Origin of the sequence: Streptomyces sp. NPDC055962 (assembly GCF_042270185.1) — a bacterium.
Taxonomy (GTDB): domain Bacteria; phylum Actinomycetota; class Actinomycetes; order Streptomycetales; family Streptomycetaceae; genus Streptomyces.
The window spans coordinates 513,455-566,982 of record NZ_JBHJYN010000003.1 but is presented as its reverse complement, the minus strand read 5'-3'; the positions used below and the strand labels follow the sequence as shown (position 1 = coordinate 566,982).

The window sequence follows — 53,528 nt, the reverse complement described above, 5'->3', positions numbered from 1 at the left end:
CGGTGGGCGCGCGCCCCCCGGGCCCCCCGCGCCGGCCCGCCCGGGCGCCGGGGTGGGGCGCGCGCCCGGGGGGGCCGCCGCGGGGGGGGGCGGGGGGGGGGGGGGGGCCCCCCCCCCCCCCACGGCCGCCCCGCGCATCCCGGACAGGGGTGCGCGGGGGGATGTCGAAAGTTTCGAAGGCCGCCCGGCATGCTCTGAGGGCTCGCCTCCACGCGTCGTCACGGAAAGGCATATGTCATGTTCAAGACAATCCGCTCGGTCGTTGTGGGCTCCGCGGCCGCCGTGCTCCTCGTCTCCGCGTTCACCCTCTCCAGCGCTTCCGCCGCCACCGGTTCCACCGGGCACCACGCGGGCGCACCGGCCCGGCAGACCCTCGGCGCCCTCGGCCTGAAGGCCGGGCTGCGCATCGGCACGGCCGTCGACACCACCGCCCTCGCCGGTGACGCGCCCTACCGCACCGAGGTCGCGGGGGAGTTCACCTCCGTCACCCCCGAGAATGTCATGAAGTGGGAGGCGGTGGAGCCGGAGCGGGGCCGGTACGACTGGGCCGCCGCCGACCGACTCGTCGACTTCGCCGTGAGGAACAAGCAACTGGTCCGCGGCCACACCCTGGTGTGGCACAGCCAGCTGCCGGCCTGGCTCGACGAGGACGACTTCACCGCCGGCGAGCTGCGGGAGATCCTGCACCGTCACATCACCGACCAGGTCACCCACTTCAGGGGCAGGATCTGGCAGTGGGACGTCGTCAACGAGGCCTTCGACGACGACGGGACGATGAGGGACAGCATCTGGCTGCGGAAGCTGGGCCCCGGCTACATCGCCGACGCCTTCCGCTGGGCGCACCAGGCGGACCCGAAGGCCCGCCTGTTCATCAACGACTACAACATCGAGGGCGTCAACGCGAAGAGCACCGCCCTCCACGAACTGGTCACCACCCTGCGCAAGCAGCGCGTCCCGGTCCACGGCGTCGGGATCCAGGGCCACCTCGCCGTCCAGTACAGCGCGCCGCACGACATCGCCGACAACCTGCTGCGCTTCGACCGCCTCGGCCTGGAGACCGCGATCACCGAGGCCGACGTACGGATCCCCCTGCCGGCCGACAGCACGAAGCTGGAGGCCCAGGCCGAGGGCTACGGCGTCCTCCTGCGAGGCTGCCTGCTCACCCCCGGCTGCCACGACTTCACCGTCTGGGGATTCACCGACGCCTACTCCTGGGTGCCGGACACCTTCCCCGGCCAGGGGGCGGCCAACATCCTCGACGAGAACTACGCCCCCAAGCCCGCCCACGGCACCCTGCGCCAGACCCTGACGCTCGCCGCGGGCCGGCGCTGACCCACCACACCCCACCGGTACGGAAGAGGCGACGGATGACGACGGACCTCCGGATCAACGGAGTGCGCATCACTCCGGTTGCCTTCAGGGACCCGGCGCTGCTCAACGCGGTCGGCGTGCACGAACCGTTCGCCCTGCGGGCGGTCGTCGAGGTGGACACGGGCGACGGCCCGGTCGGTCTCGGCGAGACGTACGCGGACGACGGGCACCTGCGCCGGCTGCGGGCGGCGGCGGACGCGCTCACGGGCATGGACGTGTACGCGCTCGGCGCCATGCACCGCAGGGTGGCCGATGCGCTGGCGGAGGACGACGGGAGCGGCGGGTCCGGTCTCACCGGGATGATCACCACCAGCAGCGCCGTCGACCGTGTCTTCTCCCCGTTCGAGGTGGCCTGCCTCGACATCCAGGGGAAGGTGGCGGGCCGCCCGGTCAGCGACCTGCTGGGCGGCGCCGTACGGGACGCCGTCCCCTTCAGCGCCTACCTCTTCTACAAGTGGGCCGGCCACCCGGGGGCGGAACCCGACGACTGGGGCGAGGCCCTGGACCCGGACGGGATCGTCGACCAGGCGCGGCGCATGATCGACGCGTACGGATTCTCGGCGATCAAGCTCAAGGGCGGTGTGCGGCCCCCCGAGGAGGAGGCCGAGGCGGTGCTCGCCCTGCGCGACGCCTTCCCCGGCATCCCGCTGCGGCTCGACCCCAACGCGGCCTGGAGCGTGCCCACATCGGTCGGGATGGCCCGCCGGCTGGAGGGCGTCCTGGAGTACCTGGAGGACCCGACACCGGATCTCGACGGGATGGCGGCGGTCGCGCGGGAGACGCCGATCCCGCTCGCCACCAACATGTGCGTCGTCGCCTTCGACCACCTGGCGCCCGCCGTCGGGCGGGGATCGGTCCAGGTCGTGCTCTCGGACCACCATTACTGGGGCGGTCTGCACCGCTCCCGGCTCCTCTCCGGGATCTGCGACACCTTCGGCATGGGGCTCTCGATGCACTCCAACTCGCATCTGGGCATCAGTCTGGCCGCGATGACCCATCTGGCGGCCGCCACGCCGAACCTCACCTACGCCTGCGACACCCACTGGCCGTGGAAGACCGAGGAGGTCGTGGTTCCCGGCGCGCTCACCTTCGCCGACGGCGCGGTCCGCGTCCCCCGGGGGCCCGGCCTCGGCGTCGAGCTGGACCGCGACGCCCTCGCCCGTCTGCACGAGCAGTACATCGCGTGCGGACTGCGCAACCGCGACGACACCGGCTACATGCGCCGGATCGACCCCTCCTACGAGAAGAAGACGCCCCGCTGGTGATCCGCCGGTGCCGACGGTTCCCCGCCGGCCGCCGCGGTCACCTCCGTACACCGAGGAGTTCTGATGGCCCCGCTCGACTGGGCCGCCCTGGGCGGCTATTTCCTGGTGATGCTCCTCATCGGCCTCTGGTCGCACCGCCGTGTCGGCGATGTGAGCGACTACTTCACGGGAGGCGGCCGGATGCCCTGGTGGCTCTCCGGCATCTCCCACCACATGTCCGGGTACAGCGCCGCCGTGTTCGTCGCGTACGCGGCCATCGCCTACAGCTACGGCATCACCGTCTACGTCTGGGCCTTCCTGCCGCTCGCCTTCGGTACGGCCGTGGGGGCCTGGCTGTTCGCCCCCCGCTGGCAGCGGCTGCGCCGGCGGTACGCGGTCGCCTCGCCCCTGGAGTACCTCGCCGAGCGCTACGACGTGCCCACCCAGCAGGCCCTCGCCTGGAGCGGGGCGCTGCTCAAGGTGTTCGACGTCGCCGCGAAGTGGGCCTCCGTGGCCGTGCTGCTCAACGTGTTCACGGGCATGTCGATGACCACGGGCATCCTGACCACCGGCATCGTCACCCTGCTCTACTGCACGGTGGGCGGCCTGTGGGCCGACGCGCTCACCGACTTCGGGCAGTTCGTCATCCAGGGGGCCGCCGCGCTCGCCATGCTCTGGGTCGTGCTCGACCGGCTCGGTGACGGCCCGGCGGGTCTGGCCACCCTCTGGGACAGGCTGCCCGAGGGCCACGCGCAGCCGCTCGTCGGCCCGTACACGGCGGGCTTCCTCGGGGCGTACGTCGTCGTGAAGCTCTTCGAGTACAACGGCGGCATGTGGAACCTGGCCCAGCGGTACATGGCCACGGACTCCCCGAGGTCCGCCCGCCGTTCGGCCGGGCTCTCCGCCCTCCTCTACGTCGTCTGGCCGGCGGTGCTGCTCTTCCCGCCTGTCGCGGCGGCGGTGCTGCTGCCGGACATCGCCGACCCCGAGAAGGTCTACGCGCTGATGGCGGAGTCGTATCTGCCGGCGGGACTCGTCGGGCTGACGCTCGCCGGGATGTTCTCCCACACCATGGCGATGGCCTCGTCGGACGCCAACGCGGTCTCCGCGGTCGTCACCCGCGACATCATTCCCGCCGTGGTCCGCCGCGCCCGGGACCTGTCCCCGTCGACCGGGCTGCTCGTCGCCCGGGTGTGCACCGTCGTCTTCATCGCTGCCAGCATGATCGTCGCGATCGAGGCCGACCACTTCGGAGGGGTCTTGGGCATCATCGTCGGTCTGGTCGCGGCCGTGATGGGCCCCATATCCATCCCCATGCTGCTGGGACTGCTGCCCGCCTTCCGCCGGTTCGGGCCGCGGGCCGCGCTGTCCTCCTGGGCGCTGGGGCTGCTGGGGTACCTCTACGTGAAGTTCGTGCTCGACAGCACGGACCAGACGCTCGTGATCGTCACGCCGCTGGCCACCTCGCTGGTCGTGTACGTCGTCGTCGGCCTGATCACCCCCGAGCCCGACGACACCGCCGACGCGATCGTGGCCGCCCTGTCTCCCGCACCCGGGAGCGAGCCGGTGGAGACCCCCGGGCCGGCACCGGCCGCCGCTCCGCGCGTCACCGACTGAGAGCGGGGCCGTGACCGAGAACCCGTCAGGGGCGTACGCCCGTCCAATGTGTCATGTGTGAACAAAAGGGGAGAGCAGCATGGACAAGCACACCAGCCGCAGGTCGGTCCTCGGGGCCGGTCTCGGGTTCACGGCCCTCGCGGCGACGCCGCTCGGCTCGCTGACGGGGCTGGCCGGCGAGGCCGTGGCGACGCCGGCCGGTCCCGGGGGTCCCGCGGCCGCCCGGCCCACCGACCCCGGCGCGTACATCTCGTTCACGCCCCGACCGGGCGCCTTCCCCCTGGTCAAAGCGGGCAGAGCCGCTCCGGTCGTCGTCAGCGACGAGGACCACGCCGGTGTCGTACGGGTGGCCGGTGACCTCCGGGACGACATCGAGCGGGTCACCGGCGTGCGGCCCGTGCTCGCACAGAACGCGCCGCCGCGCGGCAGCCGCGAGATCGTCCTCGTGGGCACCATCGGCCGGAGCCCGCTGATCGACGGCCTGATCTCCGCCGGCAGGCTGAAGGCCTCCGGGATCACGGGCAGGTGGGAGACCAGCCTCCAGGCCGTCGTGGAGAAGCCGCTGCCCGGAGTGGACCGCGCGTTCGTCGTCGCGGGCAGCGACCAGCGCGGCACGATCTTCGGTGCCTACGACGTCTCCCGGGGCATCGGGGTCTCCCCCTGGTACTGGTGGGACGACGTCGCCCCCGTCCGCCGCGACGCCCTGTACGCCCTGCCCGGCCTGCACAGCCAGGGCACCCCCGCCGTGAAGTACCGGGGGTTCTTCATCAACGACGAGAACCCGGCCCTGGGCACCTGGGCGCCCGCCTTCTTCGGTCCAGGCAAGGCACCCGGCTACGAGGGCGGGTTCAACGCCGGCTTCTACGCCAAGATCTTCGAGGTGATGCTGCGCCTCAAGGCCAACTACCTCTGGCCCGCCGTCTGGGGGCGCGCCTTCGCCGAGGACGACCCGGAGAACCACGCCACCGCGAAGGCCTACGGCGTCGTCATGGGCACCTCGCACGAGGCGCCCATGATGCGGGGCATCGAGGAGTGGAACCGGCACGCCGTGGCCGCCGTGCGCGACAGCGCGGGACACGTCACCGAGCCCGGGCACGACCCCTACGGCGGCACCGGCGAGTGGTCCTTCCGGCGCAACGCCGAGGCCGTCAAGGCCTACTGGCGCGAGGGCGTACGCCGCATGGCCGACGAGGACTTCGAGGGCGTGGTCACCCTCGGCATGCGCGGGAACGGCGACGTCGGCCTGCCCGACGGCGACGGCATCGAGCTGATGACGGAGATCATCGCCACCCAGCGCGAGATCCTCGCCGAGGAACTCGGCTCACCGGACGCGGTCCCGCAGGTCTGGACCCTCTACAAGGAGGTCCAGCACTACTGGGACCGCGGCCTGCGCGTCCCGGACGACATCACCGTCGTCCTGACCGACGACAACTGGGCCAACGTCCGCAAGCTGCCGGACCTGAGGAACGACGCCCGCAGCGGCGGTTACGGCCTGTACTACCACTTCGACTACGTGGGGGTGGGCCGCAACTACAAGTGGGTCGACACCGCCTCGCTCCCCAACATGTGGGACCAGCTCCACCAGAGCACCGCGTACGGCAACCGCGGCCTCTGGGTCACCAACGTGGGCGACCTCAAGGGCAACGAGCTGCCCACCCAGTTCTTCCTGGAGTACGCCTGGGACCCCGACCGCTGGCCCCTGGAGGCGCTCCCGGAGTGGGAGGAGCGGTACGCCGCCCAGAACTTCGGCGAGCGGCAGGCGGAGGAGATCGCGGGGATCCTGCGGACGTACGCCCGGCTGCAGTCCCGCCGCAAGCCCGAGCTGCTCAACCGGAAGATCACCCTCGACCCGGCCAAGGATCCAGCGACGGACTCCTCCGCCGTCATCTACGACGACCGCGCCACGCCCTTCAGCATCGTCGACTACCGCGAGCTGGAGCGGGTCACCGAGGACTGGCAGCGCCTGGCGGCGGCCGCCGAACGCGTCCGGCAGAGGCTGCCCGCGTCCGCGCAGGACGCGTGGTACCAGCTCGTCGGCTACGCGGTGGGGGCGACCGCCAACCTGTATGCCCTGCGGGAGGCGGAGTTCACCAACCTCCACTACGCGCCCCAGGGCCGTGCCCTCACCAACCAGCTCGCGGCCACCGCCGAGGCCGGTCTCGCCGAGGACCTCGCCCTCGCCGAGCGGTTCGGCACCGAGGTGGCCGACGGCAAATGGGAGGGCTTCCAGACCCAGCCGCACATCGGGTACGGCGATGTGGACCGCTACGGCCCCAACGCCCCCTGGCAGCAGCCCGAGCTGAACAACGTGGCGCTCGCCGACGAGATCTTCCCCGCCGTGCGGCGGATCGAACTCCCGGCCGAGGCCGAGATGGGCGTCGGCGTGGACGGCTCCACGGCCTGGTGGCCGGGGTCCGGCGAGGACGGTGCCGGACCGGAGCTCCCGGTGTTCAGTCCGTACCAGAGCCAGCCCGCGCAGTACGTCGAGGTGTTCAACCGCGGTACCGAACCCTTCGACTTCCGCATCCGCACGGGAGCCTCCTGGCTGATCGCGGACCGCACCCGGGGGCGGGTGGACGCCCAGACCAGGGTCACCTTCCGCGTCGACTGGTCGCGCGCCCCGAAGGGGGTGACACAGGTGCCCGTCACTGTGTCCGGCCCCGGTGGCGAGGTGGTCGTGCGCGCGGTGGTCGACCGGCCGGGGATCGAGCGGGCACGGCTCGAAGGGTTCGTCGAGGCCAACGGATACGTCTCCGTCGGGGCCGACCACTTCCACCGGGCGGTCGGCCGTGACGGGATCTCCTGGCGGCGCATCCCCGGTATCGGCCGCACCGGTGCGGGCATGGAGCCCTTCCCGGTCACCGCGGCGCGCCGGACTCCGGGCGGCCGGGGTCCCCGGCTGGAGTACCGGGTCAGCCTCTTCACCACCGGGCCGGTCACGGTCTGGGCGTACCTCTCGCCCCGGAACGGCGCCCTGGCCACCGACGGGCTCACGTACGCGGTCTCCTTCGACGACGACGCTCCGCAGTCCGTCGACATCACCAGAGCCACAGGCGCCGACGACGGCACCATGAACGCGCAGTGGGCACGCAACACCTCGGACAACGTCAACCGCACCGGTACCACGCACCACGTCGGCAGGACGGGCGTGCACGTCCTGAAATTCTGGATGGTCGACCCGACCGTGGTACTCCAGAATCTGGTGATCGACACCGGCGGCCTCAAGCCCAGCTATCTGGGCCCGCCGGAGAGTCTCCGGCTGAGCTGACCGGAGCAGGACGAGGAGGCGGCAGGCATGGGTATCGAGATCAGGGACACCGAGGGACGCACGGCGAGCCTGGAGGTGGCTCCAGGCCCCGCGGAGGGCCCTCTCCAGGTCGGCGTCCTGGTCGCGGGCCACGCCTCCTGGTCCTGCTCCCCGGCGGCGGCCCGGGAGCTGGCCGCCGCCCTCGTGGCGGCGGCCGCGGAGGCGGAGGACGCGCGAGGGGCGGAACCGGTCACCGTCAAGGCGCGCGAGCTCTTCCGCGGAGACGTCCGCGACGGGGACCGCCCCATGACGGTGGAGGCCGTGAGGCTGGACGGGGCGGATGTCCAGGTGACGTGGACGTCGGGAGGCGGGCGCAGCTGGAGCCAGATGTACGAGGCCGACGCCGACATCCGCCTCCGGCGCCGGCTGCGGCCGGGGAGGTGAGAGGGGCGTCGTACGAGGGACTTCATATTTCGACGATCGTCGTAGTACGGTGAATCTCGTACGAAGCGACGGTCAGGCCTCCCCGGGACCGTCGCGCCGCGCTGTCGTCACCCGAGGAACCGGAGTCCCCCTGTGAGTGCACTGTTCGAGCCCTACACCCTGCGGTCGCTGACGATCCCGAACCGCGTATGGATGGCCCCGATGTGCCAGTACAGTGCCGCCCCCGACGGCCCGGCGGCCGGCGCCCCGACGGACTGGCACTTCCAGCACTACGCCGCCCGCGCGGTCGGCGGCGCCGGTCTCGTCATCGTCGAGGCGACCGGTGTGAGCCCCGAGGGCCGTATCTCCCCGCAGGACCTCGGCATCTGGAACGACACCCAGGTGGAGGCCTTCCGGCGCATCACCACGTTCCTGAAGAGCCAGAACACCGTTCCGGCTGTTCAGATCGCCCACGCCGGGCGCAAGGCGTCCACCGGCCAGCCCTGGAAGGGCGGAGCCCCGGTCGGCCCCGACGCCCACGGATGGCAGCCCGTCGCGCCGAGTGCGGTCGCCTTCGACGAGAACCACCCCGTGCCGACCGAACTGACCGTCGGAGACATCGAGGACATCGTCCGGCAGTTCGCCGACGCCGCCCGCCGCTCCCTGGACGCGGGCTTCGAGATCGTCGAGGTCCACGGCGCCCACGGCTACCTGATCGGCGAGTTCCTCTCCCCGCACTCCAACAGGCGCACGGACGAGTACGGCGGCTCGTACGAGAACCGCACCCGCTTCGCGCTCGAGGTCGTCGACGCCGTACGCGCCGTCTGGCCCGACGAGCTGCCCCTGTTCTTCCGCATCTCCGCCACCGACTGGCTCGAGGACGGCGAGGGCTGGACCGCCGATGACACGGTCCGCTTCGCCGGCGACCTCCAGGCCCACGGCGTCGACCTCCTCGACGCCTCCACCGGCGGCAACGCCGCGGGCGTCCGCATTCCCGTCGGCCCCGGCTACCAGGTCCCCTTCGCGGCCCGTGTCAAGAACGGGACCACGTTGCCCGTCGCCGCGGTCGGTCAGATCACGGAGGCGCGGCAGGCCGAGAAGATCCTGGAGAACGGCGAGGCCGACGCGATCCTCCTCGGCCGCGAACTGCTCCGCAACCCGTCATGGGCGCGGCACGCCGCGCGTGAACTCGGTGCCGAACCGCACGTCCCGGATCAGTACCACCGCTCCGTCTGACGGCGGGAACGCCGACGGAGCCGGGGCGCCGCCGCGGGGTTGCACGGTGCGGCGCCGCCCCGGTGGGTACGCTGATCCGCGATGTTCACTCCCCAGGGCCCCACGCTGCGCGAACTGGCCGTCCAGGCGTTCTCCTCGACGATGCGCGGATACGACCTGCTCGCCCCGAAGTTCGACGTGACGCCCTACCGGACCCCGGACCGGGTGCTGCGTGCCGTGGCCGACGCGGTCCGGCCCCTCGGGCCGTTCGACCGCGGCCTGGACGTCTGCTGCGGCACCGGGGCCGGGGTGGGTGTGCTGCGCGGGCTGTGCCGGGAGCGGGCCACCGGCGTGGACTTCAGCGCGGGGATGCTCGACGTCGCCCGTGCCGCGCACGCGGGGGACGCCGACGGCCCTGCGGTGGACTGGGTCCGGGCCGACGCCCTGGCACTGCCGTTCGCGCGAGCCTTCGACCTGGCCGTCAGTTTCGGGGCGTTCGGCCACTTCCTGCCGGAGGAACGTCCGGCCCTGTTCGACCAGGTGTACGCCGCGCTGCGGCCGGGCGGGCTGTTCGTCTTCCCGGTGGGCGCCCCGCCCGCGGTGGGCTCCCGCGCCTACTGGTCGCTTCTCGGCTTCGACGTGGCCATGCGGGTGCGCAACGCCCTGTGGCGCCCGCCCTTCGTCATGTACTACCGCACGTTCCCGCTCGCCGGCGTCGTGGACGACCTCGTGGCAAGCGGCTTCACGGTGCGGCTCCTGCCGCTCGAGGAGTTCGGCCGAAGGCCGGACGGCAGCCCGCGCGTGCGTCTCGTGGCGGCGGCCCGTGGCTGAAGATACGACGACTCTCGTACAATGAGAGCCCCGGACGAAGTGGAGCCACCGTGACGACCAGCACCGCCCGTGTGCTCGCCCACCCCTCGCGCGAGGAGATCCGCGTCGAGGGCGTGCTCCACGCGCTCTCCGATCCGATCAGGCTGCGGATCGTGCGCCAGCTGGCGGGGGCGTCCGACGAACAGGCCTGCTCGCGCTTCGATCTCCCGGTGTCGAAGTCCACCACCACGCACCACTTCAGGGTGCTCCGGGAGAGCGGCGTCATCACGCAGTTCTACCGGGGGACGGCGAAGCTGAGCTGCGTACGCACCGAGGACCTGGACGCACTCTTCCCCGGCCTGCTGGACAGCGTCCTCGGGGGAGCGGACCGGCAGGCCGAGCGACTCGGCCGGAGCTGACCCCTCTCGTCGCCGGCTGCCGGCAGCGGCGGTCGCCCGCACCGGGATCCCGCTTCCCCGGACCGCGTCAGGCCATCAGGGAACGCATCCGGTCGATCTCCACGGTCTGCTGGGCGACGACGTCGTTCGCCATCTCCTCCACCAGCACGTTGTTGCCGTCCGCGAGTGCCTCGGTCGCCATGGTGACCGCGCCCTGGTGGTGGGTGATCATCAGTTCCAGGAAGAGGCGGTCGAAGGCCTTGCCCCGTGCGTCGCGCAGCTGCTCGATCTGCTCGGGACCCGCCATGCCGGGCATCGTGGTGTGGTCGTGCGTCTCCCGCCGCCCGTCGCCGCCGTTGTTCTTCAGCCAGCCCTCCATGGCGCCGATCTCCGGCTTCTGGGCCGCCGAGATGCGCTTGGCGAGCCGTTCCACCGACGTCGAGGACGCACGTCCGGGGACCAGCGCGGTGAGCACCAGGGCCTGTTCGTGGTGCTCGATCATCATGCGGGCGTAGCGGAAGTCGGCGGAGTTGGGCGTGTCGTCCCCGGCGGCCTTCTGCGCCTCCTCGGGCGACAGGGTCCTGGCCGGCTCGCCGGGCTTCCCGGGCGCCACGACCGAGAAGCCCTTGTCCGCCCCGGCCTTCGCCCCGTGGTCACCACGGTCCGCGTCACAGCCCCCCAGGGCGAGGAGGGATGCGGCGAACGCCGCCAGCAGTGCGCCGGCGCGCACGCCTGTGGTCCGACGGGGTATCAGCACGGTGACCTCCATTGCCACTCGGGTGTATCGCGCACCGTCCTCATACCTTCCACCCGCCTATGATCAAAAACTTTCATTACGTCTCTGTTGCCATCTGTTGGTGTGTACATGAAAAGGACCATACTGCCGGGGTCCAGGAACCGTTCGTCGACGGACGGATACAAGGGAGGACACAGTGACCTCGTTGCACACCACCAGCGTGCGGCGCAGACGTCTGGGTGTGGCGGCAGCCGCGGCCGGGCTCATCGCCACGCTGTTCACGGCCGGACCCGCGGCTGCGACACCCGACCCCGGTGACTCCGCTGCCACGCGCAGCGGTGTCACCGCGAGCGAGCAGGCCGAGGCCAGGGCCGCCATCGAGAGCGGCGACATACCCGGCGTGGACGAGATCGTCCACAGCGACAACATCGAGCACCTCACGAACATCCCCAAGGACGCGCTCCAGGGGCTCAACACGGACCTGGCCTTCCAGGGCTCCTACGCCTTCGCCGGGAACTACGACGGGTTCCGGATCTTCGACATCCGCAACCCGAAGAAGCCGAGGACCGTCGCACAGGTCCTGTGCCCGGGCTCGCAGAACGACATCTCGGTCTCCGGGAACCTCCTCTTCCTGTCGACCGACTCCTCCCGCAGCGACAACTCGTGCGCCAGCACCACCCAGCCGGCCACGGAGAAGTCCTCCTGGGAGGGCATGAAGGTCTTCGACATCAGCGACAAGCGCAACCCGAAGTACGTCGCCGCCGTCGAGACCGCGTGCGGGTCGCACACCCACACGATCGTTCCCGAGCGCAGGAACGTGTACGTGTACGTCTCGTCCTACTCGCCCAACGAGACGTTCCCGGACTGCCAGCCCCCGCACGACGGGATCTCCGTCATCAAGGTGCCGCGCAGCGCCCCCGAGGACTCCCGCATCGTGAACTTCCCCGTCCTCTTCCCGGACGGCGGGAACCCGGGAGCGCCGGCCAACCCGGGCGTCTCGAAGACCACCGGCTGCCACGACATCACCGTCCTGCCCTCGCAGGACCTCGCGGCCGGGGCGTGCATGGGCGACGGTCTTCTGTTCTCCATCAAGGACCCGGAGAACCCGAAGATCATCGACCGGGTCCAGGACAACGTGAACTTCGCGTTCTGGCACTCCGCGACCTTCAACCAGGGTGCGGACAAGGTCGTGTTCACCGACGAGCTCGGCGGCGGCGGGGCGGCTACCTGCAACGACGAGATCGGCCCGAACCGCGGTGCCGACGGCATCTACGACATCAAGGGCCGGGGTGACCACCGCAAGCTGGTCTTCCGCAGCTACTTCAAGATCGACCGCCCGCAGGCCGACACCGAGGTCTGCGTCGCGCACAACGGCTCGATCATCCCGGTCAAGGGCCGTGACCTGATGGTCCAGGCCTGGTACCAGGGCGGAGTCTCGGTCTGGGACTTCACCGACTCCTCCGAGCCGGAGGAGATCGCGTACTTCGAGCGCGGTCCCGTCTCCACGGCGGCGGTCACCACGGCCGGCCCGTGGTCGGCGTACTACTACAACGGCTACATCTACTCCAACGACATCGCCAAGGGCTTCGACGTCCTGAAGCTCGACGACCGGCGGACGGACCCCGCGAAGAAGGTACGGCTGCCCGAGCTCAACGTGCAGACGCAGCCGGACTACTCCGACCGCTGATCCCCACTCCGCCGCGCGGACAGGAACATGTGCCCCGCCGGGCGGAGACCGCCCGGCGGGGCACATTCAATTCCATTGACCAGCAGGCGGCGCGGGGACATGCTGTAGCCCTGATTCCGGCGATGCGGGGGATCGCCGGAATCAGCCGCGGGGCAGGACTTCGCCCCGGAGCTCAGGCAGCCGGACGGACGCTCGTCCCGGCGGCCGCGGCCCACTCCACGAGCAGCCGCTGATACTCCGTCTCGTCGTCCGGGGACAGCAGTCCGCCCGAGCGCTGCCACAGGGTCCGGATCTCTTCGTTGACCACGGAGGCGGTGCGCACGGTGACGGACGGGTTCGGATACGGGGACATGTCCACCAAGCTAAACCCCCGCCGGGCTGTTGACCCCACTCAGGGACAGGGATATCCCTCACACCTTCTCCCGGAATCCTTCACGACCCGTGCCCGTCGGGTGTCCCACCTGCCGTTCCGGGCAGCCCGAGCGCCCGGAGAGCGTCCGGCCGCTCCGTCACGGGCAGAGGGTCCACGAAACGCACGTCACACCCCAGAGCTGCCGCACCGGCATCCGCCCGGCGGTCGTCGCCGACCATGACGACCTCCGAGGGATCGTGCCCCAGCAGGGCGCATGCCGCGCCGAACAGGCGGGGGTCGGGCTTCTGGACGCCGTGCTCGTAGGACAGGACGTACGCGTCGACCAACTCGTCCAGGCCGTGCGCGCGGAACACGGGGCGCAGGTCCCAGCCGATGTTGCTCACGACGCCGACCGCGACACCGTCGCGGCGGAGCCCGCGCAGCACCTCCGCCGCGTCCGGGTACGGCCGCCAGGCCTCAGGGCTCATGTGGCGCTCGTACAGCGCGTCGCCCAGGGCGGGGTCAGGGAGGCCGGCCCGACGGGCCAGGCCGGTGTACGCCTCCCGGTGCAGCTCCGCGCTGCTGTCGCGGTCGGCCCACGCGGCGGCCAGTTCCGGAGGGACGCTCTCCGGTGGCGGGCCCCCGGGGAGCGCACCGGCAGCGGTCAGCCGCCGTACGCACTCCTCGAACTCGGCCTGCTCCATGCGCGAGCCCCGCGCGGCCAGGGCGCCGCGCAGCCACGCGGCGACGGGCTCGATGCGGAAGAGGGTCCCGGAGAAGTCGAAGAGTACGCCCTTGGTCTGCATGGAACGGATCATCGCGGGCCCGGGCGGTACCTACAAGGGGGTGCCGTCGCCGCGGGCCGGCCGCCGGGTGCGCCTGGCGTACCCGGCGTACCCCGCCGCGGACAGCGCGACCACGGTGCCGCCCAGCAGCGCGCCGCCCAGCACGTCGCTCACCCAGTGCACCCCCAGGTACACGCGCGTGAAGGCCACACCCGCGACCGAGACCACGGCGACCGCCGTCGCGGCCCACCAGAGAGGGGCCTGCGCGTCGTGCAGGCGCAGCAGCCAGAGGAGCAGCCCGCAGGTCACGGCGGCGGTCATGACGTGTCCCGAGGGGAAGGCCGCGTACTGCGCCGAGTCCACCGGATCGACCCAGCGCGGGCGCTCCCTGCCCACGACGGCCTTCAGCCCCTGCTGCACCAGTGCGGCGAGAATGCTGGTCGCGGCGACCCACCCGGCGAGCAGCCGGGATCCGCGCACCCACAGCACGATGACGACGACGGCGGTCAGCGCGCGCATCGTCCAGGGATCCCACACCCAGTCCGTCAGTACGCGATTGACGTGGACCAGCCCCGGTTCGGTCACCGCTCGGCGGTGCAGGGCCCCGGCCACCGAGGTGTCCAGTGACATCAGCGGCGCCCAGCGCACCGCGACGAGCGTGAGCAGGGCGAGCGAGGGGACGCCGCAGGCGATGGCTGCGGCAAGGAGGGGGGAGCGGGTGCGTGGAGGGAGAGGAGGGGAGTGCATGGGGACGATCCTCGTCCACGATCCGCGCGGGAAGCTATCCCAGGGCCCTGAGTCCCGGCACGAAGGCCACGAGCAGCGGTACGACGGGAACCAGCGCCGCGGCCGCGGTCAGCCGGAGCCGGCGGCCCGCGGTGAGGCGCTCCACCGGTGCGAGCAAGCGGTCGACCCTGAGGGGCACATGGGCACCGGAGGCCGGTCCTGGGCCGAACACGCCGCGGTCCTCGTTGAGTTCGACCAGGGCGAGGGCGATCGTGAGGCGCCCGAAGCGTCGTGACGCCACATCGTCCGCGGCCAGTTCGACGAGGCGGTGCATCTCGTCGCGGAACGCGGCGAACACCGGCACCTGCGGGAACCCGGTCGCGAGCGCGCCCGAACAGTGCAGCAGCCAGTCGTGGCGGGCCTGCGCGTGGCCCTGCTCGTGCGCCAGGACCGCGTCGAGCTGCCGCCCCTTCAGGCGCCCCAGCGCGGCTGTGGTGATGACCAGTTGGGGAGCCGCCCCCGGCAGCCACCAGGCATCGGGGCGTTCGCCCTCCAGCACCACGAGGCGGCCGCCGCCCGGTTCCTCTCCCGGCATCAGCGGGGAGCGGACCAGCAGTTCGGCCCGGCGCCTCCGACGGCGGGCCCGGGCCCGGTGGATCTCCCGTACGAGCATGGCGGCCGTCCAGAGCCCGCCCAGGGCCAGCAGGACCGCGATGACCGCGGACCACGGCCCGTACGCCCCCAGGGCGTAGGCCTCGACCACGCCGTGCGGGGCGGGCGCGAACACATGGCCGCGCACCGCCTGCCAGGCGGCGGCCGCACTCAGCGTCATCGAGAGCCCGAACGACAACAGGACTCCCGCGACCACGCACTGCCAGACCCACAGGGCCACGACCGGCTCACGCTCCGGCCAGCGGGCCCTCGCCATCAGACTCGGGGCGGCGACGGCAGCCAGTGCACCGAGCAGCAGCAGCGCGAGGGAGACCAACATGGGCGTCAGCCTATGAGGGCCGCGGTGTCCACGGGTATGGCCGCGCGCGGCAAGTGACGTACGACACGGGGGCGGGGGTCCGGTGTCTCACAGGGTGAGCAGCATGGCGAACATGGCCGTCCCCATGGCCAGCCTGCACGCCAGGGCGAGCTCTGCGCGCTCGCCGGGACCGGGGCCCGTCACGGTGCCTCCGCCGCCTACGGACACACCGACGGGTGCGGGTATCAGCCCGCCGGCCGAACGCAGGACGTACAGCCCGTAGTACACGAGCAGTGCTCCCGTCAGCACGGGCACGCCCCCCGCGGACCCGGCCGTCGCCGCCCCGTGGCCGGAGTGTCCGCCGGCCGTGGCGTGGGAGGCCCCCGGCGCCATGGCCAGGGCCATGTAGACCATGGCGAGCGAACCGACCAGATGGTGCAGGTGGTGACCACCGCCCCTGGCGTGCGCGACCGCGTGGAGCGCGGCGCCGCCGAAGACCACCGCGTACACCGCCCACGTCCACTGCGGGAGGGTGAACAGGGCCGCGGGCACTGCCATCGCGGCCATCCCGAACCCCATCAGTGCCTCGGCACGCGCCGGTCCCCGTTCCCGCTCCGTGCCGGTGCGGGTCCGCAGGAGGCAGTAGGCCCCCGTGCCCCCGCACAACACCATGAGCAGCCAGCCGGACAGCTCCGGTCCGTGCACGGTGCACCCCCCTCTGGCGGACGACGCCGGTGTCGTCCCGATCGATGCCCCGTTCCGGATGCTCCTACCGGGGCGCATTGGGGTACTGGGGGAGCGCGCCCGGGCCTGAAGGGGGCGGTCGCGGCCGGGTTACTCTCGTGACCGCACAGCGGCGGCACATCACGAAGGAAGATCCCTATGGACATCGCACCGGCCACGCCACGGGCAGAACTGACCTTCCGGGACGCGACCGAGGAAGACGTCCCGGCCCTCGTGCTGCTCGTGGAGAGCGCCTACCGGGGCGACGCGAGCCGGGCCGGGTGGACCACCGAGGCGGACATCCTCCAGGGCCGGCGGACCGACGCCGACGGGGTGCGCGAGGTGCTCGCGGTCCCCTCGGGCCGGATCCTCGTCGCCGAGAGGGACGGTGTCCCGGTCGCCTGCTGCCAGCTCGAACGCCGGGGGACCGCCGCGTACTTCGGCATGTTCGCCGTCAGGCCCCAGCTGCAGGGCGCCGGCCTCGGCAAGGTGATCATCGCCGAGGCGGAGCGCACGGCCCGTGAGGAGTGGGGCGCGAGCGAGATGCACATGACGGTGATCTCGGTCCGCCAGGAGCTCATCGCCTGGTACGAGCGGCGGGGCTACCGCCGTACGGGAGAGATGACGCCCTTCCCGTACGGAGAGGAGCGCTTCGGCATCCCGCAGCGCGACGACCTCGCCTTCGAACTGCTGGTCAAGGAGCTGTAGGACGCAGCGGAGGCCCCCTCACGCCCGCGGGCCGCCTCAGGCGGTGAAGCGGCCCGCGCGCCGGATCTCCGGATAGTCGGTCGTCGCCCCGTCCAGTCCCAGTGCGCGGACCAGGCGGAGGTGGTCCGGGGTGTTGACCACCCAGCCGATCACCTTCAGGCCCTCCGCGTGCGCCTGCTCGACCACCTCGAGCGTCAGGCGCCGGATGTTCAGCGCGAGCGTCGCCGCGCCCACCGCCTTCGCCCGGTCCACCACGTCGGCCTCCCAGCGGCTGGCGATGAGCACCGTCCGCACCCCCGGTACGAGCCGCGCGATCTCGGCGACCGCCTCGTCGTGGAACGAGGACACCTCCACGCGACCGGTCAGATCACGTCGCAGCATCACCTCGGCCAGCGCCCTGGCGGCCGCGGCGTCCTTGATCTCGGCCTGGACCGGCGAACCGACCGCGTCGAGCACCTCCTCGAAGACCGGCACCCGCTCGCCCTGCCCGGCGTCGAGCTCCCGGAGCTCCGCCAGCGTCTTCTCCGCGATCAGGCCGTGCCCGTCCGTCGTGCGGTCCACGGCGGCGTCGTGCATCACGGCCAGCGCGCCGTCCTCGGTCAGGTGGAGATCCAGCTCGACGGCGTCCATGCCCGCCTGCTCCGCGTGCGTGAACGACCGGAGCGTGTTCTCGGGTTCGACGCCCATGACTCCGCGATGGCCGATGGTGAGAAAGGTCAAGGCACTCCTGCTTCCGTTCGTGTGTTCGCCCCGCGTGCGGCTTCTACCCCACAGGGGACCAGTTCTCGCGTACGGACGCCCTTCGCCCGGTCACTCCGGCGGAAGGAGTTGTCACAGAGAGGTGTGACAGGAAAAATAACGGTGATGATGGGGGTCGGCAGGATAATCTTCTGCCCTCCACTTGTCCGAAGGAACCGAACATGGATACGGTTGCTTGACGCGAGGTTCTCCCGTGAAGGAAGTGTCATGACGGAAATTCTTGAGCACGCCCCCGCCGCAGACGGGACAGCTGCCGCCCAGCGGGTGGTGGAGCACCCGGCCTGGCCCTCGCTCAAGAGTGCCGTTGAGGAGCTCCGCCCCTGGCAGGCCAAGGACGGTTCCATCGACTTCACGGCGGACGGCGCCCCGTCCCCCGAGGCGGCAGGTGCCGTCGTCGAGCGCGTCGTGGCGGCGGTCGAGCGGCTCTCCCCGCTGCTCCCGCACGACGACGCCTACCACCGCGCTCTGGTCGCCGACCTCCGCCGGTGGGCCGCGGACGGCTTCGGAGTCCCTGACTTCCTCGACTCCCTGCTGGCCTTCCAGCCCGCCAGGGACCGCGCCGACGGCCTCCAGCACCTGGTCGTGTTCGCGATGTACACGCAGAACGGCAACCCGGACCGCAATCTTGAAGCCGTCGTGCTCCGGATGGTATGGCCCGAGTGGCTCGCCGACCTCGAGGCCACGCGCTACGACAACCCGCTGTTCTGCGGCATCACCTTCGAGGACTTCACCTCGGGGTACGACACGAACTCCGCCGTGCTCTTCCCCGAGACCATCGCCGTGCGCGAGGCGCCGGAGCGCTTCAGCTGGGGCGGCATCTTCTGCGACCGGGAGGCCGCGCGCTTCCGTCGCGTGACCGAGGCGTCCGTCGGCCTGCTGGGCCTGGAGCTTCCCGACGACGTCCGCGAGATGCTCGGTGACCAGAAGCGCTGCGAGCAGGCCTTCGTGCTCTGGGACATGGTCCACGACCGCACCCACAGCCACGGCGACCTGCCCTTCGACCCCTTCATGATCAAGCAGCGCCAGCCGTTCTGGATGTACGGCCTCGAGGAGCTGCGCTGTGACCTCACCGCCTTCAGGGAGGCCGTGAAGCTGGAGGCCGACGGCTTCGGGCAGGGGCGTGACGTGCAGTTCGCCGTGCTCTTCGACCGGATGTTCCGCTTCCCCGTCACCGGCGAGCGCGTGCGCAACTACGACGGCCTCGGCGGCCAGCTCCTCTTCGCGTACCTCCACAAGCACGACGTCGTCCGCTGGACCGACAACACCCTCAAGATCGACTGGGCACGGGCCCCGCAGATCACCAACCAGCTCTGCGGCGAGATCGAGAAGCTCTACCGCGACGGCATCGACCGTCCGAAGCTGGTGCACTGGTTCGCCGCGTACGACCTGGTCTCGACCTATCTCGCACCCCATCCGGGATCCCGCTGGGCCAAGGGACCGGACGCCCTGGACCTGACCCAACCGCCCCGCAAGCTCGTCGACGACGTGCTTCCTGACGAGTTTCCCCTGAGCATGTTCTATGAGGCGCTCTCCAAGAAGCTGAAGCACGTGATCGCCTCGACCAAGGGGATCACTGCGGCGGACGCCGGGCGGGCAGCTGCGTGAGCGCGGGTTCTGAGGAGGCGGTGGCGATGAACGGAACAGTCGGGGCCGACGGCGGTGTGCTCGAGGGCGCGGTGATCGCGGTGGCCGGGGCGGCAGGCCCGGCGGGCCGGGCGACGCTGCTCAGGCTCGCGGAGGCGGGGGCGACCGTGGTCGCCTCCGACGCGAACCCGGAGCGGCTCGTGGAAGCGGTCGACGCGGCGCGCTACGCCCACGGCGGAGCCACCGTCACCGGTGACACGGTCGATCTTCTCGATCCGGGCGCCGCGCGGGAGTGGGCTCTGAAGACGGAGAAGGAATTCGGACGCGTCGACGGCCTGGTCCACCTCGTCGGCGGCTGGCGTGGCGGTTCGGGCTTCGCGGACACCAGTCTCGCCGACTGGGACTTCCTCGAGAAGCTCCTGATCCGCACCGTGCAGTCCACTTCGCTGGCCTTCCAGGAGGTCCTCCAGCGGAGCGACCGGGGCCGGTACGTCCTCATCAGCGCGGCCGGGGCCAGCAGCCCCACCGCCGGCAACGCGGCCTACGCCGCGTCCAAGGCGGCGGCCGAGGCCTGGACGCTCGCCCTCGCCGACTCCTTCCGCAAGGCGGGGGGCGACGCGGGCCCCACATCGGCTGCTGCGATCCTGGTGGTCAAGGCACTGGTGCACGACGCGATGCGCGCCGAGCGCCCGAATGCGAAGTTCGCGGGCTTCACGGACGTCACGGAGCTGGCCGAGGCCATCGCCGGGGTCTGGGACGTGCCCGCCGGAGAAGTGAACGGAAAGCGTCTGTGGCTGACCCCGCAACCGTAAGGACCGACGCGCGACGTCATCACGACCCGCAGGTGCGCGGTTTCGCCAGTGACAACTACGCGGGTGCGCACCCGGAGATCCTCGCCGCCCTCGCCCTCGCCAACGGAGGCCATCAGGTCGCCTACGGCGAGGACGACTACACCGAGCACCTCCAGCGCGTCATGCACAGCCACTTCGGCCCCACCGCCGAGGCCTTCCCGGTCTTCAACGGCACCGGGGCCAACGTCCTCGCCCTCCAGGCGCTGACGGACCGCTGGGGTGCGGTGATCTGCGCCGAGTCCGCCCACATCAACGTGGACGAGGGCGGGGCGCCGGAGCGGATGGGCGGGCTGAAGCTGCTCACCGTGCCGACGCCGGACGGCAAGCTGACACCGGAGCTCATCGACCGGCAGGCGTACGGCTGGGACGACGAGCACCGGGCCATGCCGCAGGTCGTCTCCATCACCCAGAACACCGAGCTCGGCACCGTCTACACGCCCGGCGAGATCCGGGCCGTCTGCGACCACGCGCACGAGCGGGGCATGAAGGTGCACCTCGACGGCGCCCGGATAGCCAACGCCGCCGCGTCGCTGGACGTGCCGATGCGTACGTTCACCAACACGGTGGGTGTCGACGTGCTCTCGTTCGGCGGCACCAAGAACGGTGCGCTCTTCGGCGAGGCCGTCGTCGTCCTGGACCCGGACTCCGTCCGGGCCATGAAGCACCTGCGCAAGCTGTCGATGCAGCTCGCCTCCAAGATGCGTTTCGTCTCGGTCCAGCTCGAGGCGCTCCTCGCGCGGGACCTCTGGCTGCGCAACGCACGCCATGCCAACGCCATGGCCCAGCGGCTCGCCGAAGGGGTCCGGGCGGTCGACGGGGTGGAGATCCTCCACCCGGTCCAGGCCAACGCCGTCTTCGCGCGGCTGCCGCACGAGGTGACCGAACGGCTGCAGAAGCGGTTCCGGTTCTACTTCTGGGACGAGAAGGCCGGTGACGTCCGCTGGATGTGCGCCTTCGACACCCGTGAGGACGATGTCGACGCCTTCCTGCTGGCCCTCAAGGAGGAGATGGCCCGGCAGTAGGTGCCGGAACGCGTGTACGGCCGGCCAGGAGCTCCTGGCCGGCCGTACACGCGTTCCGGGGCCCGGCGTGACGTTTCCTCCGCCGGGCGTCCGCTCAGCCGCGCTCGCGCACCTCTGCGGGCGTCGGGGCCGTACCGCCGAGGTGCGCCGGGACCCACCACGTGTCGGTCGCGTCCTTGGGTCGCACCGGGTAGGCGCGCTGCGCCGCTTCGAGGAGCTCCTGGACGCGTTCGCGCAGGCGGCGGGTGATCGCACCGGCGTACTGGTCGGTGGGTGCCTCCACGGCCTCGCCCACGCGGATCGTGATCGGGGTGTGGCTGCGCCGGAAGTTGCGGGGGCGCCCCTTGGTCCACAGCCGCTGGGTCCCCCACAGCGCCATCGGGATCAGCGGGACGCCGGCCTCCTGGGCGAGCCGTGCCGCGCCCGACTTGAAACTCTTCAGGGTGAACGACTGCGAGATGGTCGCCTCGGGGAACACGCCCACGATCTCACCGGAGCGCAGGGACGCGAGCGCGTGCGCGTAGGCGTCCTCCCCCTGGTCGCGGTCGACGGGGATGTGCTTCATGCCGCGCATCAGGGGGCCGGACACCTTGTGCCGGAACACCGACTCCTTCGCCATGAAGCGGACGAGCCGCTTCTGGGGCAGGGCGCCGAGTCCGGTGAAGATGAAGTCCAGATAGCTGATGTGGTTGCTGACCAGAACCGCGCCACCGGTCTTCGGGATGTGCTCCGAACCCTGGGTGTCGATCTTCAGGTCGAGCGCCTTGAACAGCGTGCGAGCGGCGCCGATGACCGGCCGATAGACGAGTTCTGCCATCTGGATGAAGACCCTTCTTCAATGCCTGGGGAGGGTTCTCCCGGCGGAAGTTACGCAGCCGTAGGTATTCGGCATTGGGGCGATCGTGCCCCATGTGTGACGCCGTGGCCAGCCCCAAAGGCCCCGGGGCGAGAGATTCTCGTCACGTGAGTCCTGCGGGAATGTAATGACGCCGCAGGGTGCTGACGCTCTGCGCGGAGATGCGAGAGGGAGGCAGGGATGGACGGGCGGTCGGCCACCGGCACGCTGGACGCGGCCCAACTGGGCGCGGAACTGGGGGAGCGGGCCACGCTGGTGCAGTTCTCGAGTGCGTTCTGCCAGCCGTGCCGGGCCACCCGGCGCACGCTCGCGGAGGTGGCGGGCATGGTCGAGGGCGTCGCCCACGTCGAGATCGACGCCGAGGCGCATCTCACCCTGGTGCGCAGCCTCGGTATCACCAGGACCCCCACGGTCCTGGTGCTCGACGCGGCGGGCCGCGTGGTGCGCCGGGCGGCGGGGCAGCCCCGCACGGCGGATGTCGTCGCCGCTCTGGGGCAGGCGATGTGACGGACCGTGACGCATCTCCCACATGACGGGACACGCTTGACTGTGCACACCACGTATCGTCAGTCTGACGCCATGCCGCCAGAACTCCTTCTCCACGGCCGGGTCCACGTCGACCTCGTGCGCCACGCGAGCGCGCGCTGTCCGGGTGCCTGAAGCACCCGCGGCCCCGCACGCCTCCCCGCAGAAGGATCTCCTCATGACGGCCTCGCCCGATCTCGGCACTGCACGGACCGCAGCCCCCGAGCTCCTCCGCTCCGTCTTCCGCCGGCACGCCGCCGGTGTCGCCGTGATCACCGCTGCCGGAGCGGGCCCGGTCGGGTTCACCGCGACCTCGCTCAGCTCCGTCGCCGCCGAGCCCCCGCTCGTCTCCTTCGGTGTGGGCACCTCGTCCTCCAGCTGGCCCGTGATCGCGGAGGCGGAGCACGTCGGTGTGCACATACTCGGCGAGGAACAGCACGAGCTGGCCGCGACGTTCGCCCGCAGCGGGGCCGACCGGTTCGGCCCGTCCACCGACTGGCGCACCGGCCCGGAAGGGGTGCCGCTCCTCGGGGGAGTGGTGGCCTGGCTGGTCTGCCGGGTGGTGGCCCGGATCCCGGCGGGCGACCACCGCATCGTGATCGCCCGGGTGGAGGCCGGGGACCCTTCCGGTGAGGGCCGGCCGCTGGTCTACCACCAGGGCCGATTCACCGCTCTGCGAGACTGAGGGCGAGCAAGGCGGCACAGGGGCCCGGCCGTTGGCTACGTCACAGTTCCAAGCGCTTGCTTATGGGTAACGTACTGGGTGTACTGGCGAGTAATATTTCAGCCGGGGGCTCGGTCGCCCCGACCGGAAACCGCCCGATAAGGCGCCTATGCTGCGTGCAACAAGGCAGCCCAGAAATGACGATGCAGTAGGAGAGCCGGCGTGAGCTTGAGGATCGTTGTCTGTGTGAAGTACGTGCCCGACGCCACCGGCGACCGGCACTTCGCCGATGACCTGACCCTGGACCGTGACGACGTCGACGGTCTGCTGTCGGAGCTCGACGAGTACGCGGTCGAGCAGGCGCTGCAGATCGCCGACGAGGCGGACGACGCGGAGATCACCGTGCTCACGGTGGGCCCCGAGGACGCCAAGGACGCGCTGCGCAAGGCGCTGTCGATGGGCGCCGACAAGGCCGTCCACGTCGAGGACGACGACCTGCACGGCACCGACGTCATCGGTACGTCCCTGGTCCTGGCCAAGGCCGTGGAGAAGACCGGATACGACCTGGTCATCTGCGGCATGGCGTCGACGGACGGCACCATGGGCGTGCTCCCGGCGCTGCTCGCGGAGCGTCTCGGCGTCCCGCAGGTCACGCTGCTCTCCGAGGTCTCGGTCGACGGCGGCTCGGTCAAGGGCCGCCGTGACGGCGACACCGCGAGCGAGCAGCTCGAGGCGTCGCTGCCGGCCGTGGTCTCGGTGACCGACCAGTCGGGCGAGGCCCGCTACCCGTCGTTCAAGGGCATCATGGCGGCGAAGAAGAAGCCGGTCGAGTCCCTGGACCTCGAGGACCTGGAGATCGAGGCGGACGAGATCGGCCTGGGCGGCTCCTGGACCGCGGTGGACTCCGCGGCCGAGCGTCCCGCCCGCACGGCGGGCACGATCGTCAAGGACGAGGGCGAGGGCGGCAAGCAGCTGGCCGAGTTCCTCGCGGGCCAGAAGTTCATCTGAGCCCCGCCCGTCCCCATCGCCGCCCCGCCTCTTTCGCACGCAGGAGATTGAAGTCCCATGGCTGAAGTTCTCGTCTATGTCGACCACGTGGACGGTGCCGTCCGCAAGCCCACCCTGGAGCTGCTGACGCTCGCCCGCCGCATCGGCGAGCCGGTCGCCGTCGCGCTCGGCAACGGGGCCGCCGACACCGCTGCCGCGCTCGCCGAGCACGGCGCGGTCAAGGTGCTCACCGCCGACGCGCCGGAGTTCGCCGACTACCTCGTCGTACCGAAGGTGGACGCCCTCCAGGCCGCCTACGACGCGGTCTCCCCGGCCGCCGTGCTGCTGCCCTCCTCGGCCGAGGCGAAGGAGATCGCCGCCCGCCTCGCGCTGCGCATCGGCTCCGGCATCATCACCGACGCCGTCGACCTGGTGGCCGGTGACTCGGGCCCGGTCGCGACGCAGTCGGCGTTCGCCGCCTCGTACACCACCAAGTCCCGTGTCTCCAAGGGTGTTCCGGTCATCACGGTCAAGCCGAACTCGGCCGCCGTCGAGGCCGCCCCGGCCGCGGGTGCCGTCGAGGCCCTGACGGTCGCCTTCTCCGCGACGGCCACCGGTACCAAGGTCCTCTCCCGCACCCCGCGTGAGTCGACCGGGCGCCCCGAGCTGACCGAGGCCGCGATCGTCGTCTCCGGCGGCCGTGGCGTCAACGGCGCGGAGAACTTCGCCGTCATCGAGGCCCTCGCGGACTCCCTCGGTGCGGCCGTGGGCGCCTCGCGTGCCGCGGTGGACGCCGGCTGGTACCCGCACACCAACCAGGTCGGCCAGACCGGCAAGAGCGTCTCCCCGCAGCTGTACATCGCGTCCGGCATCTCCGGCGCGATCCAGCACCGGGCCGGCATGCAGACCTCGAAGACCATCGTCGCGGTCAACAAGGACGCCGAGGCGCCGATCTTCGACCTCGTCGACTACGGCGTCGTCGGCGACCTCTTCGCCGTCGTCCCGCAGCTCACCGACGAGGTCAAGTCCCGCAAGGGCTGATCCGGCCGGAGCTCGGCCCGTACGACGGCCCGGGGCCGCGTGGTGTTCCCACCGCGCGGCCCCGGGCCGTTTCCGGTCACCATTGACGCGCGACCTGGGGACTTATAACTTCACTATGCGGATGAAAGATTCCGGGAAGTGGAAATTACTGAACACGTGGAGGGTACGTTCATGGGTCAGCAGGAGAAGGTGGCAACGAGCCTCGCCGGCGCGGTCGGTCAGGACATCAGCGCCTCCCTCACGGCGGTGGACGCCGAACTCGCCCGCCGCTACCCGGGGGACCCCGGTACACGCCAGCCCGTCCATACCGTCTACGTCCCCGCCGACACCTTCACCGCCACCACTCTGCGCACGTGGGGCGACCAGGCGCTGGAGGCGCTCGACGAGCACGCCCCCGACGCCGCCGCCTTCGCCGAAGTGCTCGGCATCCCGCAGGAGCTCGCCGCGCCCGTGCACGACCGGGTGCGCGCCAAGCTGGAGCGCGAGCCGGTCGAGGACCTGCGCATCGACTTCGAGGACGGCTACGGACCGCGCCCGGACGCCGAGGAGGACGAGGCCGCCGCCCGCGCGGCACGCCTGGTCGCCGAGGCCTACGCCGGCGGGACCGCCGCTCCCTACATGGGCATCCGGATGAAGTGCATGGAAGCCGCCGTGCGCGACCGGGGCATCCGCACCACCGACATCTTCCTCACCGGCCTGATGCGCGCCGGAGGCCTCCCCGAGGGGCTCGTGCTGACGCTGCCGAAGGTGACGTACCCCGAACAGGTCACCGCGTTCGTGCGTCTCCTGGAGGCCTTCGAGCAGACCCACGGCCTGCCGGCCGGACGCCTGGGGTTCGAGATCCAGATCGAGACCAGCCAGTCGATCCTCGCCGCCGACGGCACCGCCGCCGTGGCGCGCATGATCGACGCCGCACAGGGGCGGGCGACCGGCCTGCACTACGGCACCTTCGACTACAGCGCGTGCGTGGGCGTCAGCCCCGCCTACCAGGCCAGCGACCACCCCGCCGCCGACCACGCCAAGGCCGTCATGCAGGTCGCGGCGGCGGGCACCGGCGTGCGGGTCTGTGACGGCTCCACCAACGTCCTCCCCGTCGGGCCCACCGCGCAGGTCCACGACGCCTGGCGGCTCCACCACGGCCTCACCCGCCGCGCCCTGGCCCGCGCCTACTACCAGGGCTGGGACATGCACCCGGGCCACCTGCCCACCCGCTACGCCGCCGTCTACACCTTCTACCGGGAGGGACTCGGCCAGGCCGCGTCGCGGCTCGCCGCCTACGTGGCCAAGGCCGGCGGGGACGTCATGGACGAGCCCGCCACCGCGAAGGCGCTCAGCGGCTACCTGCTGCGCGGCATCGACTGCGGGGCCCTGGACACCGAGGAGGTCACCGGTCTCACCGGCCTGACCCGCGCGGACCTGGACGGCTTCGCCTCGCCGCGCCGCGGCGGGCTGACCGTGACGGCGCCGTAGCCCCGGCTCCGCCCGGGAGGTGGCGGCGCCGTACCCCCTCCCGGGCGGTGCGGCGCCGTGGTCCGTCTCAGGCCGGCGGCAGTTCTCCCGAGCCGCGGGGGATGAGCCGGGTGGGGAGTTCCACCCGGGCCGGGGCATGTGCGGCGCCGTCGAGGCGGCGGAACAGGTGTTCCGCCGCGGTGCGGCCGACGGCCGCGGCGTCCTGCGAGATCACGGTGATGCCGAGCAGGTCGGCCAGCTCGATGTCGTCGAAGCCCACCAGGGCGATCCTGCGGTCGCACTCGGCCAGGACGCGTACGGCGGTGACCGTCACGCGGTTGTTGCCCGCGAAGAGGGCGGTCACCGGCTCGGGGCCGCCCAGCATGGCCTCGGCGGCCGCCCTGACGCGGGCCGGGTCGGTCGGGCCGAGCGAGACCCAGCTGTCCTCGACGTCTATCCCCGCGTCGGCCAGCGCCGCGTGGTACCCGCGCAGACGTTCCGTCGCCGTGTGGATGCGGGGCTGGTCACCGATGAAGCCGATCCTGCGGTGGCCGTGCGCGATCAGGTGGGCGACGCCCGCGCGTGCGCCGCCGAAGCTGTCCGAGAGGACCATGTCCGCGTCCACCCTGCCCGCCGGACGGTCGACGAACACGGTCGCGATGCCCGCCTTCATCTCGGGTTCGAGGTAGCGGTGGTCGTCGCCGGCCGGGATGACGATGAGCCCGTCGACCCGGCGGGCGCACAGCGCAAGGACGAGCTCCTGCTCGCGGTCGGGGTCCTCGGCGCTGGAGCCGTTGATCAGCAGGGCGCCGTGTGCGCGGGCCACTTCCTCCACGGCGCGGCTCAGCGGGCCGTAGAAGGGGTCGGCCAGGTCCTCCAGGACCAGGCCGATGGAGGCGGTGCGCCCCTTGCGCAGGACTCGCGCGCTGTCGTTGCGGCGGAAGCCGAGGGCCTCGATGGCCTCCTGGACGCGGCGCTCGGTGTCGGGCGTGACCCCGGGCTCGCTGTTCACCACGCGTGAGACCGTCTTGAGGCCTACTCCGGCTCGGGCCGCCACGTCCTTCATGGTCGGCCGGTTGCCGTAGCGGGACTCGGAAGGGCGGGCGGTCTCGGCCACGGTGCGCTGTCCTGTCGTCGGGGACGGGGTGATTCCGGGCTCCGCGGGTGCTGCCGGGGAGGTCCGGAGTGTGTGGCGTCGAGCATAGGCCCTGGACAACGTTGTCAAGAGAATGGAGACTGGGGAGGCCATCTGATTGAAGTCGCAGGTCCTGCGCCTCACCCCTCCGGAGAGTCCACACCGATGCTTACCGACCTCGTCGCCGCGCTCGACATCGGCGGTACCAAGATCGCCGGTGCGCTGGTGGACGGAGGCGGATCCCTGCTCGTCCGGGCGCAGCGCCCGACGCCCGCCCGTGACGGTGCGGAAGCCGTGATGGGCGCCGTGAGCGACGTCCTGGCGGAACTGACGGCCTCTCCGCTCTGGCACCGGGCCGGCGCGGTCGGCATCGGCTCCGCGGGGCCCGTGGACGCCTCGGCAGGCACCGTCAGCCCGGTCAACGTCCCCGGCTGGCGCGACTTCCCGCTCGTCGACCGGGTGGCGGCGGCGACCGGCGGCCTCCCGGTGACGCTCGTCGGCGACGGGGTCGCGATGACGGCGGCCGAGCACTGGCTGGGCGCCGCCCGCGGGTACGACAACGCGCTCTGCCTGGTCGTCTCCACCGGCGTCGGGGGCGGCCTCGTACTCGGAGGGAAGCTGCACCCCGGCCCCTCCGGCAACGCCGGCCACATCGGTCACATCAGCGTCGACCTGGACGGCGACCCCTGCCCCTGCGGCGCGCGCGGCTGCGTCGAACGCCTCGCCAGCGGACCGAACATCGCGCGCCGGGCCCTGGAGAACGGCTGGCGCCCCGGCGCCGACGGCGATGCCACCGCTGCCGCGGTGGCCGCCGCCGCGCGCGCCGGGGACCCGGTCGCGGCCGCGTCCTTCGAGCGGGCCGCCCAAGCGCTGGCCGCCGGAATCGCCGCCACCGCCACCCTGACCGACATCGACATCGCCGTGATCGGCGGGGGAGTGGCCGGCGCGGGCGAGGTGCTCTTCGCGCCGCTGCGCAGGTCCCTGCGCGACTACGCGACCCTCTCCTTCGTCCAGGCCCTCACCGTGACCTCCGCGGTCATGGGTACCGACGCGGGCCTGGTCGGCGCCGCCGCCGCGGCTTCGACGGTCCGCCCCGGCGCCTCGAACGGCGTGCGGGCCGTGGCCGCGCCGTAGCCCGTACCGCCGCGGGCGGGACCGGGCGGCGGGACCGGGCCGCCCGGTCAGCGGCCCCGGTCCGCCGCCTGCTGGGGCACCACCACGAGGAAGGCGTCCCGGTCGAGGTCCATCACGACCTCGGCCGCCAGACCCTCGCCGCGGCGGGCCGCCGCGAACTCCTCCGCCGGCCGGCTGCCCCGCGGCCCTCCCGCGGGAAACTGCTCAAGTACCGTGCGACGCACCGTGCATCCCCTCGTGGTTCCGATGACTGACCGTTCCAACGAGGTCCCGGCGTCACCCGTTACGGTGGCGCGAGCGTCCGGGCCCCCGCCGCCGGACGCCCCCGGCGCCCGCGCCGGCGCAACCGCATTCCCCCGGCGGGTTTCCGGAGCGGGGTGATGCGGGCAAGCCACAGGGGGCTACGGAAGAGGGGGACCCGTGATCGTCTGGATCAACGGTGCGTTCAGTGCGGGCAAGACCAGAGCCGCGTGCGAACTGATCGATCTGATCCCGAACAGCACCTTCTACGACCCCGAACTGACCGGCGGGGGGCTTAGCCGGCTGCTGCCGCAGAAGAGGCTGGCGGAAGTGAACGACTTCCAGGACCTGCCGATATGGCGGCGTCTGGTGGTCGACACGGCCGCGGCGCTTCTCGCCGAACTCTCCGGAGTGCTGGTCGTGCCGATGACACTGCTGAGGCAGGACTACCGCGACGAGATATTCGGCGGACTGGCCGCCCGGCGCATACCGGTGCGCCATGTGCTGCTCTCACCGGAGGAAACGATCCTGCGGAAGCGGATCGCCGAGCGTGAGGAATGTGCCGACGACCCGGAGCGCAGCGAACGGGTCCGGCAGTGGGCCTACGAGCACATCGAGCCCTACCGGGCGGCGCTCGGGTGGATCAGGGCCGACGCCCACACGATCGACACCAGCGCGCTCACCCCGTACGAGACGGCCGAGCGGATCGCCGAGGCGCTGCGCACCGGTGAGGCCGGCGAGTGCGGGATCGTCCAGACCCCCGAGCCGCGAGCGGAGACCGTCGCCTCCGGGGTGCTGCTCTTCGACGAGCAGGACCGCGTGCTGCTCGTCGACCCCACCTACAAGCCGGGCTGGGAGTTCCCCGGCGGCGTGGTGGAGTCCGGAGAGGCCCCGGCGCAGGCCGGGATCCGGGAGGTCGCGGAGGAGCTCGGGCTCCACCTGGGGACGGTTCCGAAGCTCCTGGTCATCGACTGGGAAGCCCCGAAGCCACCCGCGTACGGAGGACTGCGCTTCCTCTTCGACGGAGGCCGGCTGCGCGGCGACGAGGCCGCACGGCTGCTGCTGCCGGGGTCGGAACTGCGCGGCTGGCGGTTCGTCACCGAGCAGGAGGCCGCCGGGATGCTCCCGCCGACCCGTTTCGAGCGGCTCCGCTGGGCGCTGCGCGCCCGGGAACGGTCCACCGTGCTGAATCTCGAGGCGGGGTCGCCCGTGGGCGGCCGGTAGTCCGCCCCCGCGATGGACCGCCGCTCACCGGGCGGCGGCCCGCAGGACGGCCGGCGCGTCGACGGTGAGCGGGTCACCGTGCCCGAAGCAGACGACCGAGGGTGCGAGCGCGGCGAGCCGGGCGACGGACGACCGCGCCTGCGCGTGATCGGTGTTGAACACCCCGGGCATCACCCGGCCCACCCCGGCCACGGAGTCCCCGGTGAACAGGACACCGTGGCGCGGCAGGTGGACACCGATGGAGCCGGGGGTGTGCCCGGGGGAGTGCACCACCCGTGCGCCGTCGCCGAAGGGCAGCTCGTCGCCGTCCTCCAGCTCGTGGTCGACGCGTGTGGGCGGTGCCGCGGGGACCGTCAGGGCGTGCGCGTACAGGGGCCGTTCCCAGTCGTGCAGCACGGGATCCGGGACCGGTTCCTCGCCCCGCACGTACGGGGCGTCCGCCCGGTGGGCCAGGATCTCCGAGCCGTGGCGGTCGGAGAGCTCCTGCGCGGCCCCGTAGTGGTCGCGGTGGCCGTGGGTGAGCACGATGCGCCGGATCCGCCCCGGATCCAGGCCGAGCCGGCGCACGCCGTCCTCGATCGCGCCGGCCGCGCGCACGTCACCGGCGTCGACCAGGGTCAGGTCCGCGCCGTCGCGCCAGAGGTAGGCCTGACCGATCGGGAAGCGGAACAGGTGGAGCCGGGGGAGTACCTCGACGGTGTCCATGCGGCGAAGGTACGGACGGCAGGCGGCCGTCGCCCGGAATTCTGCTCCGGGCGACTTCGCCCGGCGCGTACCTCCGGGGCCGGCGGGCCCTCAGCCCTTCTTGGACTCCGCGTAGTTCCGCAGGAAGAGCGCCTCGGCGACCGAGAGTCGTTCGAGCTCCTGGGGGGAGACGCTCTCGTTCACCGCGTGGATCTGCGCCTCCGGTTCGCTCAGCCCGATGAGCAGGATCTCCGCCTGCGGGTAGAGCGCGGCGAGGGTGTTGCAGAGCGGGATGGAGCCGCCCATGCCGGAGGCCTGCATCTCCTCACCCGGATAGGCCTGCCGCATGGCCTCGGCCATCGACGTGTACGCCGGGCTGGTGATGTCGGCACGGAACGGCTGGCCCTGACCGACCTGTTCGACGGAGACCCGCGCACCCCAGGGGGCGTGCGACTCGAGGTGGGCGGTCAGCAGCTTCGTCGCCTCGGCGGCGTCCTGGCCGGGCGGCACCCGCAGGCTGACCTGGGCCCGGGCGCTCGCCTGCAGCGACGGGGTCGCGCCGACGACCGGCGGGCAGTCGATACCGATGACGGTGACGGCGGGCCGGGCCCAGATGCGGTCGGCGACCGTGCCCGCCCCGATGAGCTCGACGCCGTCCAGCACCTTGGCGTCCGCGCGGAACTCGTCCTCCGGGTACTGGAGTCCGTCCCACTCCGCGTCGGCCGTGAGTCCGTCGACGGTGGTCGTGCCGTCCTCGGACCGCAGTGACGCCAGCAGCTGGATCATCGCCGCCAGGGCGTCCGGGGCCGCCCCGCCGAACTGTCCCGAGTGCAGGTTCCCTTCGAGGGTGTCCACCTTCACCCGCAGCATGGTCATGCCGCGCAGCGTCGCGGTGACGGTGGGCAGCCCCACGCGGAAGTTGCCGGTGTCCCCGATGACGATCGTGTCGGCGGCCAGCAGCTCGGGGTGCGCCTCCGCGTACTGTTCGAGGCCGCCGGTGCCCTGCTCCTCCGAGCCCTCCGCGATGACCTTGACCGAGACGGGCACGCCGCCGTTCGCCTTCAGGGCGCGCAGCGCGAGCAGGTGCATGATGAAGCCGCCCTTGCAGTCCGCGGCGCCCCGCCCGAACCAGCGGCCGTCGCGCTCCGTCAGCTCGAACGGCGGGGAGAGCCACGCGGACTCGTCCAGGGGCGGCTGCACGTCGTAGTGCGCGTAGAGCAGCACCGTGGGCGCACCGGCGGGGCCGGGGAGGTAGCCGTAGACCGACTGGGTCCCGTCGGGAGTGTCGAGCAGGGCGACGTCCTGGAAGTCCTCGGCGCGCAGTGCGTCGGCGACCCACGCGGCCGCCGCCTCGCATTCGCTCCTGGGGAACTGCGCGGGGTCCGCCACCGACCGGAAGGCCACCAACTCGGCGAGCTCCGTCTTCGCACGGGGCATCAGCGAGGAAACGGACTCGGAAATCGGACGGGCGGTCATGGGCACGCTCCTCGTGGGTGCGACGTTAGGACTGTGGCGCGGTGTGTACGCGGCCGGGGGCGACGCCGTGGATGCGACGTTGCGTGTACAACGAATTCATGGCTGATCCTCCCACAGCGGAGTTCTGCCACGACGCGCCGTAGGATGCCGTGAGCACTGGGGCCACAGGTCGGATCGGGAGCAGAAGCACATCGTGAGCAGCGAGAACGCAGACGCCGGACGTGAGCCGGAAGAGTCGTCGTCGGAACCGCAGGAGTCCTCGGTCTGGGATGTCGTCGTGGTCGGCGCGGGCCCGGCCGGAGCTTCCGCGGCGTACGCGGCAGCCGTGGCGGGCCGCCGGGTGCTGTTGCTGGAGAAGGCGGAGATCCCCCGGTACAAGACGTGCGGCGGGGGCATCATCGGGTTCTCGCGGGACTCCCTGCCGCCCGGATTCGAACTGCCCCTGAAGGACAGGATCCACGCGGTCACCTTCTCGCTCAACGGGAAGCTCTCCCGCACCCGCAGGTCCAAGCGCATGCTCTTCGGGCTGATCAACCGTCCGGAGTTCGACGCCGCTCTGGTGGAGGAGGCCCAGAAGGCGGGTGCCGAGCTCCGTACGGGTGTGACGGTGACGCGGGTCGAGCAGCACGGCCCCGCCGTCCCCGACCGGCGCACGGTCGCGGTCGTGCTCGCCGGCGGCGAGACGGTCCTCGCCCGGGCCGTCGTCGGCGCGGACGGCAGCGCGGGCCGCATAGGAGCCCATGTCGGTGTGAAGCTCGACCAGGTGGACCTCGGTCTCGAGGCGGAGATCCCCGTTCCGGAGACGGTCGCCGAGGACTGGGCGGGCCGGGTGCTCATCGACTGGGGTCCGATGCCGGGGAGTTACGGCTGGGTCTTCCCCAAGGGCGACACGCTCACCGTCGGGGTGATCTCGGCGCGCGGCGACGGAGCGGGGACGAAGCGCTATCTTGAGGACTTCGTCGGCCGGCTCGGGCTGGCCGGCTTCGAGCCGACGGTCTCCTCCGGCCATCTGACCCGGTGCCGGAGCGACGACTCGCCGCTCTCCCGCGGCCGGGTGGTGGTCTGCGGTGACGCGGCCGGTCTGCTGGAACCGTGGACGAGGGAGGGCATCTCCTTCGCTCTGCGCTCCGGGCGGCTCGCCGGTGAGTGGGCGGTGCGGATCGCGGAGTCCCACGACGCGGTCGACGCCCGGCGGCAGGCGCTCAACTACGCGTTCGCGATCAAGGCCGGACTGGGTGTGGAGATGAGCGTCGGGCGGCGCATGCTCAAGCTGTTCGAGCGGCGCCCCGGTCTCCTGCACGCCGTGCTGACCGGTTTCCGCCCCGCCTGGAACGCCTTCGCGGGGGTCACCCGGGGGACGACCTCGCTCGCCGAGCTCGTCCGTTCGCATCCGCTGGCCCAGCGGGCGCTCCATGTGATGGACCGCCGGGGAGCGGACGGCGCGGACGGGGTCAGTTCCCGACCGTGATGCGGAAGACGGGGTGGTCGGGGCAGGCGGCGAGGAGCTCGGCGTCGGTCGACTTCGCGGTGATGCCCTGGAAGTACTGGTTGACCTCCCAGCCCCAGCGCTCCAGGTAGGCACGGACGATCCGCGCCTTCTGTTCGTCGTCCGCGATCTCGACGGCGGTGAACGTGCGGACCTTCCGGCCCACCTTCAGCTCTCCGCCCCCGGCCACGCGCATGTTGCGCACCCACTGGGAGTGGCCGCGGGCGGAGATCAGGTACTGGGCGCCCTCGTAGGAGTGGGGGTTCACGGGGATGCGCTGCATCCGGCCGCTCGTGCGGCCCCGCACCGACATCTCGGCGGAGCCGAGGAGGCTGATGCCGTGGCGGGCGAGCCACCCGACGACGCTGTTCATCCGCCGGGCGAAGGCGTTGGCCTGGAGGTAGTACGGCTGCTGCGACATGGGTGACTCCTGCTCCACAGGGAGAGCGGTGCTCTCGCTTGAGATCAGTGTGCACGGGAGCCCCCCTCGAAAGCAAGAGCAGTGCTCTCGTTTGTGTTCGGCGCTCCGATCGCGTGGCACACTGGAGTCCATGAGCACCATCAAAGGGGCCAGGGAACGCGCCCGCATCGAAGTCACCGCGGCGATCAAGGACGAGGCCAGGAAGCAGCTCGCCGCCGAAGGCGCCGCGAAGCTCTCCCTGCGCGCGGTGGCCCGCGAGCTGGGGATGGTCTCCTCCGCGCTCTACCGCTACTTCCCGAGCCGCGACGACCTCCTGACGGCTCTCATCGTCGACGCGTACGACGCGGTGGGGGAGGCCGCGGAGAGCGCCGTCGCGGAGGGCGACGGTCCGCCCCGCCCCGACACCGCCCGCTGGACGACGGTCGCCTGCGCCGTCCGCGACTGGGCACTCGCCCGTCCTCACGAGTACGCGCTGATCTACGGGTCGCCCGTACCCGGCTACACCGCCCCCCAGGACACGGTCGGTCCCGCGTCCCGCGTGGGCCAGGTCCTCATCGACCTCGTGCGCGACGCGCACCGCGCCGAGGGCCTCGCCGTTCCGGTGCTGGACCCCGGACTGCGCCCCGAGGCCGCACGCATCGCTGCCGATCTGGCCCCCGACCTCCCGCCGGCGGTGGTGGCCGCCCTCGTCGCCGCGTGGGCCCAGCTCTTCGGCCTGATCTCCTTCGAGCTCTTCGGCCAGTTCAACCGGGTCGTCGAGGCCCGCGAACAGCTCTTCCGCCACGCGGCGCGTGAACTCGGGCGCTCGGTGGGCCTGCTGGACGGCCGTGTCCCTGCCGGAGCCGGCGGCCCGGGGGCCTGACGCGCGAAGGCGCCGGAGCGGGGACCGTCCGCCCGGACGGGTACTCCACAGGGAGTACGCGCGACCACCACGCCCGGCTGACGTGCAGCGGGGGCCCGCGCGTCTAGCGTGGCCGGTATGGACCAGGAGCGAGCGCATCCGGGCACCGGCCGCCCGGCCCCGGGCGGCCGGTGGCCCGTCCACGGGCCGCCGTGGCGCGGACGGTCCGCCGGCGGCGGGTCCCCGGGCGGTCCGGGTACGGGCGGCGACCGCCTGCCGTGGCTCTCGACGGCCGTGGTCGGTGTGATCGTGATGGGCGGCACCACCGTCGCGGCGCACGGCCAGGGCCGCGAACACCTGGGCCTCGTCGCGCGGCTGCTGCTGCTCGCGGCGGTCGCCGTACTCCTCGTGCGCCACCGCCACCCCGTCGCCGCCGTCACCGGGACGTGCGCCGCGACGCTCGTCTATCTCGCCCTCGGGTATCCCTACGGCCCCGTCCTCCTCGCCGTCGCCGTCGGCTGCTTCGGCGCGGTCGTGTCGGGGCACCGCGAGGCCGCGTGGTGGTCGCTGGGCGCGCTCTGGGCGGGGCATCTCCTGGCCGCGCACTGGCTGTACCGGTGGCTGCCGCCGGACGGCGACGGCCCGGCCCCCTGGAGCCAGGAAGCGTTCGTGACGGCCTGGGCCGTGGCGGTCGTCGCCGCGGCGGAACTCCTCCGGGTGCGCCGTGAGCAGTGGGCGGCGGCCAGGGCGGAGCGGGCGGCCGCGGAGAGGCGGCGGGCCGACGAGGAGCGGCTGCGCATGGCCCGGGAACTCCACGACGTCCTGGCCCACAGCATCTCCGTCATCAACGTCCAGGCCGGGGTCGGGCTCGCCCTGCTCGACGCCGATCCCGAACAGGCGCGCACGGCGCTCACCACGATCAAGTCGGCCAGCAAGGAGGCGCTCGGCGAGGTGCGTCAGGTGCTGGAGAACCTGCGGGCCCCGGGGGACGCCCCGCGCGCCCCCGCCCCCGGACTGGACCGGCTGCCCGAGCTGGTCGACCAGGCCGCCGGAGCAGGGCTCACCGTCACGGTCGGGACCGACGGCGCCCGTGGCACGGTCCCGCCCGGCACCGATCTCGCCGCCTTCCGCGTCGTGCAGGAAGCCCTGACGAACGTGGTGCGGCACTCCGGATCGCGTACCGCTCACGTCCGCCTCACCTACGGGGAGGGGCACCTCGGGCTCGTCGTCGACGACGAAGGGCCCGCGACGGGCGGCGACGCCGGAGGCAGCGGCAACGGACTCATCGGGATGCGGGAGCGTGCCGCCGCGCTCGGCGGCACGATCGACGCCGGCCCGCGACCCGACGGCGGCTTCCGGGTGACGGCGGAACTCCCGCTGAGGCCCGGCCGGGACGGCACCGCCGCACCGGACGGGACGGGGACGGAGGGCACGTCGTGATCCGGGTGCTGCTGGCCGACGACCAGCTGCTGGTGCGGGCCGGGTTCCGGGCCCTGCTGGACGCCCAGCCCGACATCGAGGTGGCCGGCGAGGCCTCCGACGGTGCGGAGGCCGTACGCCTGGTGCGCGAACTGCGCCCGGACACCGTGCTCATGGACATCCGGATGCCGGAGCTGGACGGTCTCGCCGCGACCCGCGTGATCACCGGCGACCCCGCGCTGCACGAGGTGAAGGTGGTCATGCTCACCACCTTCGAACTCGACGAGTACGTCTTCGAGGCGATCCGCTCGGGCGCCTCCGGCTTCCTGGTCAAGGACACCGAACCGGACGAACTGCTGCGGGCCGTGCGCGCGGTGGTGGGCGGGGACGCGCTGCTGTCGCCGGGGGTGACCCGCCGGCTGATCGCCGAGTTCGCGGCGCGCTCCAGGGAACCCGCGGCGGCGACCGACCTGGACGAGCTGACCGAGCGGGAGCGGGAGGTCATGGCCCTGGTCGGCATGGGGCTCACCAATGAGGAGATCGCCCGCAGACTCGTCGTCAGCCCGCTCACAGCCAAGACCCACGTCAGCCGCGCCATGGTCAAGCTGGGCGCCCGGGACAGGGCGCAACTCGTCGTCCTGGCCTACGAGTCGGGGCTCGTGCGCCCCGGCTGGCTCGGCTGACCTGGCCGGGGGCGCCGCTCCTCGGCCGCGCGGGGGAAACGCCACAGCACATGCACGACCCGCAGGACGAACACCAGCGCGCCGAGCACGGCGCCCGCCCGGAACAGCAAGGCCCGGGCGCCGTCCGGCAGGTCGAGGACCACGACGGGGAGGAACACCCCGGCGAAGGCGGCCGCGGCCACCACGGCACCGCTCACGAACGCGTAGCCGATCTCGACGGTCGACGCGTCCCGCTCCGCCTGCGTGCGTCGTGACATGCCCTGAGTGTCACAGGGGAGGCGGCCGGGGACAAGGACGCCCGTCCGCGCCGCGCCCGGGGGCGCCTCGGCACCGGGCATCCGGACCGTCGCGGCCCGCCGGCCCCGGAATCACCGGCCCCGGCCTCCGGTCACGACCAGACGACCGCGGAGTTCGCCTCCCACAGCCCGGCCACCTCGCGGTCCCCCGACAGGTCGACGGAGGAGAGCGGCAGGCGGTTCCAGAGCGTCAGGTAGAGATCCTCGGCCGTCCCGCTCAGGGTGCAGTCGGCGGGCGTGTCCGGGCCGGCGGTTCCGCGCTCGGTGTGCGGCGGGTCCGCCGAGAGCCGTACGGTCCACACCGAGTCGGTGTCCACGGCCCGGACGCGCAGGGTGCGCGGCGGGTCCGTACGGACGCGGCTCCTGGACCGGGCGTGGAAACCGGCCAGCAGTTCGTCGATGCCGTCCGCCGCGTGCGGGGGCGACACGGTCGTCAGCGGGCCGCCGCGCGCGGACTCGGCGTCCACCCGGTGGATCCTGGTCTCGTGCGCCTGGCGGCGCGCCCAGAAGGCGAGCGACGACGGCGCGGGAAAGACCGTCCAGCACTCGAGGCCGTCGGGCGCGGCCCTGAGCGCGTCGACCAGCAGGCGGTGGCCCTCGGTGAAGTGGTCCAGGAGCGCCTCCCCGTCCAGGTCGGGCTCCCCGGCGGCCGGACGGTGGGTCCGGTGCCCTCCGGTGACGAGGGCGGTGGCCCAGCGGTGCACCATGCAGGTGTGCCGGAGCAGGTCCCGCACCTGCCACCCGGGGCAGGTCGGTACGGGTGCCGCCGTGCCCGCCTCACGGGCGGCGGAGGCGAGCGCGGCGCCCTCGGCAGCAAGGGCGGTCAGGTGTTCGGAGGTCTCCACGCCGGCGATTGTGCCAGAGCGGGATCAGGCACCCTGGGGGTGAGCCGAACCGCTGCTGCGGGGGCCACGGAGCAGCCGGGCGAACCAGCCCAGGGCGCCGGCCTGCACGAGCACGGACACGACGAGTGCGAGATAGGTGAACCAGGCGGGCCCTCCGGTGTCCGCGCCCGTCATCGAGCTGCCCAGGAGGAAGAGGAACACGGTCGGGGCGGCGAGGAGGAAGACCCAGACGCCGGCGAACGAGGCGTCGTCGTGGGACACGAACACCGTGTCCACCGCGACGAACACCGAGACCGCCAGTACGAGGCCGAGATAGATCCGAGACGCGTTGTTGCCGAAGGTCAGTCGCGCCAGTGCGCGCAGTCGCCGAGCGTTCGTCACCTGGTGGCTCATGTCCCACTCCCCTGCATGGCTGATGCCTCCATCGTGCGCGGAGGGAGCCGTCCGTGGATGAGTACGCCTACTCAGCCGCTCAGGTGTTCGCCGCGTTGCGGGCGGCGTAGCCGAGCACCGCCGCCGTGGCGGCGAGCAGTGTCACGGTGACGAGAGCCACCGGGAGGGAGAACCAGTCGGCGAGGAAGCCGATCACGGGCGGGCCGAGGAGCATCCCGCCGTAGCCGAGGGTCGACGCGGCCGCCACGCCGCTCGGACCGGCCAGTGCGCCCGCCCGGCCGACTGCGACGGGGAATATGTTGGCCAGTCCGAGGCCCGCCACGGCGAAACCGGCCAGGGCGAGCCACAGGGACGGGGCCAGCGCGCCGAGCAGCATCCCCACCGCGGCCGTCGCCCCGCCCGCCACCAGTGTGCGGGTCTGCCCGAACCGTTCGAGGAGGGTGGTGCCGGTGAGCCTGCCGACGGCCATCGTCAGCGCGAACACGGAGTATCCGGCGGCGGCGAGACCGGGTTCGGCCCCCAGGTCCTGGCTGAGGTGCAGCGCGCCCCACTCGGCCAGGGCGCCTTCCCCGTACGCCGTGCAGAGGGCGATCACGCCGAACAGGATCACGATCCGGCGCGCACGGGCGCTCATCCGGCCGGGCCGGTCCGAACGGTCCGCGCCCTGCGGCCCGGACGTGCGGGCCACCCGCTCCTCGGCCGGCGGGGCGGCGGCCGATCCGGCGCGCAGCAGCACGGGGCCGGTCACCGCGGTGACGACGAGGCCGACTCCCGTGAGAGCGAGGAGGTGCGACGCGGGCGAGAGGCTGCCGGCGACCAGTCCTCCGAGCCCGGCGCCGGCCATGCCGCCGAAGCTGAACGCGGCGTGGAAGCTCGGCATCACCGGTCGGCGCATCGCGGCGACCAGATCCACGGCAGCGCTGTTCATCGCCACGTTCATACCGCCGTACGCGGCACCGAAGAGCAGGAGCACGAGGCCGAGGGTGAGGGCCGAACCCGTCTGCGCGGGCAGGGCGATGCTCAGCGCGAGCAGCACGCCGCAGGCCACGGTGACCGCATGGCTCCCGTACCGCCGGCAGAGCCTGCCGGTGAGCATCATGGTGATCACCGCACCCGCGGAGACGCCGAGCAGGGCGAGTCCAAGGGTGGAGGGGGTGGCTCCGGTCTGGTGCTTGATGGCCGGGATGCGGACCACCCAGCCGGCGAACAAGAAACCGTCGAGGGCGAAGAACACGGTCAGCGCGGTACGGAGGCGGGCCGACGAGGGAGGGGCGGTGTCTCCGCCGATTCCCCCCGACAGGGCCGTCCGCAGTTTGTTTACTTGCGGCACAAAGTGAGCATAGGGTGGTCCGGGCGACGTGCGCAAGACAGGGTGCCGCAGCGGCTGCCCGGTGGCCGGAGGGCGACGCCGAGGCGTCGGCAACGGCCCGGGATCATGGGAGACTCGCCCCCATGAACGGCAAGTCGACCACCACGCGGACGAAGTTGGAGAGGGGCCGCAGCGCGCTCGGACCCGCCCTGGAGCTCGTGCACACCGGGCGCGCCCCCACCCGCGCCGTGCTGACCTCCGAGCTCGGCGTCACCCGCGCCACCGCCGGCGCGGTGGCCGCGGAGCTCGAGGCGCTCGGGCTCATCAAGGTCGACTCCAGCCCCGGTTCCGCCGCCGGTTCGCAGGGCCGTCCCTCGCACCGGCTGTCCGTACGCGACAGCGGGCCCGTCGCACTCGCGGCCCAGGTGCACTCCGACGGGTTCCGTGCCGCACTCGTAGGGCTCGGGGGCCGGATCGTCGCCACCGCGCCCGGCTGCGTCGCCGTCATGGCCGATCCCGCCCAGGTCCTCGGCGAGGTGGTCGAGGCCGGGGCGAGGCTGCTGCGCGAGAGCGAGCTGCGCTGTGTCGGCGCCGGGCTCGCCGTGCCCTCCGCCGTGGCCGAGCCCGACGGCACGGCGCTCAACCCGCTGCACATCGCCTGGCCGGCGGGGGCACCCGTCCGGGAGATCTTCTCGGCCTGCGTACGGGCCGCGGGCATCACCGGCCCCGCGTTCACCGGGAACGACGTCAATCTCGCAGCCCTCGCCGAACACCGGCACGGCGCCGGGCGCGGAGCCCAGCACCTGCTCTGTGTCGCCACCGGCCACCGAGGGGTGGGCGGTGCCCTCGTCCTGGACGGCCGTCTGCACAGCGGGAGTTCGGGACTCGCCCTCGAAGTCGGGCATCTGACGGTGAACCCCGAGGGCCGCCCCTGCCACTGCGGCGGACGAGGCTGCCTCGACGTCGAGACGGACCCCCTCGCCTTCCTCACCGCGGCCCGCCGGGAGCCCGGCCCCGAGGAATCGCTGCTCAAGCAGTCCGGCGACCTGCTACGCACGGAGTACGGCGACCCCCAGGTGAGGGCCGCCGCCGAGGAGCTGATCGACCGGCTGGGCCTCGGCCTGGCCGGTCTGGTCAACATCCTCAACCCGGACCGGATCATCCTGGGCGGGCTGCACCGCGACCTCCTGGAGGCCGACCCCGAACGGCTGCGGGCCGTGGTTGCCGACCGCAGCCTGTGGGGCCGGAGCGGGAGTGTGCCGATCCTGGCCTGCACCCTGGACCACAACAGCCTCGTGGGCGCGGCGGAACTGGCCTGGCAGCCCGTGCTCGACGACCCCCTGGCCGCCCTGGCCTGACCGGCCCGTCGGCCTGCCCGGCGGGTGGGGCACCGGCATGCCCGCCCGGCCTCGGCGGATCCCGGAAGCAGGCCACCGGCCCGGACGTACTCCCGTCGCCGTACACGGACTGCCGCCACCCGTACGACGCGCGCGGCCCCTCCCGGAGACAGGCTCGTGGGTGACAGGAACACACGGCTGAACCCCCGACCGAGGAGCTGACCGACATGGACACCCTGGCGAACTCCGGAGGACCCGGACCTTGGATCCTCGTGCTCCCGCTCATCTGGGCCGCTGTCGTCGTCGGCGTCGTCACGCTGCTGCGGCGGACCGTCCTGCGCGGACGCCGCGGTCCGTGGCACCCGCAGGGCTTCCGGCAGGGCGGCCCCGCGGGTGAGCACTCGCCGATCGGCCTCCTGGGCCGGCGCTTCGCCGCGGGGGAGATCGACGAGGACGTACTGGCGCAGGCTCTCCGTCCTGGACGAGCCCTACGGGCGCTACAAGGACGTGCCGTCCTGACCCGTGCGCCGGGTGAGGACCGGGCGCGGGACGCACGGAGCGCGTCGGCCTCAGGAGGACCGACGCACCCCGTGGCGCTCCGCGTACCGGCCCCGTCAGCAGACGACGGCCGACCGGGCCCGGGTACGTCCCGCGGTCGGCTCCATGAGCCCTGCGAGCTCCGCGCCGAAGGGGCCGTCGGTCGTCGACCCGTACACCGGGAGAGGGGGCAGAGCGGTGGTGAAGGAGGGGGCGGGAAGGGTGAACCAGATGATCTTACCCGAGTCGTCGCTCGGTCGTACGCCCCAGCTCTCGCTGACCGCGGCGATCATCGCCAGTCCGCGCCCGGAGGTGGCGGACGAAGCGGCGTCGCACACGGTCGGCAGCCGGGGGTCGTGGTCGTGGACGGAGACCGTCAGCCGGTCGAGCAGCAGCTCGACCTCGACGGTGCATGATTTGTCCGGCTGTGCGTGCCGGTGGACGTTGGTCAGCAGTTCGGTGACGCCGAGCGCTGCATGGTCGATCAGAGGATCGAGATGCCAGTAGCGCAATTGCGCCGAGATGATTCTGCGGACCTGACCGATGCGCGACGGCAGGGCTTTGAGCTCCACCGCGCAGTGCCTGCTTGGCTCGCTGATCACGGCTGCGACTCCCCGAATGAGGTCCGGAAGAAGACGAAGGAACGGATCCAGCAGATGGCTGACTGCTGTTTCTGGTCATGCGTGGTCCGCCCTGCGTGGCTCCCGGCGAGGCGGCTTCCGCTGTCACCGCCGGTACACCATCAGTGACGTGTGACCAGCGTGACTCAGGGGGTTGGCCTCCGCAACTCGCGGTGTCCGCACCGGACCGCAGTGTCAGATGTGCCGCCCCGCGGCACTCCGCAGAGCCTCCAGGAACCGGCGGACCGGGGCGGCTCCGCCGGGCCTGCGATTGCGCTGGCCCATGGTCAGCCGGTACCGCACCCCGTTGATGCGGGCGACCGCCGAGTCGGCGGCCGGGAACCACGGCCTTCCGGCGCTCACCGCCGTCACCGGAGCGCTCGCGATCTCCCGGCCGTTGCTCGTGAGCAGAGCGATCCGCCCGTCCTTGACGATCACTTGGCCGGCTCGGGTCAGCGACCTCGCCCACCGCTGGATCCTGACATCGCTGGCTCTGAACTCCACCGCGCCGAAATCCGGCGTGCCGAAATCCGCGGCGCTGAATTCTGTCTCGGCCATGGCTGCTTCGCCCCCCTTGTACCGGCTTCTGCAAGTCTGCCCGCGGACGGGGTCCCTGCACCAGAGGGCCGTCACGCCGATTCCGTCCGCGACCTCACCGGCGGGGGGAGGGCCGGGACACCTGGGCCAAGGGAAGGCTATGGACCGTCAAAGTGAACGTTTGTGCAGGTGGGGAGAATATCGTGGGCCCCATCGAGTACCGCTGTCATCCCCGAAGGAGAGCGCTGATGGACACCGGTGAGCACACACCCGGCAGTGGCGTCATGGAGACCGTGGACATCGACCGGAGCGACCCGGACTACCGGGACTGGCTGAAAGAGGCAGTGCGCAAGGTCCAGGCGGACGCGAACCGTTCGGCGGACACCCACCTCCTGCGTTTCCCCCTCCCCGAGCACTGGGGCATCGACCTCTACCTCAAGGACGAGTCGACGCACCCCACCGGCAGCCTCAAGCACCGGCTGGCACGTTCGCTCTTCCTCTACGGGCTCTGCAACGGCTGGATCCGCCGGGGCAAGCCGGTCATCGAGGCCTCCAGCGGCTCGACGGCCGTCTCGGAGGCGTACTTCGCGAAGCTGATCGGCGTGCCGTTCGTCGCGGTGATGCCCCGGACCACCAGCCCCGAGAAGTGCCGTCTCATCGAATTCCACGGCGGACAGTGCCATTTCGTCGACGACTCGCGTCGGCTGTACGAGGAGTCGGCGGCCCTCGCGGCCGAGACCGGCGGGCACTACATGGACCAGTTCACGTACGCCGAGCGCGCCACGGACTGGCGGGGCAACAACAACATCGCCGAGTCGATCTACCAGCAGCTGAGGCTGGAACGGTATCCGGAGCCCGCCTGGATCGTCGCCACCGCGGGCACCGGCGGCACCTCCGCGACCATCGGACGCTACGTCCGCTACATGCAGCACGACACGCGGATCTGCGTGCCCGACCCGGAGAACTCCTGTTTCTTCGAAGGGTGGACCCGGCACGATCCGCAGGCGACCAGCGACTGCGGCTCCCGTATCGAAGGCATCGGCAGACCCAGGATGGAACCGAGCTTCGTGCCCGGGGCCATCGACCGGATGATGAAGGTGCCCGACGCCGCCAGTGTCGCCGCGGTCCGGGTGCTGGAGCGCTCCATCGGCCGTAAGGCGGGCGGCTCTACCGGCACCGGGCTGTGGAGCGCCTTCAAGCTCGTGTCCGAGATGGTCGGGAGGGGAAGCACCGGAAGCGTCGTCACGCTGTTCTGCGACCCCGGCGACCGCTACCTCGACAAGTACTACTCCGACGACTGGCTCCGTGCGCAGGGCCTGGACATCCGGCCGTACACCGAGACGATCGACCACTTCCTGGCCACCGGCACCTGGCCCGTCTGAGCGGTACGACGAGGTCCTCGCAGCCCCTCCGTCCGCCGACGTCCTCCCGGTCCAGGCCGGGCCCGGCTCAGGAACGGCCCGGTTCAGGCCGGGTCAGGGAGCCGTTGCACCGCGACGACGGCCGCGTCGTCGCCCAGGCTGCCCCCCGCGTGGCGCAGGAGATCGGCGCACACCTCCTCCAGCAGCCGCTCGGGCGCCATGCCGGTCCAGGACGCCGCCCGCTCGGCCAGGGGATAGAAGTGCCCCGCGCTGTCCCGTGCCTCGGTGACCCCGTCGGTGTACAGCAGCAGCACGTCGCCGGCCAGGAAGGCGAACACGTCCTCCGTGGGTGGGACCTCCGACAGCGGTCCCACCCCCAGGGGCGGTCCCGGTTCCGTGGCGTCGAGCGTGTGCACCCGGCCCGCCCGGAGCAGCAAGGGCGGGGGATGCCCGCAGCTGACCAGCCGGAGCTCTGGAGCCACGTCCGGCAGGTCGAGCACGGCGGCGGTGACGAAGGACTCGGCGATCCCGGGGTCGTCGGGGCGCCCGTCGCTCTCGTTCAGCGAGTCGATCCGGTGGGCCGCCACACTCGTGTCCAGTCGTGTCACCAGACCCGGGAGACGTCCCTCCTGGCGGGCCAGCGCGCGGAAGGCGCCCAGAACCCCGGCAGCGCCGCTGATGGCGTCCAGACCCTTGCCGCGCACGTCACCGATGATCACGCGGGTGCCCGACGCCGTCCGCGCCGCCGCGAACAGGTCGCCGCCCAGCTGCGCGCCCTCCTCGGCCGCCAGGTAGAGGGAGGCGAGGTGCAAGGGCCCGCTGCGTACGGGCAGGGGGCGCAGAACGCTGCGCTGAGCGGCCTCGGCCACCGTGCGCAGCTGCACCATCTCCGCCGCGTTGCGCTCCCGCAGGCCGGCGAAGAACGTGACGATCGCCGAGATCAGGAACAGGGCGACGATCTGGTACATGTGATTGAGGTCGGTGATGCTGGAGCGCGTCAGGGCCACAGCCGCCTGGGCCAGCACCGCGACCATGCCGACGAAGGCGGTCAGGCGGGGGCCGGCGAACGACGCGGTGAGCGCCGGCGCCGCCACGAGGAACGGCCCGAGGTGCACCTCGGGGGGCACGTTGATGTCGATCACGGTCACGACGGCGATCAGTGCGAACGGCACCACGACAAGGGCCGCACCCGGCCCGGTGCCGTCCCGTTTCCACCCGCGCCCTCGCCGGTACCCCATGAGTCCGGGATACCGCACCTGCCCGGCCGCCGCTCCTTCTGGACGAAGGTCCGAGGCCCGCTCCCGGCGCCCGCGGGGCCCCTCAGCCCTCCAGCAGGACGCCGAGCTCGCGGGAGAAGACCCGCCGGCCGGCGGTCGCCAGCAGAGGATCGGCCCAGTGGGGCAGCAGCCGCACGCGCAGTTCCTCGACCCAGATGACGTGCGAGCCCGACTCGGTCGGCCGGACGTCGATCGAGGCCCGGCCCCGCACCACCGAACCCCGCTTCTCCAGCGCGCACACCCCGGCCCGGCCCGCGGCGGGCGGGGTCCACCGCACCACTTCCATGGGATCGTCGAAGCCCAGCGGGCCCAGACCGGTCCTGGCGACGAGGACCGTGCCGGTCCGGGTGGGCCGGCCCGTCGTGACGGCGACCGAGGTGAACGGAACCGTCCCGCCGTGCCGGTCCCAGTCGGTCACCCGTCGCCACGCCTCGGCGGCGGGCAGGGGAGTGAAACGCTCGATGCGGAATACGGCCACAGGCCGATCCTAGGACGTGCACCGCCTGCGGGCCGGGGAGCGGAACACGCGGGTCGCCCCCGGACGGACTACTCGTCCGACGCCCGGCCCGCCACCACCAGGCCCGGCAGATGTTCCTCGATCTCCTGTCGCGCGCCGTCCGGCAGCCCGGAGTCCGTCACGAAGGTGTCGACCTCGTCGAGCGTGGCGAAGGAACTCAGCCCCACCGTGCCCCACTTGGTGTGGTCGGCCACCACGACGACGCGGCGGGCCGCCCGGACGAGGCGCCGGTTCGTCTCGGCCTCGGCCAGGTTCGGCGTGGACAGCCCCGCCTCGACCGAGATGCCGTGCACTCCGAGGAAGAGGACGTCGAAGTGGAGCGAACCGATCGCCCGGTCCGCGACCGGGCCGACGAGCGAGTCCGACGGCGTACGGACACCGCCGGTCAGCACCACCGTCGCCGCGCCGGCGCGCGCACCGCCCGACGACGTCGGACGCTGGGCGCCGTGGAACACGTCGGCGACCCGCCCCGAATTCGTCACGACCGTGAGCCCCGGCACCTCGAGGAGGTGCCGGGCCAGCGCGAACGTGGTCGTGCCGCCCGAGAGCGCGATGGCGCTGCCGGGCACGACCATCGCGGCCGCCGTGCGGGCGATGTCCTCCTTGGCGCTGAGCTCCAGCGTCGACTTGGCCTCGAAGCCGGGCTCGTGCGTGCTCGCCTCGACGACCGGGACCGCGCCGCCGTGGACCTTCTCGATGACGCCCTGGCGCGCCAGGGCGTCCAGATCCCGGCGGATGGTCATGTCGGAGACGCTCAGCTTGCGGGTCAGCTCGTTCACCCTGACCCCGCCGCGCTTGCGCACATCGTCGAGGATGAGCGCGCGCCGCTGCTCCGCGAGCAGATTCTGGTTCTCGCTCAACGCCGGGCCCGGTCCTTCCGTCTGTCCGCACGGTCCGGCAGCGGTCCTGCGGGACGGCCTCATCCTCCCACGCAGGTACGCACGCCGTCCCACTGGGGAGATTCCGTGAGAGCCGGTGCGCCGAGTGCCCCGTATCCGGGATGGTGGTGACTGCGCATCAGCCCGGACCCGTGCATCAGCCCGGACCCGTGCATCAGCCCGGACCCGTGCATCAGCCCGGTCACCGCCGCACCCCTCCCGCCGGTCCCCATCGCACGGACCAGAGAGCGAGTCACCGACCTTGTCCCCTGCTCCCCAGGCCGAGGCCGCCCCGAGCCGCGGCGTCGCACTGGAACTGCTCGTCCACGGTGTCGGCGGCACCACCCCGCAGGAGATGCTCGGCGACCCTCGGATCACCAGGATCACCGGTGACGCCACGGCGGCCGTCTACCGGCGAACCGAGGACGTGGGCGCCGAGCAGCACCCCGGACGTCATCAGGGCGGACCCGTCGCCGAGGCCTACTGCTGGTCCAATCTGACCTCGGGCAACGGCTCCCGTGCCCTGTGGCTGCTGCTGCTCCCCTTCATGGTGGTCAACCTCGCCCACTGGATGCGCCCCACGGCCCAGGGGCGCGCCCGGACCGTGCGGCTGTACGGCGTGCTGGTGCGGCTCCTCGCGCTCAGCCTCACCGTGCTGCTGACCGCCGCTGCCTGCGAGGTCGCCCTCGACCTGGTGGCATGGCAGTGCGCCGGGACTCCCGAGTGCTCCGCGCAGCGCTCCTGGCTCGGCTTCCTCTCCACCCACCAGGACGGGTGGTTCGCCCAGCCCGGACGGCGCCTCGCCGTCGCCGCACTCGTGCCCGCCGCCCTGGTCGGACTGCTCTGGTACCTCTCCGACCGCACCTGGAGCGCCTACGAGTCGCAGCGCCCGCTGACCTGGGACGAACCGGACAGCACGGAGACGGACGAGGAACCGGACGCGGACGTGGTGACGGAGTCCGGCCCGCCCCGGATCCGCCCCGCCCTCGGCAGGCCCGGGTTCTGGTACGGACGCCGGCTGGTGGCCCGGCTCCGCGCGGCGCACACCGCGGCCGGATTCCTCACCGTCGCCGCCGCCGTCGGCTCCACCGCCGCACGGTACGACCGTGACGCCGGCAGCCCCGTCCCCTCTGCGGCCGGCACCCTGTTCGAGACCGCTCTCGCCCTGTGCGCACTCGTCGTCCTCGCCGTGGTCTGCCACCGGGGACGCAGCGAGCGACGCCTGGACAACCGGGTCGACCGCGCCGTCACCACCTTCCTGCCCGGCGCCGCTCTCGGCCTGCTGCTCAGCTCGGTCGTGTACGCGGGCTGGTCGCGTCCCGACTGGGTCTCCTCGGGCACCCTTCCCGGGGAGACCGTCTTCCGCGCGCTGACCCTGGGCCAGGGCCTGCTCGTCGTCGTACTCGCCGGGGTGGCGCTGAACCTCCACCGGCGCGCACCCGAGCCGCGCACCACCCTGCACGGGCTCGGCGGGCCCGCCGTGGCCATGCTGGCCTGCGCCCTCGGCGGTGTGATGACCGGCGGGATCGCGCAGCGCGTCGCCGACTGGCTGGACGGCCCCGGGACCCCCGGCATGGGGGCGGGCGCCGACATACCGGGACCCCCCGTGCTCCTCAGCTGGCAGGCCTCCGTCATCCCCGTCCTGCTGCTGCTCCTGCTCCTCCCCGTCATCTGGCTGGCGGTCCGCACCATGCGCCGCGCCCGGACGCTGGGTCCCGCGATCGAGGCGGAGTACGAGGAGAAGCACCCCGAGCCGGGACGCACCCGGAGGATCGCCCGGACCAGAGCCACCGCCGCGCTCACCGACTCCGCGCCGGGGATCCTCGGACTGCTCTCCGCGGCCACCCTGCTCCTCGGCACCGGGGCGGTGGCCGGGTCCTGGCTCGCCGGCGAGGTCCCCGGACTCGCGATGGACGGCACGGGCCCGTTCGTCGAATCACTCGCCGAGACGGCCCAGTCGACCGGCTCCTGGCTGACCGGGTTCGGCGTCATACTGTTCGTCACCTGGGGCCGGCGCGCCTACCGCGACGTCTCCGCACGGCGCACCATCGGCATCCTCTGGGACGTCGGTACGTTCTGGCCGCGAGCGGCCCACCCCTTCGCGCCCCCCTGCTACGCCGAGCGCGCGGTCCCGGACCTCTCCTCCCGGATGTGCGCCTGGACGGGGCGCACCCGTGGCAGGCTCGTCATCTCAGGCCACTCCCAGGGCAGCGTGCTCGCCGCGGCAGCGGTGTGGCAGCTCCCCGACTCCGCGCGGCGCCGGGTCGCGCTGCTCACGTACGGCTCCCCGATCGAGCGGCTGTACGGGCGCTGGTTCCCCGCCTACTTCGGCCGCGTCCCGCTGGAGGGACTGCAGCGGTCCGTGCACTGCTGGCGCAATCTCTGGCGTGCCACCGACCCGATCGGCGGCCCGGTCCGTATCGACGAGGGGCCGGGTGGCCACGAGGTGGACCGGGGCCCGCTGAAGGACCCGCTGGTCTACGGCCGTACCGCCGAACACCCGCTCCCCGAACCGGTCCTGGGGCACTCCGACTACCAGGCCGACCCCGTCTTCGCGGTGGAGCGCGCCGCCCTTCTGGAACGGCTCGGACCAGTCCTGCCCCACCAGCAGCCCGGCACGGGTGCCGAGTGCGGTGACGCAGCGGACGGCACGACTCAGGCCGGCACCGGTCAGGGAAGCGCCGGGAGGTCCTCGGGATAGAGCATGGTCAGGTCGTCCGTGCTCGGATCGGCGAGCTGGGCGACCCGGCCCGCGTGCCGCTCCACCATCGACTCGAAGGTCTGGCGGGCCGTCCGGCCGTTGCCGAACGCGGGGCCCTTGGGAAGCACGGTGAAGTACTTGACCAGCGCTTCCCCCGTCCCGTCCGCCAGGCTGTACTCGTGTTCCTGGGTCTGCTGCTCGACGATCCGCAGCAGCTCCTCGGGCGCGTAGTCGCTGAAGGTGATCGTCCGCGAGAAGCGTGACGCCACCCCGGGGTTGACGGTGAGGAATCGCTCCATCTCGTGGGTGTACCCGGCGACGATCACCACCACGGCGTCGCGGTGGTCCTCCATCAGCTTCACCAGGGTGTCGATGGCCTCGCGGCCGAAGTCGCGTCCCGAGTCCTCGGGGGAGAGCGCGTACGCCTCGTCGACGAACAGGACACCGCCGCGCGCCCGGTCGAAGGCCTCCTGGGTACGGATGGCCGTCGACCCGATGTGCTCGCCGACCAGATCGACGCGGGAGACCTCCACCAGATGGCCGTGCTCCAGGACACCGAGCGAGGCCAGGATCTCGCCGTACAGCCGGGCCACCGTCGTCTTGCCCGTGCCGGGCGAGCCCGTGAAGACGAGGTGCCGGCGCACGGAGGCCGCTTTCAGACCGGCCAGCCTGCGGCGCCGCCCGACCTCGATCATGTCGGTGAGCGCCCGCACCTCGCGCTTGACGCTGTCCAGCCCCACCAGCGCGTCGAGCTCGCCCAGCACGGCGTCGGAGTCGCGTGCGGGCCCGGCCGGGGCGGGTGCGGGGGCGGCCGGCTCCGAAGTCCGCTGTCCGGGCATGGCGCCGAGCAGCCCGGGCGTGGTCTGCGTCGCCGTCAGGACCGCGGGTGCCGGGGGAGTGGCGCCGCGCAGTCCGCTCTCGTCGCTGGTGCAGTCCTGTGCCACCGGACCGGCGGTGTGCCCGTCGCCGGAGCCCTCGGCGAATTCGTAGCCGCCGCGCGCGCACCGTTCGGTGCGGCACCGCGTCAGCGTGGAGCGGCAGCCGTCCATCACATGGAAACCGTAGCCCTCGCTCCCCGTGACCCGGCAGCTGTCGAAGGTGCCGCGGCCCTCGGCGGAGACGTAGAAGCCGGCCTCGGCGGGGGAGGTGACCGTGCACCTCTCGATCGTCGGGTCGGCGCCCTTGGTCACGATGACCCCGGTCTGCGCGGCGTCGATGGTGCAGTTGTTCAGCGTGCCGCCGCTGCCGTGGTCGCGGAACCACGCCCCGGTGGATGCCTCGCGGATCCGGCAGTCGTCGAGCTGGGCCGTGGCGCCGTCGCTGACCGAGACCGCCGTGTTGCGGATCTGGGACAGGTCGCTGTCCACGACGTCGGCGCGCGAACCGCGGTCGAGGACGAAGAGGGCGTCGGGCACGTCGTGGACGCGGCACGCGTCGAGTATCACCGTGGCGCCGTCGCTGACCCAGACCGCCGGGTAGTCGCCCGTACTGTCGTGGATCTCGCACTGGTTGGCGTCGACACGCGTGCCGGGGTCCCAGACCGAGAGGCCGTTGCGGCCGAACCGGCGGACGGTGGAGCGGGTCAGGGTGAGCACCGAACGGGACCGCAGATCGACCGCGTTCTCCGGGATGTCGTGGATGTCGCAGTCGGCCAGCGTGACGACGGCGTCGGTGTCCAGCGTGACGCCGTCGGAGGACGTGCGGTGCACGGTGCAGTCCGTGAGGTGCGCGGTCCCGCGGGAGGCGACCTGCACCCCGCTGCCCTTGATCTCGTACACCTCGCAGCCCACCGCCTCCAGTCCGCTGCCCTCCCCGGTCACGCTCAGACCGGCGCCTGACGCGTGGTGCACGCGGCAGCGTTCGAGCCGGGGGTGCGCGCCGTCCCGTACGGAGACGCCGGACTGTCCGGCCGAGACGATCTCGCACTCCTCGAACACGCCCCCGGCGCCGTCGAGTACGGCGATGCCCACGCCGGCCGGATTGTCCACGGTGCAGCGGCGCACGGTGGGCCTGGCCGAGCCCCGCACCTCCAGTCCGGCGGCCGACCTGGTCACGATGCGCAGGTCCGACAGCTCGGGAGCGCCCTCCTCGACCAGCAGCGCGGGGGCGGCGGAGTCCTGGCCCTCCACATGGAGGTCCTGGAGGACGGCGGATGCGCGGACGGTCAGGGGAACTCCGTCGGCCGGCGCGATCCGGACCGACCCCGCGGAACCCTCGGGGCCGCGCAGCGTCACCGCGCGGTGGACGACGAGATTCTCCCGGTAGGTGCCGGGGGCGACGGTGAGGACGTCACCGTCCGCTGCGGCCTCCAGGGCTGCGGTGAGGGAAGCGTATTCGCCCGTTCGGCGCCGCCATCGGGATGTGCCGGTGTGCGTCACCTGGACCGTGCCCTGTGCCATGGTGCTGCTGAGCCCCCACCTCGTGCCGTGTGCGCTGCCTCGTGCCTGTCCGCCCGGCCGCCGGTCCACCGGCAGCCCTCCGGCCCGCCTGCCGAGGAGTCGGGCGGGCCGGTCCACCGTAGCGCGCGCGACGGGCGCGAGTTGACGAGTCGGCTGCTGAGAGGCCCTGCTCGGCCGCGGACGAGGGGAACTGCGCCCCCGGGTTCAGCTGCCCGTACCCGTTCTGCCCCAGTCGGGGCCGACTTCGGCCCATGCGCGGTCGAGCCGTTCGTACCGCCGTTGCATCATGCGCCATACGACGACCCTGCGGGCGAATTCCGTCAGACCGGCGGCGGCCAGTGCGGCGCCGAGACCCGCGAGCGCCGCATGGGTGTGAGCCGTCGAGGTGTCCATGGGACGCGTCGCCGCGTTCCCCGAGTCGTCCGTCCAGATCCTGATCGGGCTGCCGGGTGCGGTCTTCGTGGCCGCCGTCGACACGGTGCCTCTTCGTGCCGTACCGTCCGGGGCGCGCCAGTCGGCCACCACGGACGTACGCATGGAGCTTTCGGTGACGGCCGTCTCGGGCTCCTGGGCGAACCGGGAGGGGCCCGAGGGCCCGCGGACCACGACGGCCGGGGTGAGATGGCGTTGCTCGTGCTGGGCCCGCACCGTCCGACGGAGCGCGTCGTCCGTGAGCGAACCGGTCTTCCATCCGAGCACCGGAGCGACCAGCAGCATCAACAGCAGGGCGGTCAGCGCCACCCATGCCTCGTGACGGTCGGTGCGCCGGCACACGGGATTGTGCCGCCACCGCCGGATTCCCAGAAGTGCTCGCACAGTCATGCACCCCCTTCCCTACCCGTGATAACCCGACAGGGCGGCGACTGCGTCCGGATCCTGCGAAGAGAGAGCAACCTCACGCCGCCAACGCCCTCTTTCGTTCCCCGAGTTCCCCGGGGCTCCTGTGGACCCACGCACGGTCAGCCGAGCACCCGTACCGGGTCCCCCACCCGGATCACGCCGGTGCCGTCGGGAATCAGGTTCTGGCC

At 72.3% G+C, this 53,528-nt stretch carries 52 protein-coding genes and 1 pseudogene (1 of these 53 cut by a window edge); 28 read left to right on the top strand and 25 right to left on the bottom strand.

Annotation, left to right across the window (positions count from 1 at the left end; all coding sequences use genetic code 11):
- Positions 1-237: 237 nt before the first annotated feature.
- The 8 genes from ACFC51_RS13085 (at position 238) to ACFC51_RS13050 (ending at position 10,346) form a co-directional block, all read left to right on the top strand.
- Complete coding sequence (locus ACFC51_RS13085; protein ID WP_376528531.1) at positions 238-1,332, top strand: endo-1,4-beta-xylanase; 1,095 nt, start codon at positions 238-240, stop codon at positions 1,330-1,332.
- Positions 1,333-1,367: 35 nt separating this feature from the next.
- Entirely contained in the window at positions 1,368-2,636 is a 1,269-nt protein-coding gene (locus ACFC51_RS13080) for a glucarate dehydratase family protein (RefSeq protein ID WP_376377856.1), read from the top strand.
- A 63-nt stretch (positions 2,637-2,699) separates the two neighbouring features.
- On the top strand, positions 2,700-4,232 hold the full coding sequence (locus ACFC51_RS13075) for a sodium:solute symporter family protein (RefSeq protein ID WP_376528528.1): 1,533 nt from the start codon (positions 2,700-2,702) through the stop codon (positions 4,230-4,232).
- Positions 4,233-4,311: 79 nt separating this feature from the next.
- Entirely contained in the window at positions 4,312-7,500 is a 3,189-nt protein-coding gene (locus tag ACFC51_RS13070; RefSeq protein WP_376528526.1) for a glycosyl hydrolase 115 family protein, read from the top strand.
- Between the two features lie 27 nt (positions 7,501-7,527).
- Positions 7,528-7,923 carry a hypothetical protein gene (locus tag ACFC51_RS13065; RefSeq protein WP_376377864.1) on the top strand — a complete coding sequence of 132 codons (396 nt, stop codon included), beginning with the start codon at positions 7,528-7,530 and terminating at the stop codon, positions 7,921-7,923.
- A 132-nt stretch (positions 7,924-8,055) separates the two neighbouring features.
- Entirely contained in the window at positions 8,056-9,138 is a 1,083-nt protein-coding gene (locus ACFC51_RS13060; RefSeq protein WP_376377867.1) for an NADH:flavin oxidoreductase/NADH oxidase, read from the top strand.
- 81 nt (positions 9,139-9,219) lie between these two features.
- A complete protein-coding gene (locus ACFC51_RS13055; protein ID WP_376377870.1) occupies positions 9,220-9,948 on the top strand; it encodes a class I SAM-dependent methyltransferase in 729 nt (242 codons plus the stop codon).
- 50 nt (positions 9,949-9,998) lie between these two features.
- On the top strand, positions 9,999-10,346 hold the full coding sequence (locus ACFC51_RS13050) for an ArsR/SmtB family transcription factor (protein ID WP_376377873.1): 348 nt from the start codon (positions 9,999-10,001) through the stop codon (positions 10,344-10,346).
- A 67-nt stretch (positions 10,347-10,413) separates the two neighbouring features.
- Here ACFC51_RS13050 and ACFC51_RS13045 read toward each other — a convergent pair whose 3' ends face one another.
- The gene (locus ACFC51_RS13045) at positions 10,414-11,094 is read right to left on the bottom strand and encodes a DUF305 domain-containing protein (protein ID WP_376377876.1); all 681 of its coding nucleotides are present in this window, start codon (positions 11,092-11,094) and stop codon (positions 10,414-10,416) included.
- A gap of 163 nt (positions 11,095-11,257) precedes the next feature.
- Here ACFC51_RS13045 and ACFC51_RS13040 point away from each other — a divergent pair, with 163 nt between their 5' ends.
- Positions 11,258-12,748, top strand: a complete 1,491-nt coding sequence (locus tag ACFC51_RS13040) for an LVIVD repeat-containing protein (protein ID WP_376377879.1) — start codon at positions 11,258-11,260, stop codon at positions 12,746-12,748.
- Positions 12,749-12,920: 172 nt separating this feature from the next.
- Here the strand turns inward: ACFC51_RS13040 and ACFC51_RS13035 are convergent, their stop codons facing one another.
- From ACFC51_RS13035 to ACFC51_RS13015, 5 genes are all read right to left on the bottom strand, one after another.
- Positions 12,921-13,100 carry a hypothetical protein gene (locus ACFC51_RS13035; RefSeq protein ID WP_376377882.1) on the bottom strand — a complete coding sequence of 60 codons (180 nt, stop codon included), beginning with the start codon at positions 13,098-13,100 and terminating at the stop codon, positions 12,921-12,923.
- Between the two features lie 80 nt (positions 13,101-13,180).
- Positions 13,181-13,906 (bottom strand): HAD family hydrolase, encoded by a 726-nt coding sequence (locus ACFC51_RS13030; protein WP_376377885.1) that lies wholly within the window; start codon positions 13,904-13,906, stop codon positions 13,181-13,183.
- Positions 13,907-13,936: 30 nt separating this feature from the next.
- The gene (locus tag ACFC51_RS13025) at positions 13,937-14,632 is read right to left on the bottom strand and encodes a phosphatase PAP2 family protein (RefSeq protein ID WP_376377888.1); all 696 of its coding nucleotides are present in this window, start codon (positions 14,630-14,632) and stop codon (positions 13,937-13,939) included.
- A 34-nt stretch (positions 14,633-14,666) separates the two neighbouring features.
- Positions 14,667-15,602, bottom strand: coding sequence for a M56 family metallopeptidase (locus tag ACFC51_RS13020; RefSeq protein ID WP_376377891.1), 936 nt, complete (start codon positions 15,600-15,602; stop codon positions 14,667-14,669).
- An 87-nt stretch (positions 15,603-15,689) separates the two neighbouring features.
- Positions 15,690-16,286, bottom strand: coding sequence for a DUF5134 domain-containing protein (locus ACFC51_RS13015; protein ID WP_376528524.1), 597 nt, complete (start codon positions 16,284-16,286; stop codon positions 15,690-15,692).
- A 177-nt stretch (positions 16,287-16,463) separates the two neighbouring features.
- On the opposite strand from ACFC51_RS13015, the gene ACFC51_RS13010 reads away from it, so the two are divergent.
- Positions 16,464-17,012, top strand: coding sequence for a GNAT family N-acetyltransferase (locus ACFC51_RS13010; protein ID WP_376528521.1), 549 nt, complete (start codon positions 16,464-16,466; stop codon positions 17,010-17,012).
- 36 nt (positions 17,013-17,048) lie between these two features.
- On the opposite strand, the gene ACFC51_RS13005 is transcribed toward ACFC51_RS13010, so the two are convergent.
- On the bottom strand, positions 17,049-17,699 hold the full coding sequence (locus ACFC51_RS13005) for a glycerophosphodiester phosphodiesterase (RefSeq protein ID WP_376377910.1): 651 nt from the start codon (positions 17,697-17,699) through the stop codon (positions 17,049-17,051).
- Between the two features lie 279 nt (positions 17,700-17,978).
- Here ACFC51_RS13005 and ACFC51_RS13000 point away from each other — a divergent pair, with 279 nt between their 5' ends.
- Genes ACFC51_RS13000 through ACFC51_RS12990 form a run of 3 tightly spaced genes read left to right on the top strand, consistent with a single transcriptional unit; the run spans position 17,979 to position 21,228 of the window.
- Positions 17,979-19,376 carry a DUF6421 family protein gene (locus ACFC51_RS13000; protein ID WP_376528518.1) on the top strand — a complete coding sequence of 466 codons (1,398 nt, stop codon included), beginning with the start codon at positions 17,979-17,981 and terminating at the stop codon, positions 19,374-19,376.
- Between the two features lie 26 nt (positions 19,377-19,402).
- A complete protein-coding gene (locus ACFC51_RS12995; protein WP_376377904.1) occupies positions 19,403-20,167 on the top strand; it encodes an SDR family NAD(P)-dependent oxidoreductase in 765 nt (254 codons plus the stop codon).
- Positions 20,146-21,228 carry a threonine aldolase family protein gene (locus ACFC51_RS12990; protein ID WP_376377907.1) on the top strand — a complete coding sequence of 361 codons (1,083 nt, stop codon included), beginning with the start codon at positions 20,146-20,148 and terminating at the stop codon, positions 21,226-21,228. Before ACFC51_RS12995 ends, ACFC51_RS12990 begins: the two co-directional genes overlap by 22 nt.
- Positions 21,229-21,322: 94 nt before the next feature.
- On the opposite strand, the gene ACFC51_RS12985 is transcribed toward ACFC51_RS12990, so the two are convergent.
- Positions 21,323-22,045: a lysophospholipid acyltransferase family protein gene (locus tag ACFC51_RS12985; protein WP_376371457.1), complete on the bottom strand. Its 723-nt coding sequence runs from the start codon at positions 22,043-22,045 to the stop codon at positions 21,323-21,325.
- A gap of 219 nt (positions 22,046-22,264) precedes the next feature.
- Here ACFC51_RS12985 and ACFC51_RS12980 point away from each other — a divergent pair, with 219 nt between their 5' ends.
- From ACFC51_RS12980 to ACFC51_RS12960, 5 genes are all read left to right on the top strand, one after another.
- On the top strand, positions 22,265-22,591 hold the full coding sequence (locus tag ACFC51_RS12980) for a TlpA family protein disulfide reductase (protein ID WP_376371460.1): 327 nt from the start codon (positions 22,265-22,267) through the stop codon (positions 22,589-22,591).
- Positions 22,592-22,787: 196 nt separating this feature from the next.
- Positions 22,788-23,294 carry a flavin reductase family protein gene (locus ACFC51_RS12975; RefSeq protein WP_376371461.1) on the top strand — a complete coding sequence of 169 codons (507 nt, stop codon included), beginning with the start codon at positions 22,788-22,790 and terminating at the stop codon, positions 23,292-23,294.
- Positions 23,295-23,495: 201 nt separating this feature from the next.
- Complete coding sequence (locus ACFC51_RS12970; RefSeq protein ID WP_376528516.1) at positions 23,496-24,281, top strand: electron transfer flavoprotein subunit beta/FixA family protein; 786 nt, start codon at positions 23,496-23,498, stop codon at positions 24,279-24,281.
- A 57-nt stretch (positions 24,282-24,338) separates the two neighbouring features.
- Positions 24,339-25,301, top strand: coding sequence for an electron transfer flavoprotein subunit alpha/FixB family protein (locus ACFC51_RS12965; protein WP_376528513.1), 963 nt, complete (start codon positions 24,339-24,341; stop codon positions 25,299-25,301).
- A 171-nt stretch (positions 25,302-25,472) separates the two neighbouring features.
- On the top strand, positions 25,473-26,771 hold the full coding sequence (locus ACFC51_RS12960) for a DUF6986 family protein (protein WP_376371467.1): 1,299 nt from the start codon (positions 25,473-25,475) through the stop codon (positions 26,769-26,771).
- Between the two features lie 67 nt (positions 26,772-26,838).
- On the opposite strand, the gene ACFC51_RS12955 is transcribed toward ACFC51_RS12960, so the two are convergent.
- Complete coding sequence (locus ACFC51_RS12955) at positions 26,839-27,867, bottom strand: LacI family DNA-binding transcriptional regulator (protein ID WP_376528510.1); 1,029 nt, start codon at positions 27,865-27,867, stop codon at positions 26,839-26,841.
- A gap of 183 nt (positions 27,868-28,050) precedes the next feature.
- On the opposite strand from ACFC51_RS12955, the gene ACFC51_RS12950 reads away from it, so the two are divergent.
- Positions 28,051-29,019, top strand: a complete 969-nt coding sequence (locus ACFC51_RS12950) for an ROK family protein (RefSeq protein WP_376528508.1) — start codon at positions 28,051-28,053, stop codon at positions 29,017-29,019.
- Between the two features lie 47 nt (positions 29,020-29,066).
- On the opposite strand, the gene ACFC51_RS12945 is transcribed toward ACFC51_RS12950, so the two are convergent.
- Positions 29,067-29,243 (bottom strand): hypothetical protein, encoded by a 177-nt coding sequence (locus ACFC51_RS12945; RefSeq protein WP_376528506.1) that lies wholly within the window; start codon positions 29,241-29,243, stop codon positions 29,067-29,069.
- A gap of 196 nt (positions 29,244-29,439) precedes the next feature.
- Here ACFC51_RS12945 and ACFC51_RS12940 point away from each other — a divergent pair, with 196 nt between their 5' ends.
- On the top strand, positions 29,440-30,483 hold the full coding sequence (locus tag ACFC51_RS12940) for an NUDIX domain-containing protein (RefSeq protein WP_376371476.1): 1,044 nt from the start codon (positions 29,440-29,442) through the stop codon (positions 30,481-30,483).
- A gap of 24 nt (positions 30,484-30,507) precedes the next feature.
- Here ACFC51_RS12940 and ACFC51_RS12935 read toward each other — a convergent pair whose 3' ends face one another.
- Positions 30,508-31,188 carry an MBL fold metallo-hydrolase gene (locus ACFC51_RS12935; protein ID WP_376371478.1) on the bottom strand — a complete coding sequence of 227 codons (681 nt, stop codon included), beginning with the start codon at positions 31,186-31,188 and terminating at the stop codon, positions 30,508-30,510.
- Between the two features lie 90 nt (positions 31,189-31,278).
- Positions 31,279-32,643: a dipeptidase gene (locus ACFC51_RS12930; RefSeq protein WP_376371481.1), complete on the bottom strand. Its 1,365-nt coding sequence runs from the start codon at positions 32,641-32,643 to the stop codon at positions 31,279-31,281.
- Between the two features lie 193 nt (positions 32,644-32,836).
- On the opposite strand from ACFC51_RS12930, the gene ACFC51_RS12925 reads away from it, so the two are divergent.
- Positions 32,837-34,111, top strand: a complete 1,275-nt coding sequence (locus ACFC51_RS12925; RefSeq protein ID WP_376371484.1) for a geranylgeranyl reductase family protein — start codon at positions 32,837-32,839, stop codon at positions 34,109-34,111.
- Here ACFC51_RS12925 and ACFC51_RS12920 read toward each other — a convergent pair.
- The gene (locus ACFC51_RS12920; RefSeq protein ID WP_376371487.1) at positions 34,095-34,550 is read right to left on the bottom strand and encodes a nitroreductase/quinone reductase family protein; all 456 of its coding nucleotides are present in this window, start codon (positions 34,548-34,550) and stop codon (positions 34,095-34,097) included. The two genes, ACFC51_RS12925 and ACFC51_RS12920, sit on opposite strands and share 17 nt — an antisense overlap.
- Before the next feature lie 130 nt (positions 34,551-34,680).
- Between ACFC51_RS12920 and ACFC51_RS12915 the strand changes: the two genes are divergently transcribed.
- The 3 genes from ACFC51_RS12915 to ACFC51_RS12905 all read left to right on the top strand — a co-directional run bounded on the left by ACFC51_RS12915 (position 34,681) and on the right by ACFC51_RS12905 (position 37,493).
- Complete coding sequence (locus tag ACFC51_RS12915) at positions 34,681-35,412, top strand: TetR/AcrR family transcriptional regulator (protein WP_376528504.1); 732 nt, start codon at positions 34,681-34,683, stop codon at positions 35,410-35,412.
- 117 nt (positions 35,413-35,529) lie between these two features.
- A complete protein-coding gene (locus ACFC51_RS12910; RefSeq protein WP_376528501.1) occupies positions 35,530-36,831 on the top strand; it encodes a sensor histidine kinase in 1,302 nt (433 codons plus the stop codon).
- Positions 36,828-37,493, top strand: a complete 666-nt coding sequence (locus ACFC51_RS12905; protein ID WP_376528499.1) for a response regulator — start codon at positions 36,828-36,830, stop codon at positions 37,491-37,493. Before ACFC51_RS12910 ends, ACFC51_RS12905 begins: the two co-directional genes overlap by 4 nt.
- Here ACFC51_RS12905 and ACFC51_RS12900 read toward each other — a convergent pair.
- The 4 genes from ACFC51_RS12900 to ACFC51_RS12885 form a co-directional block, all read right to left on the bottom strand.
- On the bottom strand, positions 37,454-37,750 hold the full coding sequence (locus ACFC51_RS12900) for a DUF6332 family protein (RefSeq protein ID WP_376371498.1): 297 nt from the start codon (positions 37,748-37,750) through the stop codon (positions 37,454-37,456). The two genes, ACFC51_RS12905 and ACFC51_RS12900, sit on opposite strands and share 40 nt — an antisense overlap.
- A gap of 131 nt (positions 37,751-37,881) precedes the next feature.
- A complete protein-coding gene (locus ACFC51_RS12895) occupies positions 37,882-38,634 on the bottom strand; it encodes a maleylpyruvate isomerase family mycothiol-dependent enzyme (RefSeq protein WP_376371501.1) in 753 nt (250 codons plus the stop codon).
- A gap of 24 nt (positions 38,635-38,658) precedes the next feature.
- On the bottom strand, positions 38,659-39,027 hold the full coding sequence (locus ACFC51_RS12890; RefSeq protein ID WP_376371504.1) for an SCO4225 family membrane protein: 369 nt from the start codon (positions 39,025-39,027) through the stop codon (positions 38,659-38,661).
- Positions 39,028-39,106: 79 nt separating this feature from the next.
- Positions 39,107-40,357 carry an MFS transporter gene (locus ACFC51_RS12885; RefSeq protein ID WP_376371506.1) on the bottom strand — a complete coding sequence of 417 codons (1,251 nt, stop codon included), beginning with the start codon at positions 40,355-40,357 and terminating at the stop codon, positions 39,107-39,109.
- A 122-nt stretch (positions 40,358-40,479) separates the two neighbouring features.
- On the opposite strand from ACFC51_RS12885, the gene ACFC51_RS12880 reads away from it, so the two are divergent.
- Complete coding sequence (locus ACFC51_RS12880; RefSeq protein ID WP_376528496.1) at positions 40,480-41,694, top strand: ROK family protein; 1,215 nt, start codon at positions 40,480-40,482, stop codon at positions 41,692-41,694.
- Positions 41,695-41,900: 206 nt separating this feature from the next.
- Positions 41,901-42,192 (top strand): annotated as a pseudogene (locus ACFC51_RS12875) (SHOCT domain-containing protein).
- Between the two features lie 95 nt (positions 42,193-42,287).
- On the opposite strand, the gene ACFC51_RS12870 reads toward ACFC51_RS12875, so the two are convergent.
- Positions 42,288-42,812: an ATP-binding protein gene (locus tag ACFC51_RS12870; RefSeq protein WP_376371514.1), complete on the bottom strand. Its 525-nt coding sequence runs from the start codon at positions 42,810-42,812 to the stop codon at positions 42,288-42,290.
- A gap of 213 nt (positions 42,813-43,025) precedes the next feature.
- Positions 43,026-43,388 carry a hypothetical protein gene (locus tag ACFC51_RS12865; RefSeq protein ID WP_376371517.1) on the bottom strand — a complete coding sequence of 121 codons (363 nt, stop codon included), beginning with the start codon at positions 43,386-43,388 and terminating at the stop codon, positions 43,026-43,028.
- Positions 43,389-43,615: 227 nt separating this feature from the next.
- Here ACFC51_RS12865 and ACFC51_RS12860 point away from each other — a divergent pair, with 227 nt between their 5' ends.
- Positions 43,616-44,749: a PLP-dependent cysteine synthase family protein gene (locus ACFC51_RS12860; RefSeq protein ID WP_376371519.1), complete on the top strand. Its 1,134-nt coding sequence runs from the start codon at positions 43,616-43,618 to the stop codon at positions 44,747-44,749.
- 83 nt (positions 44,750-44,832) lie between these two features.
- Here the strand turns inward: ACFC51_RS12860 and ACFC51_RS12855 are convergent, their stop codons facing one another.
- The 3 genes from ACFC51_RS12855 to ACFC51_RS12845 all read right to left on the bottom strand — a co-directional run bounded on the left by ACFC51_RS12855 (position 44,833) and on the right by ACFC51_RS12845 (position 47,382).
- Positions 44,833-45,966 carry a PP2C family protein-serine/threonine phosphatase gene (locus tag ACFC51_RS12855; RefSeq protein ID WP_376528494.1) on the bottom strand — a complete coding sequence of 378 codons (1,134 nt, stop codon included), beginning with the start codon at positions 45,964-45,966 and terminating at the stop codon, positions 44,833-44,835.
- A gap of 82 nt (positions 45,967-46,048) precedes the next feature.
- Entirely contained in the window at positions 46,049-46,483 is a 435-nt protein-coding gene (locus ACFC51_RS12850) for an SRPBCC family protein (protein WP_376528491.1), read from the bottom strand.
- Positions 46,484-46,551: 68 nt separating this feature from the next.
- Positions 46,552-47,382 carry a DeoR/GlpR family DNA-binding transcription regulator gene (locus tag ACFC51_RS12845; RefSeq protein ID WP_376371527.1) on the bottom strand — a complete coding sequence of 277 codons (831 nt, stop codon included), beginning with the start codon at positions 47,380-47,382 and terminating at the stop codon, positions 46,552-46,554.
- A gap of 280 nt (positions 47,383-47,662) precedes the next feature.
- On the opposite strand from ACFC51_RS12845, the gene ACFC51_RS12840 reads away from it, so the two are divergent.
- Positions 47,663-50,101 carry a hypothetical protein gene (locus ACFC51_RS12840; protein ID WP_376371530.1) on the top strand — a complete coding sequence of 813 codons (2,439 nt, stop codon included), beginning with the start codon at positions 47,663-47,665 and terminating at the stop codon, positions 50,099-50,101.
- Here ACFC51_RS12840 and ACFC51_RS12835 read toward each other — a convergent pair.
- The 3 genes from ACFC51_RS12835 to ACFC51_RS12825 form a co-directional block, all read right to left on the bottom strand.
- Positions 50,071-52,500: a right-handed parallel beta-helix repeat-containing protein gene (locus ACFC51_RS12835; RefSeq protein ID WP_376371532.1), complete on the bottom strand. Its 2,430-nt coding sequence runs from the start codon at positions 52,498-52,500 to the stop codon at positions 50,071-50,073. The two genes, ACFC51_RS12840 and ACFC51_RS12835, sit on opposite strands and share 31 nt — an antisense overlap.
- Before the next feature lie 204 nt (positions 52,501-52,704).
- The gene (locus ACFC51_RS12830; RefSeq protein ID WP_376371535.1) at positions 52,705-53,322 is read right to left on the bottom strand and encodes a hypothetical protein; all 618 of its coding nucleotides are present in this window, start codon (positions 53,320-53,322) and stop codon (positions 52,705-52,707) included.
- A gap of 137 nt (positions 53,323-53,459) precedes the next feature.
- Positions 53,460-53,528, bottom strand: partial view of an MOSC domain-containing protein gene (locus ACFC51_RS12825; protein WP_376528488.1) — the end only. The gene runs 756 nt beyond the window's last position; only the last 69 of its 825 coding nucleotides appear in the window; its start codon lies off the right edge, out of view; its stop codon occupies positions 53,460-53,462.

Coding starts and splice junctions, on each gene's coding strand:
- ACFC51_RS13085 (WP_376528531.1), top strand. CDS start 238: ATGTTCAAGACAATCCGCTCGGTCGTTGTGGGCTCCGCGGCCGCCGTG.
- ACFC51_RS13080 (WP_376377856.1), top strand. CDS start 1,368: ATGACGACGGACCTCCGGATCAACGGAGTGCGCATCACTCCGGTTGCC.
- ACFC51_RS13075 (WP_376528528.1), top strand. CDS start 2,700: ATGGCCCCGCTCGACTGGGCCGCCCTGGGCGGCTATTTCCTGGTGATG.
- ACFC51_RS13070 (WP_376528526.1), top strand. CDS start 4,312: ATGGACAAGCACACCAGCCGCAGGTCGGTCCTCGGGGCCGGTCTCGGG.
- ACFC51_RS13065 (WP_376377864.1), top strand. CDS start 7,528: ATGGGTATCGAGATCAGGGACACCGAGGGACGCACGGCGAGCCTGGAG.
- ACFC51_RS13055 (WP_376377870.1), top strand. CDS start 9,220: ATGTTCACTCCCCAGGGCCCCACGCTGCGCGAACTGGCCGTCCAGGCG.
- ACFC51_RS13045 (WP_376377876.1), bottom strand. CDS start 11,094: ATGGAGGTCACCGTGCTGATACCCCGTCGGACCACAGGCGTGCGCGCC.
- ACFC51_RS13035 (WP_376377882.1), bottom strand. CDS start 13,100: ATGTCCCCGTATCCGAACCCGTCCGTCACCGTGCGCACCGCCTCCGTG.
- ACFC51_RS13030 (WP_376377885.1), bottom strand. CDS start 13,906: ATGCAGACCAAGGGCGTACTCTTCGACTTCTCCGGGACCCTCTTCCGC.
- ACFC51_RS13025 (WP_376377888.1), bottom strand. CDS start 14,632: ATGCACTCCCCTCCTCTCCCTCCACGCACCCGCTCCCCCCTCCTTGCC.
- ACFC51_RS13020 (WP_376377891.1), bottom strand. CDS start 15,602: ATGTTGGTCTCCCTCGCGCTGCTGCTGCTCGGTGCACTGGCTGCCGTC.
- ACFC51_RS13010 (WP_376528521.1), top strand. CDS start 16,464: ATGGACATCGCACCGGCCACGCCACGGGCAGAACTGACCTTCCGGGAC.
- ACFC51_RS13005 (WP_376377910.1), bottom strand. CDS start 17,699: ATGGGCGTCGAACCCGAGAACACGCTCCGGTCGTTCACGCACGCGGAG.
- ACFC51_RS13000 (WP_376528518.1), top strand. CDS start 17,979: ATGACGGAAATTCTTGAGCACGCCCCCGCCGCAGACGGGACAGCTGCC.
- ACFC51_RS12995 (WP_376377904.1), top strand. CDS start 19,403: ATGAACGGAACAGTCGGGGCCGACGGCGGTGTGCTCGAGGGCGCGGTG.
- ACFC51_RS12985 (WP_376371457.1), bottom strand. CDS start 22,045: ATGGCAGAACTCGTCTATCGGCCGGTCATCGGCGCCGCTCGCACGCTG.
- ACFC51_RS12980 (WP_376371460.1), top strand. CDS start 22,265: ATGGACGGGCGGTCGGCCACCGGCACGCTGGACGCGGCCCAACTGGGC.
- ACFC51_RS12975 (WP_376371461.1), top strand. CDS start 22,788: ATGACGGCCTCGCCCGATCTCGGCACTGCACGGACCGCAGCCCCCGAG.
- ACFC51_RS12965 (WP_376528513.1), top strand. CDS start 24,339: ATGGCTGAAGTTCTCGTCTATGTCGACCACGTGGACGGTGCCGTCCGC.
- ACFC51_RS12960 (WP_376371467.1), top strand. CDS start 25,473: ATGGGTCAGCAGGAGAAGGTGGCAACGAGCCTCGCCGGCGCGGTCGGT.
- ACFC51_RS12950 (WP_376528508.1), top strand. CDS start 28,051: ATGCTTACCGACCTCGTCGCCGCGCTCGACATCGGCGGTACCAAGATC.
- ACFC51_RS12935 (WP_376371478.1), bottom strand. CDS start 31,188: ATGGACACCGTCGAGGTACTCCCCCGGCTCCACCTGTTCCGCTTCCCG.
- ACFC51_RS12930 (WP_376371481.1), bottom strand. CDS start 32,643: ATGACCGCCCGTCCGATTTCCGAGTCCGTTTCCTCGCTGATGCCCCGT.
- ACFC51_RS12920 (WP_376371487.1), bottom strand. CDS start 34,550: ATGTCGCAGCAGCCGTACTACCTCCAGGCCAACGCCTTCGCCCGGCGG.
- ACFC51_RS12915 (WP_376528504.1), top strand. CDS start 34,681: ATGAGCACCATCAAAGGGGCCAGGGAACGCGCCCGCATCGAAGTCACC.
- ACFC51_RS12910 (WP_376528501.1), top strand. CDS start 35,530: ATGGACCAGGAGCGAGCGCATCCGGGCACCGGCCGCCCGGCCCCGGGC.
- ACFC51_RS12900 (WP_376371498.1), bottom strand. CDS start 37,750: ATGTCACGACGCACGCAGGCGGAGCGGGACGCGTCGACCGTCGAGATC.
- ACFC51_RS12890 (WP_376371504.1), bottom strand. CDS start 39,027: ATGAGCCACCAGGTGACGAACGCTCGGCGACTGCGCGCACTGGCGCGA.
- ACFC51_RS12880 (WP_376528496.1), top strand. CDS start 40,480: ATGAACGGCAAGTCGACCACCACGCGGACGAAGTTGGAGAGGGGCCGC.
- ACFC51_RS12865 (WP_376371517.1), bottom strand. CDS start 43,388: ATGGCCGAGACAGAATTCAGCGCCGCGGATTTCGGCACGCCGGATTTC.
- ACFC51_RS12860 (WP_376371519.1), top strand. CDS start 43,616: ATGGACACCGGTGAGCACACACCCGGCAGTGGCGTCATGGAGACCGTG.
- ACFC51_RS12855 (WP_376528494.1), bottom strand. CDS start 45,966: ATGGGGTACCGGCGAGGGCGCGGGTGGAAACGGGACGGCACCGGGCCG.
- ACFC51_RS12835 (WP_376371532.1), bottom strand. CDS start 52,500: ATGGCACAGGGCACGGTCCAGGTGACGCACACCGGCACATCCCGATGG.
- ACFC51_RS12830 (WP_376371535.1), bottom strand. CDS start 53,322: ATGACTGTGCGAGCACTTCTGGGAATCCGGCGGTGGCGGCACAATCCC.